The sequence below is a fragment of the Bacillus sp. EA-CB0995 genome, from assembly GCF_055814245.1.
In genome coordinates, this window is the sequence record NZ_CP169269.1 from 175,001 (window position 1) to 227,500 (window position 52,500).

At 37.5% G+C, this 52,500-nt stretch carries 43 protein-coding genes, 2 tRNA genes, 2 rRNA genes and 9 pseudogenes (1 of these 56 running past the window's edge); 1 reads left to right on the plus strand and 55 read right to left on the minus strand.

What is annotated here, in order from left to right; genetic code table 11:
- Positions 1-56: 56 nt before the first annotated feature.
- The 44 genes and pseudogenes from lysS to metG form a co-directional block, all read right to left on the minus strand.
- Positions 57-1,556, minus strand: a complete 1,500-nt coding sequence (lysS, locus tag ACEWFJ_RS01035; RefSeq protein ID WP_473690078.1) for a lysine--tRNA ligase — start codon at positions 1,554-1,556, stop codon at positions 57-59.
- 164 nt (positions 1,557-1,720) lie between these two features.
- Positions 1,721-2,719, minus strand: coding sequence for a tRNA dihydrouridine synthase DusB (dusB, locus tag ACEWFJ_RS01040; RefSeq protein WP_473690079.1), 999 nt, complete (start codon positions 2,717-2,719; stop codon positions 1,721-1,723).
- A 23-nt stretch (positions 2,720-2,742) separates the two neighbouring features.
- The gene (locus tag ACEWFJ_RS01045) at positions 2,743-2,946 is read right to left on the minus strand and encodes a helix-turn-helix domain-containing protein (protein ID WP_098304942.1); all 204 of its coding nucleotides are present in this window, start codon (positions 2,944-2,946) and stop codon (positions 2,743-2,745) included.
- Positions 2,898-3,413 carry a 2-amino-4-hydroxy-6-hydroxymethyldihydropteridine diphosphokinase gene (folK, locus tag ACEWFJ_RS01050; protein WP_473690080.1) on the minus strand — a complete coding sequence of 172 codons (516 nt, stop codon included), beginning with the start codon at positions 3,411-3,413 and terminating at the stop codon, positions 2,898-2,900. Before folK ends, ACEWFJ_RS01045 begins: the two co-directional genes overlap by 49 nt.
- Complete coding sequence (gene folB, locus ACEWFJ_RS01055) at positions 3,410-3,772, minus strand: dihydroneopterin aldolase (RefSeq protein ID WP_098304946.1); 363 nt, start codon at positions 3,770-3,772, stop codon at positions 3,410-3,412. The genes folK and folB overlap by 4 nt, the downstream gene beginning before the upstream one ends.
- A gap of 5 nt (positions 3,773-3,777) precedes the next feature.
- Positions 3,778-4,602 carry a dihydropteroate synthase gene (gene folP, locus ACEWFJ_RS01060; protein ID WP_473690081.1) on the minus strand — a complete coding sequence of 275 codons (825 nt, stop codon included), beginning with the start codon at positions 4,600-4,602 and terminating at the stop codon, positions 3,778-3,780.
- A gap of 1 nt (position 4,603) precedes the next feature.
- A pseudogene (gene pabC / locus ACEWFJ_RS01065) lies at positions 4,604-5,475 on the minus strand (aminodeoxychorismate lyase).
- Positions 5,469-6,056: an aminodeoxychorismate/anthranilate synthase component II gene (gene pabA, locus ACEWFJ_RS01070; protein ID WP_230576383.1), complete on the minus strand. Its 588-nt coding sequence runs from the start codon at positions 6,054-6,056 to the stop codon at positions 5,469-5,471. The pseudogene pabC and the gene pabA overlap by 7 nt, the downstream one beginning before the upstream one ends.
- A 5-nt stretch (positions 6,057-6,061) precedes the next feature.
- Positions 6,062-7,458, minus strand: a pseudogene (trpE, locus tag ACEWFJ_RS01075) (anthranilate synthase component I).
- Positions 7,459-7,686: 228 nt separating this feature from the next.
- On the minus strand, positions 7,687-8,610 hold the full coding sequence (cysK, locus tag ACEWFJ_RS01080; RefSeq protein WP_098304954.1) for a cysteine synthase A: 924 nt from the start codon (positions 8,608-8,610) through the stop codon (positions 7,687-7,689).
- 116 nt (positions 8,611-8,726) lie between these two features.
- Positions 8,727-9,602, minus strand: a complete 876-nt coding sequence (gene hslO / locus ACEWFJ_RS01085) for an Hsp33 family molecular chaperone HslO (protein ID WP_098305032.1) — start codon at positions 9,600-9,602, stop codon at positions 8,727-8,729.
- Positions 9,603-9,608: 6 nt separating this feature from the next.
- Positions 9,609-10,397, minus strand: coding sequence for a type III pantothenate kinase (locus tag ACEWFJ_RS01090; RefSeq protein WP_473690082.1), 789 nt, complete (start codon positions 10,395-10,397; stop codon positions 9,609-9,611).
- Positions 10,398-10,726: 329 nt separating this feature from the next.
- Positions 10,727-12,646, minus strand: a complete 1,920-nt coding sequence (gene ftsH / locus ACEWFJ_RS01095) for an ATP-dependent zinc metalloprotease FtsH (RefSeq protein WP_473690083.1) — start codon at positions 12,644-12,646, stop codon at positions 10,727-10,729.
- An 86-nt stretch (positions 12,647-12,732) separates the two neighbouring features.
- Positions 12,733-13,275, minus strand: coding sequence for a hypoxanthine phosphoribosyltransferase (gene hpt, locus ACEWFJ_RS01100; RefSeq protein WP_098304960.1), 543 nt, complete (start codon positions 13,273-13,275; stop codon positions 12,733-12,735).
- Positions 13,272-14,701, minus strand: a pseudogene (tilS, locus tag ACEWFJ_RS01105) (tRNA lysidine(34) synthetase TilS). Before tilS ends, hpt begins: the two are co-directional and overlap by 4 nt.
- 329 nt (positions 14,702-15,030) lie before the next feature.
- Complete coding sequence (spoIIE, locus tag ACEWFJ_RS01110; RefSeq protein ID WP_473690084.1) at positions 15,031-17,508, minus strand: stage II sporulation protein E; 2,478 nt, start codon at positions 17,506-17,508, stop codon at positions 15,031-15,033.
- 267 nt (positions 17,509-17,775) lie between these two features.
- Positions 17,776-17,847, minus strand: a tRNA-Glu gene (locus tag ACEWFJ_RS01115).
- 11 nt (positions 17,848-17,858) lie between these two features.
- Positions 17,859-17,932: transfer RNA gene (locus ACEWFJ_RS01120), tRNA-Met, on the minus strand.
- A gap of 166 nt (positions 17,933-18,098) precedes the next feature.
- Positions 18,099-18,592 (minus strand): annotated as a pseudogene (locus ACEWFJ_RS01125) (S1 domain-containing RNA-binding protein).
- Between the two features lie 86 nt (positions 18,593-18,678).
- On the minus strand, positions 18,679-19,038 hold the full coding sequence (divIC, locus tag ACEWFJ_RS01130; protein WP_098304966.1) for a cell division protein DivIC: 360 nt from the start codon (positions 19,036-19,038) through the stop codon (positions 18,679-18,681).
- Positions 19,035-19,686, minus strand: a pseudogene (gene yabQ, locus ACEWFJ_RS01135) (spore cortex biosynthesis protein YabQ). The gene divIC and the pseudogene yabQ overlap by 4 nt, the downstream one beginning before the upstream one ends.
- The gene (gene yabP / locus ACEWFJ_RS01140) at positions 19,683-19,991 is read right to left on the minus strand and encodes a sporulation protein YabP (protein WP_098304970.1); all 309 of its coding nucleotides are present in this window, start codon (positions 19,989-19,991) and stop codon (positions 19,683-19,685) included. Before yabP ends, yabQ begins: the two are co-directional and overlap by 4 nt.
- 54 nt (positions 19,992-20,045) lie before the next feature.
- On the minus strand, positions 20,046-20,327 hold the full coding sequence (locus ACEWFJ_RS01145; protein ID WP_098304972.1) for an RNA-binding S4 domain-containing protein: 282 nt from the start codon (positions 20,325-20,327) through the stop codon (positions 20,046-20,048).
- A gap of 12 nt (positions 20,328-20,339) precedes the next feature.
- Complete coding sequence (yabN, locus tag ACEWFJ_RS01150) at positions 20,340-21,803, minus strand: bifunctional methyltransferase/pyrophosphohydrolase YabN (RefSeq protein ID WP_473690085.1); 1,464 nt, start codon at positions 21,801-21,803, stop codon at positions 20,340-20,342.
- 11 nt (positions 21,804-21,814) lie between these two features.
- On the minus strand, positions 21,815-23,416 hold the full coding sequence (locus tag ACEWFJ_RS01155) for a putative polysaccharide biosynthesis protein (RefSeq protein WP_473690086.1): 1,602 nt from the start codon (positions 23,414-23,416) through the stop codon (positions 21,815-21,817).
- A 225-nt stretch (positions 23,417-23,641) separates the two neighbouring features.
- Positions 23,642-24,177 (minus strand): annotated as a pseudogene (gene spoVT, locus ACEWFJ_RS01160) (stage V sporulation protein T).
- A 135-nt stretch (positions 24,178-24,312) separates the two neighbouring features.
- Positions 24,313-27,843, minus strand: coding sequence for a transcription-repair coupling factor (gene mfd / locus ACEWFJ_RS01165; RefSeq protein WP_473690087.1), 3,531 nt, complete (start codon positions 27,841-27,843; stop codon positions 24,313-24,315).
- Between the two features lie 233 nt (positions 27,844-28,076).
- A complete protein-coding gene (locus ACEWFJ_RS01170; RefSeq protein ID WP_098304982.1) occupies positions 28,077-28,301 on the minus strand; it encodes an anti-sigma-F factor Fin family protein in 225 nt (74 codons plus the stop codon).
- Between the two features lie 71 nt (positions 28,302-28,372).
- Positions 28,373-28,933, minus strand: a complete 561-nt coding sequence (gene pth / locus ACEWFJ_RS01175; RefSeq protein ID WP_098304984.1) for an aminoacyl-tRNA hydrolase — start codon at positions 28,931-28,933, stop codon at positions 28,373-28,375.
- A 69-nt stretch (positions 28,934-29,002) separates the two neighbouring features.
- A complete protein-coding gene (locus ACEWFJ_RS01180) occupies positions 29,003-29,956 on the minus strand; it encodes a ribose-phosphate diphosphokinase (protein ID WP_429711144.1) in 954 nt (317 codons plus the stop codon).
- A gap of 18 nt (positions 29,957-29,974) precedes the next feature.
- Positions 29,975-31,354, minus strand: coding sequence for a bifunctional UDP-N-acetylglucosamine diphosphorylase/glucosamine-1-phosphate N-acetyltransferase GlmU (gene glmU / locus ACEWFJ_RS01185; protein ID WP_440604666.1), 1,380 nt, complete (start codon positions 31,352-31,354; stop codon positions 29,975-29,977).
- A 326-nt stretch (positions 31,355-31,680) separates the two neighbouring features.
- On the minus strand, positions 31,681-31,974 hold the full coding sequence (spoVG, locus tag ACEWFJ_RS01190; RefSeq protein WP_000454042.1) for a septation regulator SpoVG: 294 nt from the start codon (positions 31,972-31,974) through the stop codon (positions 31,681-31,683).
- 153 nt (positions 31,975-32,127) lie between these two features.
- The gene (locus ACEWFJ_RS01195) at positions 32,128-32,502 is read right to left on the minus strand and encodes a RidA family protein (RefSeq protein ID WP_098304990.1); all 375 of its coding nucleotides are present in this window, start codon (positions 32,500-32,502) and stop codon (positions 32,128-32,130) included.
- A gap of 437 nt (positions 32,503-32,939) precedes the next feature.
- Positions 32,940-33,788, minus strand: a complete 849-nt coding sequence (gene purR / locus ACEWFJ_RS01200; protein ID WP_473690088.1) for a pur operon repressor — start codon at positions 33,786-33,788, stop codon at positions 32,940-32,942.
- A 54-nt stretch (positions 33,789-33,842) separates the two neighbouring features.
- A complete protein-coding gene (gene ispE / locus ACEWFJ_RS01205; protein WP_141524939.1) occupies positions 33,843-34,712 on the minus strand; it encodes a 4-(cytidine 5'-diphospho)-2-C-methyl-D-erythritol kinase in 870 nt (289 codons plus the stop codon).
- 185 nt (positions 34,713-34,897) lie between these two features.
- Complete coding sequence (sspF, locus tag ACEWFJ_RS01210; RefSeq protein WP_001985066.1) at positions 34,898-35,077, minus strand: acid-soluble spore protein SspF; 180 nt, start codon at positions 35,075-35,077, stop codon at positions 34,898-34,900.
- Positions 35,078-35,171: 94 nt separating this feature from the next.
- Positions 35,172-35,447, minus strand: coding sequence for a biofilm formation stimulator Veg (gene veg, locus ACEWFJ_RS01215; RefSeq protein ID WP_098304996.1), 276 nt, complete (start codon positions 35,445-35,447; stop codon positions 35,172-35,174).
- 139 nt (positions 35,448-35,586) lie between these two features.
- Positions 35,587-36,450, minus strand: coding sequence for a sporulation peptidase YabG (yabG, locus tag ACEWFJ_RS01220; protein WP_098304998.1), 864 nt, complete (start codon positions 36,448-36,450; stop codon positions 35,587-35,589).
- A 109-nt stretch (positions 36,451-36,559) separates the two neighbouring features.
- Positions 36,560-37,435: a 16S rRNA (adenine(1518)-N(6)/adenine(1519)-N(6))-dimethyltransferase RsmA gene (gene rsmA, locus ACEWFJ_RS01225; protein ID WP_253628333.1), complete on the minus strand. Its 876-nt coding sequence runs from the start codon at positions 37,433-37,435 to the stop codon at positions 36,560-36,562.
- Positions 37,432-37,989, minus strand: coding sequence for a ribonuclease M5 (rnmV, locus tag ACEWFJ_RS01230; RefSeq protein ID WP_098305002.1), 558 nt, complete (start codon positions 37,987-37,989; stop codon positions 37,432-37,434). The genes rsmA and rnmV overlap by 4 nt, the downstream gene beginning before the upstream one ends.
- A 125-nt stretch (positions 37,990-38,114) precedes the next feature.
- Positions 38,115-38,180, minus strand: coding sequence for a hypothetical protein (locus tag ACEWFJ_RS01235; protein WP_473692304.1), 66 nt, complete (start codon positions 38,178-38,180; stop codon positions 38,115-38,117).
- Between the two features lie 40 nt (positions 38,181-38,220).
- On the minus strand, positions 38,221-39,312 hold the full coding sequence (locus ACEWFJ_RS01240) for a ubiquitin-like domain-containing protein (RefSeq protein ID WP_473690090.1): 1,092 nt from the start codon (positions 39,310-39,312) through the stop codon (positions 38,221-38,223).
- A gap of 142 nt (positions 39,313-39,454) precedes the next feature.
- A complete protein-coding gene (locus ACEWFJ_RS01245; RefSeq protein WP_429711151.1) occupies positions 39,455-40,222 on the minus strand; it encodes a TatD family hydrolase in 768 nt (255 codons plus the stop codon).
- A gap of 178 nt (positions 40,223-40,400) precedes the next feature.
- Positions 40,401-42,383, minus strand: a complete 1,983-nt coding sequence (metG, locus tag ACEWFJ_RS01250; protein ID WP_473690091.1) for a methionine--tRNA ligase — start codon at positions 42,381-42,383, stop codon at positions 40,401-40,403.
- A gap of 367 nt (positions 42,384-42,750) precedes the next feature.
- Between metG and ACEWFJ_RS01255 the strand changes: the two genes are divergently transcribed.
- Positions 42,751-43,035 carry an AbrB/MazE/SpoVT family DNA-binding domain-containing protein gene (locus ACEWFJ_RS01255; RefSeq protein ID WP_098305010.1) on the plus strand — a complete coding sequence of 95 codons (285 nt, stop codon included), beginning with the start codon at positions 42,751-42,753 and terminating at the stop codon, positions 43,033-43,035.
- A 30-nt stretch (positions 43,036-43,065) separates the two neighbouring features.
- On the opposite strand, the gene rsmI is transcribed toward ACEWFJ_RS01255, so the two are convergent.
- The 11 genes and pseudogenes from rsmI to ACEWFJ_RS01310 form a co-directional block, all read right to left on the minus strand.
- Entirely contained in the window at positions 43,066-43,932 is an 867-nt protein-coding gene (gene rsmI, locus ACEWFJ_RS01260; protein ID WP_473690092.1) for a 16S rRNA (cytidine(1402)-2'-O)-methyltransferase, read from the minus strand.
- Positions 43,901-44,190: pseudogene (locus ACEWFJ_RS01265) on the minus strand (GIY-YIG nuclease family protein). Before ACEWFJ_RS01265 ends, rsmI begins: the two are co-directional and overlap by 32 nt.
- Positions 44,177-44,916, minus strand: a pseudogene (locus ACEWFJ_RS01270) (tRNA1(Val) (adenine(37)-N6)-methyltransferase). Before ACEWFJ_RS01270 ends, ACEWFJ_RS01265 begins: the two co-directional pseudogenes overlap by 14 nt.
- Positions 44,917-45,062: 146 nt before the next feature.
- Positions 45,063-45,413, minus strand: a complete 351-nt coding sequence (gene yabA, locus ACEWFJ_RS01275; RefSeq protein WP_473690093.1) for a DNA replication initiation control protein YabA — start codon at positions 45,411-45,413, stop codon at positions 45,063-45,065.
- Positions 45,414-45,427: 14 nt separating this feature from the next.
- Complete coding sequence (locus tag ACEWFJ_RS01280) at positions 45,428-46,255, minus strand: PSP1 domain-containing protein (protein WP_473690094.1); 828 nt, start codon at positions 46,253-46,255, stop codon at positions 45,428-45,430.
- A gap of 4 nt (positions 46,256-46,259) precedes the next feature.
- Positions 46,260-47,242 (minus strand): annotated as a pseudogene (gene holB / locus ACEWFJ_RS01285) (DNA polymerase III subunit delta').
- Positions 47,243-47,274: 32 nt separating this feature from the next.
- Positions 47,275-47,901, minus strand: a complete 627-nt coding sequence (gene tmk, locus ACEWFJ_RS01290) for a dTMP kinase (RefSeq protein WP_429718959.1) — start codon at positions 47,899-47,901, stop codon at positions 47,275-47,277.
- An 18-nt stretch (positions 47,902-47,919) separates the two neighbouring features.
- Entirely contained in the window at positions 47,920-49,329 is a 1,410-nt protein-coding gene (locus tag ACEWFJ_RS01295) for an aminotransferase class I/II-fold pyridoxal phosphate-dependent enzyme (protein WP_473690095.1), read from the minus strand.
- Positions 49,330-49,411: 82 nt separating this feature from the next.
- Positions 49,412-49,597 (minus strand): sigma factor G inhibitor Gin, encoded by a 186-nt coding sequence (locus ACEWFJ_RS01300; RefSeq protein ID WP_098305028.1) that lies wholly within the window; start codon positions 49,595-49,597, stop codon positions 49,412-49,414.
- A gap of 310 nt (positions 49,598-49,907) precedes the next feature.
- A 5S ribosomal RNA gene (gene rrf, locus ACEWFJ_RS01305) occupies positions 49,908-50,023 on the minus strand.
- Between the two features lie 50 nt (positions 50,024-50,073).
- Positions 50,074-52,500: ribosomal RNA gene (locus ACEWFJ_RS01310) — 23S ribosomal RNA — on the minus strand (it continues 495 nt past the right edge of the window).

Below are 52,500 nucleotides of genomic sequence, written 5' to 3' on the forward strand. Positions count from 1 at the left end.
TATAAAATAATATAAAAATACAATAAAAAGAAAAGCTTTGGAGAAAACTCCAAAGCTTAGTCTTGTTTATGTCTCATTGCCGGGAATAGTAATACATCACGAATAGAAGGTGAATTTGTTAATAACATAACAAGACGATCGATACCGATCCCTAACCCACCTGTAGGAGGCATACCATACTCAAGCGCTTCAATATAATCATCATCCATCATGTGCGCTTCATCATTACCTTGTTCACGCTCTTTTAACTGCGCTTCGAAGCGTTCTTTTTGATCAATTGGATCATTTAATTCTGTAAATGCATTCGCATGTTCACGAGCGACAATAAATAACTCGAAACGATCTGTAAAGCGCGGATCTTCTTCATTCTTTTTCGCAAGAGGAGAAATCTCCACTGGATGACCATAAATAAATGTAGGTTGAATTAAATGTTCTTCTACTTTTTGCTCGAAGAACTCATTAATAATATGGCCAACTTCCATTGTATCCTTAATTTCTACACCATGCTCTTTCGCTAATGCACGAGCTTCTTCTACGCTCATTGGGCTCCAGAAATCTGCTCCAGAATATTGTTTGATTGCATCTACCATGTGTAGTCTTGTCCACTCTGGCTCTAAATTAATTTCATATTCACCATATTGAACTGTCGTTGTACCTAAAACTTCTTTCGCAATATGAGCAACCATGTTTTCTGTTAGTTTCATGATATCCTTATAATCCGCATATGCTTCATATAATTCAATCATTGTAAATTCTGGATTATGACGAGTTGATACACCTTCGTTACGGAATACACGCCCAATTTCGTACACTTTCTCTAATCCACCCACAATTAGACGTTTTAAATGCAGCTCAATTGCAATACGCATATAGAATTCCATATCTAACGCATTGTGATGTGTAATAAACGGACGCGCAGATGCTCCGCCTGCAATAGCATGCAACATCGGTGTTTCTACTTCAAGATAACCATTGTTATCTAAATATCTTCTCATCTCACGAATAATTTTACTGCGAGTTACAAACGTTTCGCGACTTTCCATACTCGTAATTAAATCTAAATAACGTTGACGATAGCGCTGTTCAACATCTTTTAGGCCATGATATTTGTCAGGAAGCGGACGAAGAGATTTTGTTAATAATGTAAAGCTATTCACTTTAATTGAAAGTTCTCCAACTTTTGTCTTAAATACTTTACCTTCAATCCCTACTAAGTCACCTAAATCTGCCGCATTAAATAGTTCGTACTGCTCATCACCAACCGCATCTTTACGAACGTAAATTTGAACTTGTCCATGTAAATCTTGAATATGTGCAAAACCAGCTTTTCCTTTACCGCGTTTTGTCATAATACGACCAGCTATAGAAACAGGAATTTCTTTCTCTTCTAATTCTTCTTTAGAAAGTTCTCCGTACAAGCTGAATAATTCTTTTGTTGAATGTGTACGTTCAAAACGTTTACCAAATGGGTCCATTCCTTGTTCTCGTAAGTTATGTAGCTTCTCGCGACGAACGAGCAATTGATCATTTAATTCTTCGTGGTTCATGTTATCCATGGTATTGATATCACTCCAGCTCTATTAAATTTTACAATATATATAGTATAGCATTTTCTATCCAACTAGAAAAACTGCCAGCAACGCGCTGGCAGTTCTTATTTCTTAGACGTAATTATAGGTAGTAAGAACAGGAATGTCAAACACCCCTTCTATTCCTTCTATTATCCAACTTGAATAGATTTTTGTTTCGCTTCTACCTCTTCTACAAATGTTGTCAATAAAGAAGCAAGATCCGCACGTGTATTACAACTATTAATTTCATTACGCACTCTTGCATTACCGCGAACACTCTTTAAATACCATGCAGCATGTTTGCGCATTTCTCGAACTGCAATGTCTTCATTCTTTAGATCAATAAGACGATCTAAATGCAACATACATACATCAATCTTTTCACGCACAGATGGCTCCGGCATTAATTCACCAGTTTCTAAATATTTTACTGTACGGTAAATCATCCACGGATTACCAAGCGCTGCACGGCCAATCATTACACCATCTACGCCAACTTCATCTAACATGCGCTTTGCATCTTGCGGCGTTTCTACATCACCATTTCCGATAACCGGAATATTGACAGCTTGTTTTACTTGCTTAATGATATTCCAGTCTGCTTTCCCTTCATACATTTGAACACGAGTACGTCCGTGAACTGCAACCGCCTGACCTCCCGCACGTTCAACTGCCTGAGCATTTTCAATTGCAAAAATGTGGTCTTCGTCCCAACCGATACGCATTTTTACTGTAACTGGCTTCTCGACCGCATCTACCACCGCGGCTACCATTTCGTACACCTTGTTCGGATCAAGCAACCACTTTGCACCTGCATCACATTTTGTGATTTTCGGTACTGGACATCCCATATTAATATCAATAATGTCTGCTGTTGTATTTTTATCTACATATTTTGCCGCTTCTACAAGCGTTTCTTTTTCCCCACCAAAAATTTGCAGACTTAATGGCTTCTCTCTCTCATCAATATATAACATGTCTAGCGTTTTTTGATTGTTAAATAAAATCGCCTTATCACTTACCATTTCCGCACACACTAATCCTGCACCAAATTCTTTTACCGTTAAACGGAATGCAGAGTTACATACTCCTGCCATTGGCGCTAGCACAACCGGATTTTTCATTTCAATGTTTGCAATCTTTAACACTCGATTACCTTCCTTCGTTATTCCTACTTCGGCATTAATTCTTCTATTGAAACTTTTAATGTCTTCGCAACTTCTATAACAAAATCGTGAGACGGAACTCGATTCCCTCTCTCCACTTCACCTAAAACAGATACAGATACCCCTAATTCTTTCGCAAACCCTTCTTGTGTATAGCCTTTTAATTTGCGAAAAGCGCGAATGCGTCTTCCCCATTTCTCTGCTTCCATACCGTTACTCCCTCTCGCCTTTTCATTTCTTCTACTTGTGAACGTGAAATGTTTCGGTTAATTTCTTGATTAATTTCCATCAACGGAACGATAACAAAAGCTCTTTCAAACATCCGCGGATGCGGAACAATAAGATTCTCCGCTTCAATATTTTCGTGATTATAGAGCAAAATGTCAAGGTCAATGGTACGAGGCCCCCATTTGATTTTCCTTTTTCTTCCTAGCTCATTCTCCACTTTTTGTGTCACCATTAATAATTCTTGAGGAAATAAATTGGTAGAAATTTTTATAACTAAGTTTAAAAATTGCTCTTGATCTGTATATCCAACTGGATCCGTTTCATAAACAGATGATACATCCTCAACCTTAATAGCCGAATGCTTACGCAACAACTCTATCGCTTGTGATAAATACGTATAGCGATCATCCATATTCGAACCCAAAGCAATATAAACTACATTATTCATGAGCGCCCTCTCTCAATCTCAACCGCCACCGCACGGTAATGTCCCGGAATTGGCGGATCTGGTTTAATAACTTTTACAATACAATTCATAATGCAATCGTACCGCCCTAATATATCCCTTGCAATATTTTCTGCAATACTTTCCAAAAGCTTATATGTTTTCTCTTCTACAACACTTCTACATAACTCGTATAATTCTCCATAATTTACAGAGTGCTCTAAGTTATCAGTTGTTCCCGCTCGCTTTAAATCTAACTCTACAGTTAAATCCACCTTAAATCGCTGCCCTAACTTATTTTCTTCAGGAAATACACCATGATAACCGTAGAACTCCATATCATGAACAAAAATTTTATCCAAATCTTTTACCCCCTTAACATAGCATCCATCATCTTCGCCATGCGGGACATCTCTTTCACATCATGCACGCGTACGATTTCACAACCTTTTTGAATACCAAGACAAACCGTCGCACCAGTCCCTTCTAAGCGTTCTTCTACCGGCAAATCTAACGCATGGCCAATAAACGATTTCCGAGAAGTTGCGAGAAGGAGCGGATACCCCAAAACTTTCAACTGTTCTAGATTTCGCATTACTTCTAAATTTTGCTCAAACGTTTTCGCAAACCCAATACCCGGATCTAAAATAATATTCTCATCGCGCACACCTGCATGTTTCGCAATTGTAATACTTTCATACAGATCAGCAATCATATCCGCCATGAGATTTCGGTAGTTTGTATTATCACGATTATGCATCAGAATAATTGGCACGTCGTAATGTGCTGCTACTTTTGCAATTTCCGGTTCTGCTTTCGCACCCCAAATATCATTAATAATATGCGCTCCGGCTTCAATAGCTTGTTTTGCAACCTCCGCTTTGTACGTATCAATAGATATAGGTATATCTACCGCTTCCGATACAGCTCGAATCATCGGTAAAACACGTCGCAATTCTTCTTCCTCTGACACTTTAGCAAAACCAGGACGAGTAGACTCTCCGCCAATATCAATAATATGCGCTCCGTCAATTACCATCTCTTTTGCATGGCGGACAGCTGTTTCCACCTCATTGTAATTACCACCATCAGAGAAAGAGTCAGGCGTAACATTCAAAATCCCCATAATGAATGTCTTTTCATTTAAATTCAAGGCATATTCACCACATTGTATCTCATAACCCCATTGCATATTAGCCCTCTCCTCTTAACAATTCATTTCGACTCCATAGCTTTTCACGGCATGTTTCATATACACGTATAAGCTGATTTGTAACAAATCCTTCTTTACCTGGAAAATGCACTTCTCCGATGCAACAAAGCGGCACAATTTCCTGAATGGAATTCGTAACAAACACCTCATCAGCCGCAAACAGCTCTTCTTTTAAAAATAACCCTTCTCTCACCTCAAGCCCTAACATTTCAGCGGCTACCAATATAAAAGCACGAGTAATCCCATTTAAAATTCCAGTCTGTAATGACGGTGTATACAATATGCCATTTTTCACGAAAAAAATGTTCGAAACAATCCCTTCCGCAACATACCCTTCTTTCGTAAGAAAAATTCCTTCTTTCGTAGTTGTATTCCCAATCTCACGTTTTCCTAAAATATTATTTAAATAATGATGTGACTTTAAACGAAACTCTCCTCTGGCGTATTACGAGTTTGCCTTAAAACCACTCCTTCTTTTTCAATTACATCTCCAGGAACTTGTAAAGGCTTTATAAAAATAATAATAGAAGGCTCTTCGTAAATCTCCGTCTGCAAACCGATTTCACCAACACCAGCAGACACATTCAAACGAACATACGCATTTTGCAAATGATTCCTTACCATTAACTCTTTTAAAATGCTTTTCACATCGTCTTTTGTCATTTTCCATGCAATATGCAGCGACGAAAGAGCGGTAATAAGCCGCTCATAATGATCATCTAATAAGAACGGATGTCCGTTGTAAATACGAAACGTCTCAAACACACCAAGACCATATAAATATCCGTGATCATACGGAGATATTCTAGCTTCACTCGCCTCTACAAATGAACCATTCACATAAATTAGCATGTAGAAGCACTCCGGCTATAATGACGAATGAAATTTTGCAGCAATTCCTTACCATGGGAAGTCATAATGGATTCCGGATGGAACTGTACACCTTCAATTGGTAATGTTTTATGACGAAGTGCCATAATTTCTCCTTCCTCTGTCCAAGACGTTACTTCCAAGCACTCTGGTAATGTTTCTTTTTTGACAATTAGAGAATGGTAACGCGTCGCTGTAAACGGATTTGGAATATCAGTAAAAATCGTTTTCTCATCGTGATGCATCAAGGACGTTTTCCCATGCATTAAACGATCGGCACGAACAACATCTCCCCCAAATACTTGAGCAATCGATTGATGCCCTAAACAAACACCAAAAATCGGGATTTCTCCTGCGAAATGTCGAATCACATCCATACTCACCCCGGCTTCATTCGGGCTGCATGGCCCCGGAGAAATCATTAAGAAATCGGGCTGCATTTGTTCAATATCTTCAATTGTAATTTCATCATTACGCTTGACGATAAGTTCTTGCCCTAACTCTCCAAGAAATTGTACTAAATTAAACGTAAAGGAATCATAATTATCAATCATTAATATCATTTCGCTCACCTAACCGTTTCTTCGCTACTTTCTTTCGCACTCCATAAAGCTATTGCTTTCTTTAACGACTCTTTATACTCATTTTTCGGATTAGAATCAATAACAATTCCCGCACCTGCTTGTACATACGCTTGTCCATCTTTTGCAAGTAATGTGCGAATAACAATGTTTAATTCCATATCCCCCGAATAACCAATCCACCCAATCGAACCTGTATAAATACCACGGCGAACTGGTTCTAACTCTTCAATAATTTCCATCGTACGAATTTTCGGCGCCCCGGTAATCGTCCCACCTGGAAATACAGCCTTTACACCATCAAAAGCATCTTTTCCTTGCTGTAATTCTCCGCGTACATTTGAAACGATGTGCATAACATGGGAATATTTCTCAATCACCATGAATTCATCTACTTCTACCGTTCCATACTCACAAACACGCCCTAAATCATTTCGTTCTAAATCAACAAGCATAACATGTTCTGCACGCTCTTTTTCATTTTCAATTAACTCTTTTGCAAGTTCTTGATCTTCTTGCTCATCTTTCCCACGAGAGCGCGTACCCGCAATTGGACGCGTACTCATTTCATTTCCTTGCTTTTTAATCAACAACTCTGGTGAAGCACTTACAATTTGGAAATCTCCAAGTTCTAAATACCCCATGTATGGTGATGGATTAATTTCACGAAGCTTCGTATAAACTTCCAGCGGATGCGTTTGCAATGTTTTTTCTTGTCTTGTAGACAAGTTCACTTGAAACACATCTCCCGCTCCAATATACTCTTGAATTCTTTGAACAGCTTCCATAAACTCTTTTTCTGTAAATGAAACTGCTTCTTTATTTGTTTCAGGACGAGTAAACGACATCGTCACTTCTGGCACTTCTTGTAACCAAAGCTCTTTTAATTCATTCAAATGTTGTTCAGCTTGTTTCTTATCATTTGTATAATGGGTAATAATCCATAACATTTGTTCTTTCTGATCATAAACAAACACATCATCAAACAATAAGAAAAATATATCTGGTACATTCACATCATCTTTTGCAAGAGAAGGAATTTTCTCAATATAGCGGATGCAATCATAACTAAAATAACCAATCGCACCACCTTGAAATGGCGGATACGCATCATTATGTTCCGTTTTCCATTGTTCCATATATCTTTGCATAAGGTGCAATGGATTCCCTTTTCTATTGTTTCCTCTCCACTTTCCCATATATATAATGTGTCATCTTTCCCACGAACGATTGCTACAGGATCAAATCCAGCAATACTATAACGCCCTCCACGACCACTTTCTAAAATGATATGATGAGGTTTATTTTGTGAAAGAAATTTATATTGTTTAAAAAAGTCTAACCGATACGGAACTGAAATAGCTAAAGATTTTCGTCGCTGCATATAAACACCTCGTTTTATTTTATCCCGCATTAACAGGCAGTAAGACCCCCACTTCAAGATTCAGAGACAAGCGAAGAAGATAGGCGGGGGATAACTGTCCGTAAAAGCCCATTTAATTTAACTAATACTTATTTTACATGAAGTTTTCTAGTCATTCACTCTTTTCCTATTTTCAAACGAAAAAAGAAAAGCATCCCTTTTTCGAGGAATGCTTTTCATACATTAAGCTTATGATTCAAATTGATAAAGTGGTGTACTTAAGTAACGCTCACCATTACTTGGAATGATAACAAGTACTTTCTTTCCTTTTCCAAGTTTTTTTGCAACTTCTGTCGCTGCATAAATAGCCGCTCCAGAAGAGATACCTACTAAAATACCTTCTTCGCGAGCTACTCTTCTTGCATATTCAAATGCTTGTTCTGTTTTTACCTGAATCACTTCATCATACACATCTGTATCTAACGTTCCAGGAACAAATCCAGCACCGATACCTTGAATTTTATGAGGACCCGGTTTTCCACCTGATAGTACCGGAGAATCAGCAGGCTCTACTGCATAAATTTTGATATCTTTATACTTCTCTTTTAACACTTCACCAGCACCCGTAATCGTTCCGCCTGTACCAACTCCTGAAATGAATGCATCTAATTGATCACCCATTTGTTCAACAATTTCCGGACCTGTAGTTAAACGATGAATTTCTGGATTTGCATCGTTTTGAAACTGTTGAGGTATAAAGTAGCCATGTTCTTTTGATAACTCTGTTGCCTTGCGAATTGCACCGCCCATTCCTTCCGATCCTGGCGTTAACACTAATTCTGCTCCATAAGCACGCAATAAATTACGACGTTCAACACTCATCGTTTCCGGCATAACCAGAATTGCCTTATATCCTTTGGCCGCCGCTACCATCGCTAAACCAATCCCAGTGTTTCCACTTGTCGGTTCAATAATTGTATCGCCTTCTTTTAATAGCCCTTTTTTCTCAGCATCTTCAATCATCGCTAATGCAATTCGATCTTTTACACTGCTTCCAGGATTCATGAACTCTAGTTTTAAATAAATCTCTGCACTACCTTCTTCTACGATGCGGTTCAATTTAACAATTGGCGTTTTTCCGATTAAGTCTGAAACTGATTGTGCCACTCGCATCTCCGTCACTCCCAACACCAAGTATTTTTATTGGATTTATATACATATTGTCAAAGAAAAGGTTATTTGTCAACCTATTTAGATGATTCGAAATAGACAAATAACCTTTTTCTCCCTTACAAACTTTCTATTAAGTTTGTTATGTCTTCTTTAGAGAACTTGTATCGTTCGTTACAAAAATGACAATGTACTTCTGTCTCTTCTTCCTCATCACGCACTTGCATTAATTCTGTTTTCCCTAAACTCATTAATACGCCTTCAATACGCTCACGAGAACATGTACAGTTAAATTGTACATCCATCGTCTCTAAAATCTTCACATTATCTTTCCCTAATAACTCATATAGCAACTCTTCTGGAGTTAGACCTTGTTCAACAAGCTTAGAAACAGGTGGGATTTTTTGTAGGCGCTCTTCAAGAATTGAAATTGTCTCTTCTTGCGCATCAGGCATGATTTGTAAAATAAATCCACCCGCAGCTAAAATACTATCATCACCATTAACAAGAACTCCAACACCAACAGAAGAAGGCGTTTGTTCAGAAGCAGCGAAATAGTATGTGAAATCTTCTCCTAATTCACCAGAAACAAGCGGAACTTGACCAATAAATGGTTCACGCATACCAATATCTTTAATAACTGTTAAAAAACCTTCTGTTCCTACAGCTTGGTATACACGTAGTTTCCCTTGCTCTGTCGCTTCAAAATCAACATGCGGATTCGTTACATAACCACGTACATCTCCATTTGCATGTGCGTCTACTAAAATCGGACCAAGAGGACCATTGCCTTCTACTTTAATTGTAAGTTTCTGATCACCTTTAAGCATTGCACCCATCATTGTACCTGCCGTTAAAGAACGACCGAGTGCCGCAGAAGCAGTTCTCCATGTATCGTGACGTCTTTGCGCTTCACTCACCGTATTTGTTGTGTGCACACTATAAGCACGAACTTCTCCATTAAACGCTAGCGCCTTTACTAAATAATCTTTCATTCGCATTTATTCACCTTTCTCGTGTTGTAAATTGGCATTACGCTCATATAACATATATAGACCTTTAAGCGTTAAAAATGGATCGACAATATCAATAACATTTGATTCCTCTGCAATTAATTTTGCTAATCCACCTGTCGCGATAACAGTCGGTTCTTGTTTAGCTTCCTCTTTCATTCGCTTTACAATACCTTCTACTTGTCCCACATAACCATATAAGATACCAGCTTGCATTGCACTTACTGTATTCTTTCCAATGATGCTACTTGGTCTTGTAATTTCAATACGCGGAAGTTTCGCTGCCCTATTATATAAAGCTTCAGCTGAAATCATAATACCTGGTGTAATGACACCACCCATATACTGTTTATGCTCGTCAATATAACAATATGTTGTCGCCGTTCCAAAATCGACTATAATAAGCGGGCTTCCATACATTTGAATACCAGCTACCGCATTTACAATGCGGTCAGCCCCTACTTCGCGCGGATTTTCATACTTAATATTTAAACCTGTTTTAATCCCAGGCCCCACCACAAGAGGCTTAATTTTAAAATACTTCTCACACATACGCTCTAAAGCAAACATAATAGGCGGTACAACAGAAGAAATAATAATTCCTTTTATATCACGAAAAGCAATTCCTTCGTGTTCAAGTAATTGTTTCACGAGCATTCCATATTCATCTTCTGTTTTATGACGATCTGTTTCCATACGCCAATGTTGAAGAAGCTTACCATTTTCAAACACACCAAGTACTGCATTTGTATTCCCTACATCCAATACGAAAATCATATTCTCACCACTTATCTTATTTAATGTATATTTGCGCAATATGTACAGAACTTATCCTTCTACTTTCAGGCAGTAAGATCCACACCTCAAAATTTAGAGAAAGCTAAGAGGATAGATGGGGGAACTGCCCGTAAGAGCCCGATTAGTACCACTAACCATCAGCCAGAGATGAAGAACCTTCCACTGATAGAAGTTTCACTTTATAACCTCATCATACCATATTTATACACATGTTCAGCTTTCCCACCCTCACCATTTTACAAAAATCCATTTCCCTTTTTCAATGTTTAAGTCCAGTTATATCGCAAAGAAAAAAGGAGTGACAATTGTCACTCCTTCGTTTCCTCTTTATCTTCTGGCGTTTCATCTTCTTTTTTCATTGTGATGTTTACCTTCACATCACTTTCAGAAGATGTTTTACGCTCCGGTAATGTACCATGTTCACATAAATGGTTAATTTGCTCTGCATCTAACGTTTCCACTTCAAGTAACGTTTTTGCGATAATATCAAGCTTATCACGGTTTTCAGTAAGAAGTTGTTTTGCACGAGCATAACACTCTTTCATAATGCTTTGCATTTCCGTATCAATTTCATGCGCAATTGCGTCACTGTAGTTTTGTTCAGAATGGAAGTCTCTTCCTAAGAATACTTGACCACCCTGTGAGCTACCAAATTGCATTGGTCCAAGCTTATCACTCATACCGAACTCTGTTACCATGCGTCTAGCTATTCCTGTCGCACGTTGGAAGTCATTATGAGCGCCTGTACTTACTTCTCCAAATACAATTTCCTCAGCCACTCGTCCACCAAGTAGACCAGTAATTTTATCCAGCAATTCTGGTTTTGTCATGAAGTAACGATCTTCTTTCGGAAGCATTACTGCATATCCACCAGCTTGACCACGTGGCACAATTGTTACTTTATGAACGATATCTGCTTCGTCAAGTACTACACCAATTACAGTATGCCCTGCTTCATGGAATGCAACGATATTTCGTTCTTTCTCAGAGATAACACGACTTTTCTTAGCTGGGCCTGCAATAACGCGGTCAGTTGCTTCATCAATGTCACTCATATCGATCTTCTTCTTATCTTGTCGTGCTGCTACAAGAGCTGCTTCATTTAATAAGTTTTCAAGATCAGCACCAGAGAAGCCTGGTGTACGCGTTGCTATAGCACGTAGGTTAATATTTTCATCAAGCGGTTTGTTGCGGGCATGTACTTTAAGCACCGCTTCACGACCGTTTACATCTGGACGATCTACCGTAATTTGACGGTCAAAGCGTCCTGGACGTAATAACGCTGGGTCAAGAATATCAGGTCGGTTTGTTGCAGCAATGATAATAATACCTTCATTTGCTCCAAAACCATCCATCTCTACAAGCAATTGGTTTAATGTTTGCTCACGCTCATCGTGACCACCACCAAGACCTGCCCCACGTTGACGACCTACCGCATCAATTTCATCAATGAAAATGATACAAGGTGCGTTTTTCTTTGCATTTTCAAACAAGTCACGTACACGAGAAGCACCGACACCGACGAACATCTCTACGAAATCAGAACCACTAATAGAGAAGAATGGAACGCCAGCTTCACCTGCAACAGCACGTGCAAGCAATGTTTTACCTGTCCCTGGAGGTCCAACTAATAAAACACCCTTCGGAATACGAGCACCAACCTCCGCAAACTTACGAGGGTCTTTTAAGAACTCTACAACCTCAACAAGCTCTTGCTTCTCTTCATCCGCTCCAGCTACATCTCTAAAACGGACTTTTTTCTTATCATCATTGTATAACTTCGCCTTACTTTTACCAAAGTTCATAACACGGCTACCGCCGCCTTGCGCTTGGTTAAGTAGGAAGAAGAATAGGATGAAGATAATTACAAAAGGAATGATGGAAGTGAAGAACGTTACCCAAGCACTTGTTTCTTCTGCTGGTTGATATTTCACTTCTGTACCTGGTGCTTTGTCATTAATTTTCTTTTGTAATTCTTCAGTGTTAGGTGCATAAGTTATAAATTGTTGTTCTTGACTATCTGTACTGAATTGTCCTTTTACTTCAAATACACCATTTTTCGGTTGAAGTTGCACATTACGAACTTCACCCTTTTCAAGTTTGGTAATGAATTTATCGTAGCTAATTGGTTTCGTTTTTTGTGTTGAACCATTAAAGTAACTTACAATACCAATTACCACTAAAAATATTAGTAAATAAAAGATGGTATTACGGAAGATCCGATTCATCCCTAACCTCCTCTCACAGCATACAAACTATAATAGTAAATAGTACCATAGAAAAACTTTCCTATCCAATTGTAATGCTTATATTATTAATTTGAATATACGCTCGGTTTTAATACACCAACATAAGGAAGGTTACGATATTGTTCCTTATAGTCTAATCCATATCCCACAACAAATTCATGTGGAACAGTAAATCCAACATAATCTGCTTGAAGATCAACTTTTCGACCAGACGGCTTATCCAATAATGTTACAATCTTCACAGATTTTGCTTTACGATATTTAAACAAATCTACTAAGTAGCTTAATGTAAGACCGCTGTCGATAATATCTTCTACGATTAAAATGTCGCGTCCTTCTACAGAAGTATCTAGATCTTTTAAAATTTTCACTTCACCAGTTGAAACAGTAGAATGACCGTAGCTAGATACAGCCATAAAATCCATTTCAAGATATGTATCTGTTCGCTTTAATAAATCTGCCATAAATGGCATTGCACCTTTTAATACACCGATTGCAAGAGGGACTGTATTTTTATAATCCTCTGCAAGAATTGCACCTAATTCCCTTACCTTGTCTTGTATTTGCTCTTCAGAAATTAATACTTTTTCAATATCTTGATTCATCATTTGACTATCCTCCTGGAAGACTCCTTGCTTTTGTAATGAATAATAATATATGTATCCTTATCTACTGTTTCTTGCGAAATAGCAAATGCAGATCGTTTCAACAATGGAACCCAAATAATATTTCCGCTGGCATCACAAATAATTGGCCAGTCTGCTCTTTTTCCTTCGGTACTTTCGCCTCGATAAAAATGGACTTTATCTTCTTCGTGCCATTCATACCTTGTATCGACATGCGATCTCCGTTTTCTCTCGAACGAACAATAAGTGGATATGCTATTTCATTATGTTTTGCAATAAACGTCATATCATTCATCATAATAGGCACACAATTGCTAATCTCCACTTCAAGCTCATCACCATTTACTAATGTTACTTTTCCCGGCACTTGTAACATACAAGGAGAAAAAGTAACTTTTTCTTCTCTAAATCGGAAACTACATTCTTCATATGTACGAACAATCTCCAATCCGCCAGGAAAATGAAGCATACCAGAAGGATGGGTTCGTTTGAAAAACTCAATCACCTTGTCAATATGTACAGAAGAAAGTGAAGATGGAATCTTATATTCATAAAGATAGTTTAATATTAGTTGAATCCCTCTCCTTTGTAAAGGTATAGGCATAGATTCAAATGCAGGAATTGATAAGACCATTCTTTTTGCGTCTTTTTCCTTAATTACTTTATTCATTTTTTCAAAAGCTAATTCCTGCAAATATGCTTCATCCTCTTGCATGGACGTACTAAAAGCTTGAAAACGTTCATGAACATTTGGATTCTCCTGCTTTAAATGAGGAAGAACGTGCTTTCGCAATCGATTCCGTGTATACGTTTCCTTTGTATTACTAGGGTCAATGCGAGGTTCAACATCTTTTCTGTTGCAATAATCAAGAATTTCTTCTTTCGTTACTGCCAGCAAAGGCCGAATCAAAAGACCTTTATTGAAAGCGCGCTTTGCAAGAATTCCAGCATAACCTTGCGGAGTACTTCCACGTACAAGACGCATTAAGATTGTCTCAACCTGATCATCACCATGATGGCCAAGAGCTAAATACTGTGCATTATACTTTCTCATTATTCTTTCCAAAAATGCATATCGACATTCTCTTGCTGCAACTTGTGCACTCATTCGATTTTGTTTTTGATATCGCGTCACATCAATTTGTGTTGTTTCACAGGTAACATTAAGATTGTCACACAACTGTTTCACAAATTGTAAATCTTCCTGTGATTCCTCGCCGCGAAACATATGATCAACGTGAGCGACTACAATTTGCAACTGCTTCTCTTCACGCTTCTCCAACAAATAGAAGAAAAGCGCTAAAGAATCTGGCCCTCCTGATACACCTACAACAACAGTAGAATGTGCCTCTAACAAATCATGCCTTTCTACAAAAGCATCTACCTTTTTAACAAATTCATCTTTCAATGCTGCAATCACCTTTCATTGGGCTAAAACGATAGCATACCTTGATATAATGGTACAACTTTTATAGACTTTCTGCAAAACAAAGATGTATAAATTTCACAATTTATCTTACATATAAATTTTTTCTTCAGACTCGGAAATAAGTAAAATTAAACATACGAATATATAACAAACAGGCCTCAGGTATATTCCTGAGCCCTGCTCCAACAAACAGTAAGACCCCCACCTCAAGATTAAGGAAGATAGGCAGGAGATCACCGCTGGCATTCGCCCGATTGGTTCAACTAACTATCAACGAGGATAAAGCCCTCATTAATAGAAGTTTCACTTTATTGTGCTTGTTTACTAACAATAGGAATTGTCGCCCATTTCGGCATATTCTTTTTTATCTTCGCTACCACAATTGTCATATCATCATTAATATATCCATTGTCAGTGCGAATTACATCTTCCATAATAATATCAGCAATCTCTTGTGGATCTTCCGTTTCCAATTCTTTAATCTTCCGCTTCATCCACACTTCATGATTCTCTACATGTTTTGCACCTTCAAAAATCCCATCACTCATCATTACTAAAATATCACCGGATTTCAATTGTTCACCGACAACATCTACTTCAAAATCTTCAATAATTCCCATCGGTAAATTACTTGCTTCTATTTTAAATACCTGATTGCCACGTTTTATAAAACTTGGAGTAGAACCAATCTTTAAAAATTTAGCATTTGCATCACGTAAATCAATCATCGCTAAGTCTAATGTTGTAAACATTTCTTCTGTCGTTCGCAATGAAAGAATAGAATTAATCGATTTAATTGCAATTTCCTCATCAATACCTGATTGCAATATCTTTTGCAGTAACTTAACCGTTTCTTTACTTTCCATATGCGCACGCTTTCCATTTCCCATTCCATCACTAATAGCAAGCGCATATTTCCCTACACTTAATTCCATCATGGCATAGGAATCACCAGATACAAACCCTCCTCCTTTAGCCGCCGTAGCAAGCCCTGTATCTACAGAAAATGTTTTCGCTGAACCAAACGACACTGTACTGTAACCATTCGGATATGCCGATTGTTCTTCATGTTTCACAACAACTGTTTCTCGTAAAATATCAGACAACATTGGAGCAACAAGTTTTTCGCACTCCCCATGCTGATTACATGCAGCAGGAATCATCATTTCAATGTCAACGCTTCCTCGATCTAAACAATAAATATCAACGTGTTCAACCTCTACTCCAAAGTCACGAAATGCTTGTAAAATTTGTTCCTCTTGTGCTTGATGATTCTCCCTTTCCTTTTGAATCTCTTTAGAAAAATCCGCCATTACTTTCGAAACACCCATAAGTTGTTCCGCAACAATTCTACGATTATCTCGCATTTGTTTCCTTAACTTTTGTCCTTCATAAAAATGCCCTAATTCACCTTCTATTAAACCTGCTACTTTTGTTCCTCTCACACAATATTTTTCAAAATCACGAAGCAGTTTACGATTATGCTGCAATGTACCTTCCTCTGTTTCATCCATAAGTTGCCTCATATAATCGTATGTTTTATCAAAATTCACAACCCAACATTGATCCTTCTTAAAGCATGTTTGGCATGTCTTGGCGGTAATTGTACTTAAAAATAAATCCGTCTCCGTATCCTTATCCTCATCTTCTACATATCCGTATACAGAAAAACTATTAGATAACGCTTCAAACACATTTGCAAACTGATTAATTTTGTTTGCCGTTACATCACGCATTCTTCGCAAATATTGCTGTTGGTCATTAGAATGCTCCTGTGTTCCCGGCATATATTTAGAAAGACGTTCAATGATAAATTTAGGCATCAATAAAAATAAAGCAATTGCTACACCCGATTCTAACAAAGTCGTCACAATACTTGCTTGTTTATCTACGTATAACGTAATTAAACTTGTGCCAATTAACAAACCTAAACTTACACCTATTCGCCTTCCTTCTTTCAATAACCCTCCTAACAGCCCAGAAAACGCCAATAAACTCAATTGATATAAGCTTGCTACATTCGCTAAGCTTAAAATTAAACCTGTTACAACACCCACTGTAGAGCCTGTTGCTGCTCCTGCTACAAAGGCAAACACTAATACTAAATATCTCGTAAAAATATGCTGAACTGATAAATCGTAAATAAACCAATCTGTTGTACCTGTTAGTACAGATGCCAGCAATATAATTAAACAAACAATTTCTTCTGTTTCTAATGATTGTTGTTTTCCTTTTCGCTCTATTAAAAGTGGAACACTTTGCAAGAAAATCATCGTTAGTACGAAGCTTAATCCTGCTTCAATTGTACTAACCAGCAAATCATACATACCAATTGCACCTTGCGCGAAATAGACAACGATGAGATGAGCCGTTAACGCAGAAATAAATACTTGAAACGGTACAAGCCCAATCGTCTTATTTGTAAAACGACTAAAAAAGATATTATAGACGAAGAATGTAAATATAGATGCAAAGGCAAAGAATAGATTTTCTAATGAAACTGAAAATGCACCAGCCATTACTGCGAGGAATGCAAGAGCCATTTTATCGCGTTTCATCACATATACAGCAGCGAAAAACGGCAAAGCAAAAGGTAAAATGTTCGTTAAAATATATGCTCGTCCTAAAAGAAAACCAACTAACGCAACTACAAATCCCCACCGAAAGAAAATTTGTTCCAGTTTCACTTTTAATTTGCTTATCCACTTTACAGTTGTCATTTGCCCACGACCTATAGCAAGCGTACTAGAATTCGAATTGACAGTATTCCTTCCTGCTCTTGGCATATTTTGAACACCACCCGCATATTTTATTACTTGTAATTATAAAAGGAATTTTACGGAATTTTTGTCAAAATAACAGTTTGTAGTCCAATAATTGTTCGACTTTTTATACAAAATAGCACCATATATATACAGGCTTACACTTAAAGACCTTATTAGGTGATTGAATTTTCAGAAAATAATAGTTGTTTTTGTAGAAGAAACGCATAACATTCACAATTTCTCAACACAAAAAAAGATCATGCATATTTGCATGATCTTTTTCATTTATGACCCGTACGGGATTCGAACCCGTGTTACCGCCGTGAAAGGGCGGTGTCTTAACCACTTGACCAACGGGCCGTTAAAAAATATAGCGGCGGAGGGGATCGAACCCCCGACCTCACGGGTATGAACCGTACGCTCTAGCCAGCTGAGCTACACCGCCATGTCGTATTTAACGGACAATTAGTATGATATCTTAAATAGCATTTAAAGTCAACGTATTTTAAATATTTTTTTATTCTTTTTTCTACACGCTGTTTTCACCATAAAAAAGCACCCTGAGTGAACACTCTGGGTGCTTCTCTTTATTTTAAAATAAACAGCAAGTTTTATCCGCGACGAGCGCCACGGCCGCCACGTTTTGACTCCGTATTACGCTTTAAAGAAGTTAAACGGTCTTCACTGTCTTTTAAAAAGCGAGCCATCTTTTGCTCAAATGTTTCTTTTGGTTGCGGTTATCACCGCCACCACGATTATCTCTGTTAAAAGAGCGATTGCGTTGAGGACGTCCAGCGCGTTGATTATCGCGTTGATTATCGCGTTGATTATCGCGTTGATTATCGCGTTGTTCACCTTCTGCTCTTTCACGCTCTTTCGCTTTTTTAATAGATAAACCAATTTTACCGTCTTTCTCAACGTTAATAACTTTTACTTCTACTTGATCACCTACTTTTAAGTGATCATTAATATCTTTTACATAATTATCAGCAACTTCACTAATATGAACAAGACCTGTTAAGCCTTCTGGCAGCTCTACAAAAGCCCCAAAATTCGTAATACCTGTTACTTTACCCTGTAACTTGCTGCCTACCTCGATTGACATAAAAAAACGCTCCTCCTTAGTGGTTAAAAAGTCAAATTTTATTTCATTATATATAATCTTAAAATATAGTGTCAATACAACACCCACTACTTAGAAATAGGAAAAATTATCTCTTCAGGCTTTGAGAAGTAATAATCTCTTCTAGCAATCTCTAAAACATAGTCCTCGTCATGCAACTTTTGGACTTCATCTTTCAGCTTTTTCTCTTTCGTCGTTAACGTATCCATTTCTTTTTTTAGCTCTTTTACTTTTGCTTCTTTAGCATTAATCGCACTATTTTGTTTATAAAACGTCACACTGACACTTACAATAATTACAAAAGCAAACACAAAAAATAAAGCTAATCGACGATACAAGCGCTTCTTACTGTCGTTCGATTGTATTATATGTTCTTTGGCAGAAATTGGATTCTGTTCCGATACATATCTTTGCCTTAGTTCCCTCATTTCCGAGGTCCCCCTAACTTCTTTTTTATACGTTCCCAAATTAGGAATATATGCTTCTTCATTTTCTTGACATATTTTAAAAGTCCTGCTTGTCTCTTTATAAAAATTTTAACACGGTTAGGGAGAAGTTTCCATATAACAAAAAACAAATCGAACAGGAATAAGAATACTTTTCCATATTAAACGTAATATTGCTATAATAAATCGCCACAATCCCAGTCCAAATCCAACCAAAAGACGAAATAAAAATAAAGCCAGCGCTATAATTAAATGAATCAAAACTGTAATTGGCTTAACAATAAATAATTGGAAAACACGAACACAAAAATAAAATGTTTGAACAAAAATGTGAATCAGAAAATTTAACACTTTCATGTACAATGACTTTAACAAACTTTGATATGCAGCAAACCCACAAAGCAATGCTAGAAATACGTACATACGTAACTCTGCTTCATTTACAAGCAATAGCACATAGAATACAAAAAGAGCTTGGACAATCCAAAATAAAATATCATAAATAAATACAAGCCAACGCTTTCGCTCTCCGCGTTTCAAAAAACGATGATACGTATCTAAAGCTGCTCCAAGCGAAGCGCCCATTCCAATCATCGAAAGCATTGTATATAGTTGAATAGTTAGGCTCATTTAAACAACTTGCTAAAGAACCCTTTAGCTTTCTCCCCTTGATGCTCATCAATGTAAGCCATCTCATATATTTTTCCTTTAATGGATACAAGTCCTTTTTCAACATCAAGGTTTTTCATTTGCAGATTTTGACCACGTATTGTTAAAAATCCCATAACTGTTTCTAATAAAAATTCTTCGCTATCAAAACTTTCTACTTGCTTGACTCCTGTAATATCGAGAATGCGTCTTCCTCTCATTACGACATCATGTTCTACAGTAACATTTTGTTGATTAGAAGACGACATTGAATAGCCTTTGTTCACGTCCATCCCCCCATAACTTTATACTAGTACCAATGTATGAGGAGAAAAAATTATTTAGAACAAGCTATCCTCTGCTTTTACTTCGACTTTCTCTTCACGAACAACAGTGTATAAATTTGCAGCATCTTCTTTTTTTGTTGTTTCTTTTAGTTCATTAATTTTCACAGTAACAATTTTTTGGCCAAAACGAATTGTTAATTCGTCTTCTACCTTTACAGTTGAACTAGCTTTTGCAGCTTGGCCGTTAATCATAATGCGGCCTTGATCCGCAACTTCTTTTGCTAACGTTCTTCTTTTGATAAGACGAGATACTTTTAGAAATTTATCTAAACGCATGACGACTCCCCCTTATTCGTTCTCTATTCGTTTTGCCTCTTCCCATAGTGCATCGAGCTCTTTTAAAGAAAGATCTTTCATTTCTTTCTCCATACTAGCAACCTTTGCTTCCATGTATAAAAAACGACTCATAAATTTTTCATTTGTTTTATGAAGCGCTTCTTCTGGATTGATTTTATAGTAGCGGGCAATATTTACAAATGCAAATACTAAGTCACCAAATTCCGCTAACATCTTCTCTTCATCCATAGCTGTCACTTCACGTTGAAATTCTTCCCATTCTTCTCCTACTTTTTCCATCATTGGCTCGACATCGTCCCAATCAAACCCAACCTTTGCTGCTTCTTTTTGAATTTCATAAGCGCGCATTAGCTGAGGTAAACTTTTAGGAATGCCTGATAAAATAGACTCTTTTATATTTCCTTTTTCCTGTTTTTTAATTTCTTCCCAATTCACAACAACATCAGCAGCAGTCTCTACACTAACATCTCCGAACACATGAGGATGACGACGTACCATTTTTTCAGACAACGTACGAATTACATCATCAATTGAGAACCAACCTTCATCTTCGCCAATTTGTGCATGAAGTATAACTTGTAAGAGAACATCACCAAGCTCTTCAACAAGATGATCATCATCTTCCTCATCAATAGCCTCTAACACTTCATATGCTTCTTCAATTAAATATTTCTTTAACGATTGATGCGTTTGTTTTTTATCCCACGGACATCCATTTGGTCCACGCAACTCTGCAATAATATTTCGCAATACATCAAATTGTTGGTATAACGATTGGCGATTTAACACAGGCGGCACGTACACACTCGTTAAATTGTTAAGTTCTGCCTCATGATCTAATAAATAAAGCGGTACTTTTTTCACTTGTTCAAATGATGTTCCAGCTGCGGTTACAATATATACTTCATAATCATCTGGAAGCATTTCCATTAACGTTAGTTTGACTTCAGATGCTATAAACGCATCGTACACTTGGCAGAAAATCAAGTGCTGACGAAGTTCTAATTGTCCTCGCTCGAACGACGTTGCATCAATCAACTGAAACCCTTCAATCGGGTCGATTTTCAAACTTGCAAACATTGGATCTAAAAAGCTTTGTCCACCTTCGATACGCACATCAATATTCTCTTTTTCTCCTTTTTGCAGCAAAAGTTGTACAGTACGCTCTGCCACAAGCGGATGCCCTGGAACTGCATATAAAATATCAGTATCCTTAGCTTTTTCAATCAATGTGTTAGAAATTGTTTCATACACTTCATCAAATGTATCATACGCTTCGTATACGGCATCAAAAGATGTGTATAATACACCTTCTTTCTCGAGTTCCATTATAACTGGATGCTCTTTTGTTCGAACATACATATGTGCTGCTTCTTTCACTTTGCGATATACGCCCATTGTAAGCTGATCTAATTCACCAGCCCCTAATCCTAAAATCGTAATTGTTCGTTTCATAATATCCACCTCTATCCACTCTTCTTCAACGAAGTTTGTACTTTTTCATGTTTCATAACTGATCCAAGTTCCTGCGCTGTAAACACACGGAACTTTAAAATAAGAAATACATATAGTAGGCCACCGACACCGATACCGAGCAGCGCTTGAATCATCGCGATACCTCTATGTTCATCGGTAGCTTGTAACCCCAGCCAATCAAATATATACATAAATCCAGCAAGCACTAACACCATACTTAAAGCTCCAACTGTCACACCTACAATGGACTTTCTCTGCATAAGCGACTCATTAACAACTCGAATCAGCAACATGCTATTCAGTAATGCAATGCACATCAATGCAACCACAGTTGCAATCGCTGCACCGATTACACCAAAATGCGGCATGAGTATACAATTGAGTAATAATTTCACACATGCACCAATTACAACAAATAAAGCTGGCTTTACCGTTTGTCCCAACCCTTGCAAAACAGATGCCGTTGTAATTGCGAGCGAACTAAACAAGATAGAGATAGATAAAACCCCTAGCACATCGGAACCAGCGCTATTCTCAAATAGCATAATATTTGCAGGCCGAATGATACTCGCAAGTCCTAACGATGCAGCAAGTCCAATCACAAATGTAATTTTCATTGCTAGCTGTACTTTTTCGCGAATAAATACATAATCTCCTCTCTCTTTTGCAGCTGTAATCATCGGAATTAAAGAAAGGGAAAACGACGTTGTCACAACTGTCCCAAGCTGCATAAGAGGAATGCCGCGATCGTATATACCTTTTAACATTTTTGCTATTTCTACCGGCTCTCCGTTCTGAACAAGTAAACTATAGAATGAAATGGAATCCGCCATTTGCATAAAAATTAAAACTAAATTACTAATACAAATAGCAATTCCTTGCCAAAATAATGTACGAATAATGACCTTTTTATTGCGAATCACCTTAAAACTTTGCAAAAAAATAGCACGAAAATCTTTTCGCAAATAAAAAAACAATACAATTACACCGATCAAACCACCTGCTATAGAACCAAACATAGCGCCTGCTCCCACCGTATATAAATCAAATCCTTTTGTTATAAGGAATAATGATAGAAATACAATAATGGATACACGAATCGTTTGTTCTATTACTTGCGATACAGCTGTCGGTACCATATTTCCAAATCCTTGAAAATAACCACGTGCTACAGAAAGAAATGGCATTAATAAAAAAGAAAATGCAATCGTACGAATTAACTTGTCCAAATGAGCATCTCCCATTAAAGATGCAATTGTATGTGCCCCAAAAAACAATACAATAAACCCAATGCTTCCGATAGCTAATAAAAACCAAAAAGAAATACATATAATGGACTCTGCTTCTTTTCGTTCTCCTCGTTCTAAACGCTCTGCAATCATTTTTGAAATAATGATTGGGAAACCATATGTCGCTAAAATTAAACAAAACCCGTAAAACGGGTAAATTTGCTGATAAATGTAAAAGCCAATATCACCAGCTATATTTTGATATGGAATACGGTAAAAAGCGCTTAATACTTTTGTAACAAAGCTCGCAATTGTTAATATAATCGCTCCGCGCCAAAAAGCGTGGTACTTCTTCGTCTCCATGACCATACAATCTCCCTTTTTCTATACTCATCCTACGTATTATATCACAAAGAAAAAAGCGGTCTTCGACTTTGAATACTATCACGTAAAAAAGGTAGCAAAATGCTACCTTTACACAAATATATAATTTCATTTCAACAGGCGGCATGTTTAGATGTATCACAACGCACAACCGCCTGTATGAGCCCAATTTGCGGGCTAACCATGAGTAAGAAGAACGTCACTTTATTGCTCCATCTGTTTTGCTAAGAAGCTTGCTGCTGTATCAACAGCTTTGTGTTCTACATCACTAATGATGGCTTCTTTTGAAAAAATGATAACAGCTCCAATCGGGTCACCATTTGCGATAATTGGACCAATTGTATAAGATTGTATCTTTTCCGTTACTCCATCGATAATGGAAATTTCGCTTTCATCTGTCATTACGACTGATTTGCGTTCTTCCATCGCTTTCTCAATTAGATCTCCAACACTTTTATTTAAGTATTCTTTTTTGACACGCCAGAAACAGCAATAATTGAATCGCGGTCACAAACAAGCACGTTATGTCCTAAGCTATCATATATAGCATCTGCATATTCTTTAGCAAAATCACTTAATTCGCTAATCGGAGAATATTTCTTTAAAATAACTTCTCCATCGCGATCAACAAAAATTTCTAACGGGTCGCCTTCCCGAATACGGAGAGTTCTGCGAATTTCTTTCGGGATAACAACCCTTCCTAAATCATCAATTCGACGTACAATTCCAGTTGCTTTCATTCTAATGCTGCCTCACTTTCTACTGATGATAAAAGTCGTGATTTTTCCTGTTCATGTAAAAATCACCAACTATTAAGCATAGTATTTTACACATTAGTTCTTCTATACACGCCGAATTGTATTTTTTACCCTGATTTAGGCATTTATCTCTTCTTTTTTCACATCTTTTAAGCCTTTTAGTAAATTTTCGGCAATTGTGAGCCACTTCGATGTTTCTATTTCACGAACGTTCATCACAATTTTCAAACGAGAACCTTCCATACCAAGACCAATCATACGTCCAAAACTGCTGCCAAGCATAAATAATTTTCCGCCATCAATATTTTGGCTGGCCTTTTCAGAAAATAACATCGTAACTTCTTGTTTTGTTTGTTTAATTAATTCAATTTTCTCTTGCATTGCTAACACTTTAATATTTGCAATTTGCAGTAAGTATCCGACTTCTTGCGGATAATCACCGAAGCGATCAATCATCTCTTCTTGTAATTCCTCAATATCCTCAATAGTAGAAACGCCCCTAAATTGCTTATACATCATAATTTTTTGTTTACTATCGGAAATATACGCATCCGGTAAGTATGCATCTACTTCAAGGTCAATTTCAATATCAAGCGCTTGCTCTTCCATGTTCGTACCTCTACGCTGCTCGATTGCATCTTTTAACATTTGTGAATATAAATCAAAACCAACAGAATCAATAAAGCCATGCTGCTCTGCACCTAATAGATTACCAGCCCCGCGAATGGATAAATCACGCATTGCAATTTTAAACCCAGACCCGAGCTCCGTAAATTCTTTAATGGCTTGCAAACGTCTTTCTGCAACCTCAGATAGCACTTTATCGCGTTTATAAGTGAAATATGCATAGGCAACGCGATTTGAGCGTCCTACTCGACCACGCAATTGATACAACTGCGATAAACCCATACGATCTGCATCAAATACGATTAATGTATTTACATTCGGAATATCAACACCTGTTTCAATAATCGTTGTACTTACAAGTACATCATGTTGCCCCTCTAAGAAGGCAAGCATAACAGATTCTAATTCACTTTCATTCATCTTTCCATGTGCAAAGGTTACCCGCGCATCAGGAACAAGCATTGAAATTTCATCTGCTTTTCGCTCAATATCTTCAACACGATTATATAAAAAGTATATTTGACCACCTCGTGCAAGCTCACGTTCAATTGCCTCGCGCATTAACGCCGGATTATATTCCACAACGTACGTCTGCACTGGGAAACGATTTTCTGGCGGTGTTTCAATAACAGATAAATCGCGAACACCTAACATAGACATATGAAGTGTACGTGGAATTGGCGTTGCTGTTAATGTTAGTACATCGATATTGGCTTTTAGTTGCTTAATTTTTTCTTTATGTGTCACACCAAACCGTTGTTCTTCATCAATAATAAGTAGTCCTAAGTCTTTATATATGACATCTTTCGATAAAAGGCGATGTGTGCCGATAACAATATCAACGGTACCATCTTTTAATCCTTTAATCGTTTCATTTTGCTGTTTTCTCGTACGGAAGCGACTTAATAACCCAATATTAATTGGATAATCTTGAAAACGCTCTCGAATTGTTTCATAATGTTGCTGCGCTAAAATTGTCGTTGGTACTAAAATCGCAACTTGTTTTTCATCCATAATTGCTTTAAAAGCAGCACGAATTGCCACTTCTGTTTTTCCATATCCAACGTCACCGCAAAGTAGGCGATCCATCGGACGACCGCGCTCCATATCCTTTTTAATTTCTGTAATTGAGCGTAGCTGATCTTCTGTTTCTTGATAAGGGAAAGACAATTCAAATTCCTGTTGTTCAGAAGTATCCGGAGTAAAGGCGTATCCTTTTGAAGCCTCACGCTCTGCATACAATTTAATTAAATCATCTGCAATATCTTGGACAGATTTTTCTACCTTTGTTTTAACTTTTTTCCAATCATTTCCACCAAGTTTATAGATTTTCGGATCTTTCCCTTCAGATCCTACATACTTCTGCACTTGGTCAATTTGCTCAATTGGGACGTATAATTTATCGTTTCCTTGATATTTGATATGCAAATAATCTTTATGAACACCATTAATCTCTAGCGTTTCAATCCCTAAAAATTTACCAATACCATGGTTTACGTGAACAACATAATCACCAACTTTTAGTTCAGAGTAGCTTTTAATTCTCTCTGCATTCGAAAGTTTTTGCTTACGCTGTGATTTTTTTACCTTTTTATTAAATAATTCTTTTTCAGTAATAATCGCAAGCTTTTGCATCGGCATTTCAAAACCTGCATGTAGGTCACCCACAGCAATCTGAACACGCCCCGGAAGCAATACATCCGTTCCCTCAATAATATCTGCTTCAATATCATAATCATTTAAAATATGTTGCAATTTCTTCGTTCGCTCTTCATTTGCGCCTAGTACAACCGTTGTAAAATGACTTTTCGTCCATCTATCAATTTCTGTTTTTAATAAATTCATTTGACCATGAAAGTCTTGCATTGTTTTACATGTTAAATTCACAATATTTTGCGGATGTGTATGCGGAATATGGCGTAAAAATAAATTTAAGTATAAGAAACTTCGTTTTTTATGGTGCAAAAATTGTGCAAAATTATGAGAAAAAGATAAATCTTGAACAATTGCACCTTCCCCAAGAAGCGATATATACCATTCTGCTTCTTCTGTTTCTAAATGATCCGCTGTTTCTTGAATTCGAGAAACCTCATCTAGAATAACAACACCATTTTCTGGTAAATATTCTATTAGACTAGCAGGTTCATTATAAAATAAAGATAAATATTTAAACATCTGCTCGATGGTCTGTCCATTTTTCAATAATTCTAGCTCATATGTTACTGTTTCTAATATCGTCGTTTTTAATTTCTCATCGGATACTTTTTTTAATGTATTAGCTAAGCTTGATTCTAACTTCTGCACACCAAGTGCGAGTTCTTCTTTAGAAAATACAAATTCCGTGGCAGGGCCAAATGATACGCTTTCTATCTTCTCTTGCGAACGCTGCTCTTCTACAGTAAAGGAACGAATAGAATCTACTTCTGTATCAAAAAACTCAATACGAATTGGCAGTTCTTCCGTTAATGGATAGATATCTAATATCCCACCGCGAACACTAAATTCTCCAGGTGCCTCTACCATAGATTTACGTTCATATCCCATGGTCGTTAACACACGAAGCAATTCATCAAGATCAATTTCTTGCCCCATGTTTAATTCAATTTGCTGTTTCTTCCACATCTCTTTTGTTGGTAGAAAACGACGTAAACCTGCAACAGGAGCCACAATAATTCCCTTTTCTCCAGCTGCTAAGCGGTTCAATACTTCAATGCGCTGCGCCTTCAGTTCTGGACTTGCAACACCGATTTCTGATGCAATCGATTCATTGACAGGATATAACCAAACATTCTGCTCTCCAATTAATGAAACTAAATCTTCATATACTTTTTGCGCTTGATATAAATTATGTGTTATGACAAGCTGTGACTGCTGTGTTTTTTTATATAAACTAGCCATTAACAATGAACGAGAAGACGTTGCCATACCCGAGATAAGCTGTTCTTTTAATCCTTCTTGTAACCCATCTATAATCGTTCCTATTTCTTTATTTTCGTAAAACTGCTCTAGTAAACCTATCATTTTTCAAGACTCCTCTCAACATAAAGAGCAAGCTATTATATTTTATGCAAATATTTTGGAAAAAGAAAACAGAAAAATGCTTTGGACAAGCCAAAGCGAAAACATTGCATCCCATCCTCTATAAGCAATAAGCCTTCCATCTCCATATTTAGAAAAAAGGAGGATAGAAGTTTGCCTATAATCGTTCAACTAACTATCAGTGGGAAAAACATACTCTGATAGAAATTTCATTTTTATTGTAAGAACAGTTCATATTCATAGTACTCAGGATAGGATGCGAGCGTTTTTTGACACGATTCACAAATTGTTTTTATATATATATTTCCGTTTTCATCAAAATGAATCATTTCTAATCGCTCTTGCTCTGTTAGTTGACCCAATACAAAGCCATATACTTTTTCTGCTGCAATACTACCTATCTTACATCCACAATGTCTGCAGTGATAATGTCCGTCCATAAATTCCTCCTAGCCGTACAATTACTACTATTATGGATATAAGTACAAGAAAATATTCCATTTCCAAAACGTTAATTATTAAAAGTATTCATAACTTGTAAAAATGGAGTTTTCAGCCATTCTTCACATGCACCTGCACTTTTTTCAATTGCTCGCTCTACCTCTGGCATCTCATCTACTGTAAAACGACCTAACACATAATCGACTACCTTCATCCCATTTTTAGGACGATCGATCCCCATACGAATACGTTGAAATTCCTGTGTCCCTAAATGTGCAATCGTTGATTTTACACCATTATGACCACCAGCGCTACCTTTCATACGAAGACGTAATTTCCCAACCGGAATATCTAAATCATCATACATCACTACAAAATCTTCAATATCAATTTTATAGTAATCCATAAGTGGACGAATACTTTCTCCAGATAAATTCATATATGTAAGGGGCTTTAATAAAATAACTTTTTCTCCATTCACAAAACCCGCACCAAATAATCCTTTAAATTTCTGTTCATTTAACGGTATATTCCAACGTTTAGACAATTCATCGATAGCCATGAACCCAATGTTATGCCTTGTTAATTCATATTCTCTCCCTGGGTTACCAAGTCCTACTATTAATTTCATTGTAACACCACTTTCTTTTTTCGATACGAAAAGACGTAACCAAAATTGGTTACGTCTCATTCTATCCAATTAATTAAATAGTACACTTACAGATTCTTCTTCGTAAACACGAATAATTGCTTCTCCAATTAATGGAGCAACAGAAAGTTCTTGTACTTTATCAATTTTCTTCTCTTCTGGTAATACGATAGAGTTTGTTACAACTAACTCTTTAATGTTTGAATTTTGAATACGTTCAATTGCTGGACCAGATAAAACTGGATGTGTACAGCAAGCATATACTTCAGAAGCACCGTTCTCTACAAGAGCGTTTGCTGCTAATGTAATTGTACCAGCTGTATCAATGATGTCATCAATTAAAATTGCTGTTTTACCTTCGATATTACCTACGATATTCATTACTTCTGCTACGTTTGGACGCGGACGGCGTTTATCGATAATAGCGATTGGTGCTTTTAAACGATCTGCCATTTTTCTCGCGCGCGTTACACCACCGTGGTCAGGAGATACAATTACGATATCCTTAAGACCTTTCTTCTCAAAATAATCAGAAAGAATAGGTACACCCATTAAATGGTCGATTGGAATATCGAAGAATCCTTGAATTTGTGGAGCATGTAAATCTAGAGTAATTACACGAGTAGCACCCGCTGTTTCAAGTAAGTTTGCAACAAGCTTCGCTGTAATCGGCTCACGAGAACGCGCTTTACGATCTTGACGTGCATAGCCATAGTAAGGAATAACAATGTTAATTGTTTTCGCAGATGCACGTTTTAACGCATCAATCATAATAAGCAATTCCATAATATGCTCGTTTACTGGGAAGCTTGTAGATTGGATGATAAATACATCGCAACCACGAATACTTTCTTCAATGTTAATTTGAATTTCTCCATCACTAAAACGTGCAACAGAACATTTTCCTAATTCTACTCCAATGTGCTTTGCAATTTGCTCAGCGAGCCCCTTGTTAGAGTTTAAAGAAAACACTTTCAAATTAGAATTTAGATATTGATTCGACATCTAGATTAACCCTCCACATTATGATTTTTTCTTGTTCAGCAATTGAGAAACATAGTCTTCTTTGTTAACTTGACGTGCACGTGCAATTGATAATGCTTTTGATGGAACATGCTCTGTAATTGTAGAGCCTGCCGCAACATAAGCGCCATCTTCAACTGTTACAGGAGCAACAAGGTTTGAATTACAACCAATAAATACGCCATCTCCGATAACCGTTTTAAATTTATTCTTGCCATCATAGTTCACCGTAATTGAACCACACCCAAGATTCACGTCTTCTCCAACTTGTGCATCCCCGATATAACTTAAGTGTGAAGCTTTACTTCTATTACCAAAGACAGTCTTTTTAATTTCTACGAAGTTTCCAACACGTACTTCATTACCAATAACAGATTGCGGGCGGATATGAGCGAACGGCCCAATTGCAACATCAATACCAATCTTACTATCATGAACTGTAGATTGGCGAATTGTTGTATTATCTCCCACTTCACTATCACGGATTACTGTATGCGGTCCAACTTCACAATTTGACCCAATAACAGTATAACCTTCAATAATTGTCCCCGGATAAATAACCGTATCATTACCGATTTTTGCATCGACAGAAATATACGTGTTGTTCGGATCAATAATTGTAACACCATTCACCATGTGTTTACGGTTAATACGTTTTTTCATAATGTCTTCCGCTTGCGATAGAGCGACTCTGTCGTTAACTCCTAACGTTTCATCAAAATGCTCCGTTTGATAGGCAGATACAATATGACCTTCATTTTTCAAAATCTCAATTACATCTGGAAGGTAATATTCCCCTTGCACATTTTCATTAGAAACTTTAGAAAGAGAAGCAAATAGCGCTTTATTATCAAAACAATACGTACCTGTATTAATTTCTTTAATAGCTCGCTCTTCTTCGTTTGCATCTTTATGTTCGACAATTTTTTCAACGTGACCATTTTCATTACGAACAATTCGTCCATAACCAGCAGGTTCCTCAATGCAGGCTGTTAGTACCGTTGCCTTTGCACCTGCTTCTCCATGCTGTTTTAACAGAGCTTCCATTGTTTCCGCTGTAATAAGAGGCGTATCACCACAAATTACTAATGTTGTTCCTTCTTCATTACCCAGTGCATCAGCTGCTTGCATAACGGCATGTGCTGTTCCTAGCTGCTCTGTTTGTAATGCAAATTCACTTGCACTTCCTAATTGATCTTGTACCTTTTCAGCGCCGTGTCCAACAACCGTAACAAGCTTCTGCACTTCTAGCTGAGAGACTTGATCAACTACATGCTGTACCATCGGTTTCCCACATACAGGATGAAGCACTTTGTATAGACTTGACTTCATACGCGTACCTTTTCCTGCAGCAAGAATCACTGCAAATCTTTTTGACATATAGACCCTCCATCGCAACCTATTTATCCATTAAAGATATTATCTTAAATAATTATATATTTCAAGAAACACTGCATAACTATTAAATTTTACCATAACTTTTATGTAATGTTTTAGTATTTAGTATCTTTTTTTATGAAATAAGCTATACTATTTCTTTTTAAGGGGAGATTGAAGAAGAAAGTATATAAAGGGAAGCTTCCATCGTCGGGAGTCTTACTGCCCGCGAATAGTGGGATAAACAAAAACAAACTCCCGTAAATACTTACAGGAGTTTGCCAAAATTATAGAGCCCTTATTATAGAGCTCTTCTTCTTCTTCGAATTTTACGAAGCTCCAGCTTCTTCAAACTCAACTTCTTCTAACTCGCCTAAACGGTGATACTCAGTTAAAACCGCATCTTGAATTTTAGAACGAGTATTAGAATTAATTGGATGAGCAATATCACGGAACTCTCCATCTGGAGTACGTTTACTTGGCATTGCTACAAATAACCCATTATTGCCATCAATTACACGAATATCATGAACAACAAACTCATGGTCTAGTGTAATAGAAGCAATCGCTCTCATGCGGCCTTCTGTGTTTACGCGGCGTAATCTTACGTCAGTCACTTCCATCTTGTGTTCACCACCCTTTTTCTAAATAAGCGATATATTTCTATAAATTCCACAAATTTTCTATTTTTCCTTCAATTTTTTAAAAATTTTTAAGATAAAAATTTTTATTTTAATTGAATATAAAAATAAACGGACGTTGTCGCTTACAAATTCTTACTTCACAAGGGCAATGACTTCAATTTCAACCGATACATCTTTCGGTAATTTTGCTACTTGTACACAAGAACGTGCTGGTTTATGTACAGAAAAATATGTACTATATACTTCATTTACCGCATCAAAATCATTCATATCTTTTAAAAATACAGTTGTTTTTACAACTGTTTCAAACGATGCTCCAGCTTCTGTTAATACTGCCTGTAAATTTCGAAACACTTGCTCTGTTTGTTCCTTTACATCTCCAGTCAAAAGTTCACCAGCTACTGTTAAAGGAATTTGTCCAGAACTGTAAAACATATTATTTACAATCATACCTTGTGAATATGGGCCGATCGCCTGTGGTGCTTCATTTGTTTGAACTACTTTCATCGTTTTTCACCCTTTAATATTTTTTATCCCACTTTCGTAAACTACTCCCCATAGGGAAACTGCAGTTTTAGCAGGCGGTAAGCCCCCCAAAATTGGGAGCCTACCGTCTACTAAAACCCATCGATTGCAATCGATCAAGAATCCCCAAAATAAAAAAATTAGGTGAGAGCTTATTCTCAATAAGAATGAACTATCCTTATTGAGAATAGTTTCACTTTATAAAAAAAGATAAAGCAGTTGCTTTATCTTTTCTCTACTCTAGCGAACAACATCTTCGTTAAATCAATCTATTGAGAAGGTTGTTTCTTCCGCTACTCGCAACCCGATTGGTAAGAACTTTTCATCAGTGAGGGCTAAAACCCTCTACTGATAAAGTGAAACTTCCATCAGTGGGGTTCTTACTGCCCATTAATGCGGGATAAAAGTTTCACTTTACCTCACTCAGTTTCTCCAATCATGTCAGCAAACGGACTTAAAGAGTAATTTCCTTTTTCCACTTGAATCGTCTTTTCTTTCACATCTACTTCAGACAAACGAATTAACGAAACAAAGTCATCAACAAGTCTTTCCTCAATATCATTTGATTCCACTAAAACACCAATACCTACTACATTTGCATTAAATTCCTCAAGCATGCTCATCATACCTTGCACAGTTCCGCCGGCTTTCATAAAATCATCGATGATTAATACATTTGCGCCTTCTGGAAGGCTGCGCTTTGCTAATGTCATCGTTTGAATACGCTTAGAAGAACCTGATACATAATTAATACTTACTGTTGGGCCTTCTGTTACTTTATTATCTTTTCTAGCAATCACAACCGGAACATCTAAGTAATTGGCTACTGCATATGCCAAGGGAATCCCTTTCGTTGCAACTGTCATAACAGCATCAATTGGCTGTCTCGCAAATACAGAAGCAAAGAGTCGCCCTGCGCCATTAATATAGCGTGGGTTACTTAAAAGATCCGTCATATATAAATAACCGCCTGGAAGAATACGATCAGGATTCTCAAATAATTTGCAAAGCTCATTAATAATTTGCGTTGCTTCCTCCTGGCTTATATATGGGATATATTTCACTCCTCCTGCTGCACCTGGTACCGTTTGTAATGTGCCGACTCCTTGTTGTTCAAACGTTTGTTTAATAATGACTAAATCTTCACTAATAGAAGATTTAGCAGATTGATACCGTTCAGCAAAAAAAGTGAGAGAAACTAACTGACGAGGATTCTGAAGCAAATAATAAGTCATATCGACCAACCTTGTACTTCGTCTGATTTTCACGCTCTCACCTCAAATTACGAATATTTTAAACAAATCATAACTTATTATACGTCTTTATTCAAGACTTTCTCGCTCTCCTAATAAACGTACTGCATATACTTGATCACAAAATCCTTTTAATCCGTTATAAATACGGTGCATGCGTGAATCATGACGAACTAGACCAAAAACTGTTGGCCCACTACCACTCATTAAAACTGCATCTGCACCAAAACGTTTCATCTGTGCTTTAATATGTGCAACTTCAGGATGCATTGAAAATGTTACATCTTCTAATACATTACCAACTGTATGACAAATTCCTTCGTAGTCACCATTTTGAATCACTTCCACCATACGATCTACATTTGGGTGTGTTACACGATCTAATCGTAAATTTCCATATACATCCGCTGTTGATACACCAATATGTGGTTTTGCTAAAATAACCCAGAAAGAAGGCGGTGTCTTAATATGTTCAATTTTCTCTCCACGACCTGTTGCAATGGCAGTCCCACCATATACACAAAATGATACATCTGATCCAATTTCGGCACCTAATTCTGCAAGTTCATCAATTGTAAGTCCAAGATTCCATAATTTATTCAAACCTCGTAATGCTGCAGCCGCATCGCTGCTTCCACCTGCTAGTCCCGCTGCAACTGGAATCGTTTTTTCAATTGCAATGGATACTCCTCTTTTTACTTGAAAGCGTTCCTTTAACAGCTTTGCCGCTTGATAAGCTAAATTTCTTTGGTCGTCTGGGACATAGCGATTATGAGATACGATTTCAATCCGGTCTTCAGATAAATCTGTTAGTTCTAACCGATCTGCTAAATCAATTGTTGTCATAATCATTTTAACTTCATGATAACCGTCCGGCCTTTTTCCTAGTACATCTAACGACAAATTAATTTTTGCTGGTGCTTTAACTAGTAGCTTCAATCTATTCACCTACTCTATGTACTCAATCTTTTATCGTTTATTTTACCATAAATTTATAGTAGAACGATGACACTTCCCTAATTATAACGAAAAGCATCAAGAATGAAACTACTTATACCACTTTTTCGCGTGCAAAAAGCCGAGGAGCATCTCCTCGGCCACCGTAGCATAGAAGTATCTTACCGTTACTGGTTTTGTTTCATTAATTGCTGCTCTGCAATTTCAATTGCACGCTTGACCATGTTACCAGCATCTTTCGCACGAATTCCGCCCCATCCTTCTTTTTGCACAACATCATAAAATCCAAGTTCTTTCGCAAGCTCTTCTTTAAATTGATTTGACATGACTCCTCTTCGTCTACTCAATGCAAGCCCCCTTTATAGCTACGGTACATTTAGTATGTGACACTGCCACTTTCTTCAATTCCGGAAAATATATGTAATCAAACAAAGACCATTTTTAAACAGACTGTTCCCCTAACATGACTTCATTATCTTGCGCATCATAAAACGTAAGCTCAACTGTTTCTGTTAATACGTCTGCATAACTGTAAGAAACACGCTGAAATGTATCTTCTTGTTGGTCAAGTTGAACTACAAAAACAGAACGGTATGTTTCTGCTAACACACCAGATCGTTCTATCGTTTTTCTTCGTCCACTATTTGCTTTTAGCATAAGCCTCTGACCAAGATGATGGTCCAGTGCACTTTTGATTTCGTCTAAACGTTTCGACATATCGTGCTACACCTCGCTGTAATTGGGATGGAAAGTATAAAAATATAAATCATATATGTATAGTCTGTACGTTCTTATACTTTTTTATCCAAATTTCCAAAAGCAAGCATATGAAAAGCAAGGCAAATGCTTACCTTGCTCACTCGTCATAATATTGAAAAGGCAATCCCGTTCGCAAAATCCCTTTCGTTTCAATTCCGCCAAGCCCCTTCTCACCAGTTACTGTATTGCGTATGACATCCCATACATTGACCCGTTCCATAAAAGAAGTAAAGCTCACTTTTGCTACAACATATACCGGATCTAACGCATGAATATTAATACGAGACGGCGAACTTGCAAAATTGGCTCCGGCTCGAATAAGGGCTTCAAAATGCGATTGACACGCCCCAGCAAAAATAACAGGATGATCTAATGAGGGGTACTTCTTTCGTACTGTACGTACAGCCTGTACAAAGTGCTTAGAATGACGATAAGCTGCTAAATCTCCCATTTCCCCTTTTGACTTTGTATAGGCATCATGCCCAGTAATCACTAAGATATCAGGACGAACATGTTCAATTAAATCTAGAACCTTCTCGTGCATCTCTGTTTCTTTACAATGAATACCCTGTACTGGCACACCGATTTTCGTATATAAATCTAAACATTTTCTTAAATATAAAGGATCGCCGTCAAGGTGAAGCACTTTTCCTGGCATTTGAAAATAATTCACTTCATTTGTATAACCACCTGTTGATTGATATTCATTACGTTGCCTCATTAATACGTAATCCTGTTGGAATAAACGATATGTCTTTTCCATTGTTTCTCGTTCCTGCTTTACCCTTTTCGTATAATCCCGTTGATCAACAAGAACTAAATCTTCTATTGGTGCATCTGCTACGAGCCGAAATTCTTCCCCAAACAAAATTGCTATCGTATCTTTTATTTCTGTTACTCGAAAAAGAAGATCGCGCTGATAAGACTTTCTCTCCACTAAATCTCCAACGTGTACAGCCATTCTTCTACCTCCAAACTCGTAGGGACATATAACTCACTACGTTCTTTTGTAGCCTATGAACTTATAGAAAAAAGGGTGACAAAAAAGGCAGCTCAGAACGAGCTACCTTTTACATTTTATATGAAAATAAAGCGTTACTTAGCTTTGCAAACTCTTCAATTGATAATGTTTCGCCTCTTCGTTTCGGATCAATTTCAACTTCTGCTAATATACGCTCAAGTAATATTTTATCCTTTGGAAAACCATTTAAGTTATTAGATAAGTTATTCATTAATGTTTTACGTCGCTGCGCAAAGCTAGCTCTCACCACTTCAAAAAAGAATGCTTCATCCTTTACCTCTACAAGTGGCTTTGGACGTCTTAATAAACGAATAACTGCTGAATCTACATTTGGCTGTGGTACAAATACTGTACGCGGAACCGTCATCACTGTTTCAGGTTCTGTATAATATTGAATGGCAATTGATAATGAACCATAATCTTTTGTTCCTGGACGAGCTGCTAAACGATCAGCTACTTCTTTTTGCATCATGACCACAAAACCACGCACTGGTAATTGTTCTTCTAATAACTTAAATAAAATTGGCGTTGTTACATAGTATGGCAAGTTTGCTACTACCATTACATCTTGGCCCTCTTCAAAACGCTCTTGAAATACTTCATTTACATCAGCTTTTAAGATGTCCTTATTGATTACCGTTACGTTATTATAAGGCGCTAATGTCTCTTCCAAAATAGGTAAAAGACGTTGATCAATTTCAAACGCTACAACTTTCTTAGCGCGTTTTGCCAATTGCTCTGTTAACGCTCCAATACCAGGCCCAATCTCAATTGCCCCACTCTCAGATCCAATTTCTGCGTAATCCACAATACGATTTAACACATTTGTATCAATTAAAAAGTTTTGCCCTAAACTCTTTTTAAATGAAAATCCATACTTTTCAACAATATCTTTCGTACGATTTGGTGTTGCGATATCTTTCATTTCTTTTCCTCCTGTAATACTTGCTCATACGCTTTTGCAAAATCCTGCTTTGAAATCTGGAACATTTGCAAACGTTTATGTAACTGTTTTGCATTTGTATAACCGATCTTTAATAGCTTACCCATTCGTTCTCTGCGACTTTTTGCTTTTTCTCCGCCAACGAGTCCGGCTTCTACTAAGTCAATCCAATCAATTTCGCTCGTGTATGCTTCCATCTCCCCGTGTAAATTTTCTAAAGCACGTCGAATAGATTCATTAGAAGCATGCTCAATTCCCACACCCTTCTTTCGCTTCGCTAATGCTTCTTCTTTCGGTAAGAAGGCGTGTTTACACCCTGGTACTTTCTCAGAAATAATTTTACGAATACGCTCTCCTGGGTAATCGGGATCTGTAAAAATAATCACACCTCGTGTTTGCTGCGCCAATTTCACCTGTTCAATAACATGATCTCCAATCGCTGAACCGTTCGTTTCAATTGTATCTGCATCTACTGCACGCTTAACGGCAACCGTATCATCCTTACCTTCTACAACAATTATTTCTTTAATCTTCATAACTTCCTCCACACTCATTTCACATCTCTAATTAGTAAAACAAAAAAACGCCTACTTTTCCATTATTATTTTCCTATTAATACAATTTAAAAAGCAGAGGAGAAAAAATTCCTCTGCTTACAATATTATTGTAACACTTTAATTTTCACCTGTTTTCTTCCCCAAGAGGATGCTTCTGATTCCGTTGGCATAAGAACATCGATACGATTTCCTTTAATCGCTCCGCCCGTATCACCAGCAACTGCATAATCCGTATCCTTCTACCCATACCCTTGTTCCGAGCGGAATAACGCTTGGATCTACTGCAATTAATTTCATATTGGGATTTGCCATATAATTATAGCCTCCTGCACTTACACCTTCGCAGCCCCCACAGTACGGAGAATATGCTGTTGCTTGTACATAAAATTCTTTGACAGCTACACCTTCTTCACCATCTGAAGTATGCTCTTCTTCTTTTTTGGTACCAACAGCTACAATACGATTTTTCACTTCTTGCACCACTTCTTCTTTCTGCAAGTTTCTTGAGGCTTCATTTCCGTCCTCTTTTACAACTTCAAATATTTTCTTCTTTTTTCCTTCTATTCCTTCTTGAATCACTTTTTCAGTTCCCGTTAAGAGTGAAGAATCTTCTTGTCTTACTTCCGTAAAGGGAATTGGTTCTTCCACTGCATCGCTGACTTTTTCTACTCGAGTTACCTTGACCTTCATATTTCGTTGCATCACTTCCTGCAAAGCGGGTTCCACTTTATCTATTTCACTTAGTGACACTTGTCGTTCTTTCAAAAAGTCAGCGACAGTAGTCGAAGTTGACCATACTTGCTGCTCTTGACCGCTAACAGTTAACGTAACCGGGAATGCTTTTTGAATCATGACTTTTTTCGTATCCTCTAAATCTGTATGCAAACTAGGATATATTTTATCATGTTCATTAATTTCAATATGTTCTTCTACTAACAAATCTTTTACTGTCTTTGCTGTTGATTGTACTTGTTTCTCTTTCCCATCGACCATAATCATAAATGGCCTTGCTTTTTCTACATTTACCTTCATTTCACCCTTAATTTTTGTAGAAAGTGCTGGATATATATAATCTTTTTCTGTTACTTGAATCCCTTCGTCTTGTAAAAATTCGCTTACAGTATTTGCATGCGTATAAATTTCTTGTTTCTTTCCATCTACTTCAATAACTATTTTATCCGTTGTCCCTGCATAAGCTACGGTCCCAACAGACCCTGAAATGATTAATGCACTCGTAAATTTTACTGCTAATTTTTTGCTCGCTTCTAACCTGGATAATAAATTCCTTGCATTTACAATCACAATAAAGTGCCCCCTTTGTCCCTGTCTAGATCAGAATTACTGAATCTCATTCTCCTACTATTTCAAGTAGTATTACTCATCTGAAGACAAACATAGGTGAAGGAAGAAAAAGTGAGAGGAGGGATTCCTCCTCTACTTCTCATTATTGAATGCCGAATAGTCTTTTTGCATTTTCTGTTGTTTTTACCGCTACTTCTTCATAAGATAACCCTTTTAATTTTGCAATTTCCTCCGCAACAAGCTTTACGTAGCTCGGTTCATTTCGTTTTCCACGAAACGGATGAGGAGTTAAATACGGACAATCTGTTTCGATTAAAAGTTGTTCCATTGGAATTTCCATTGCAACTTCTTTTGGTTTCTTTGCATTTTTAAAAGTTACTGGCCCACCTAATGAAATAAGGAAATTCATATCAATACACTGTTTTGCGACTTCAACACTACCGCTAAAACAATGCATAATTCCTCCTACTTCAGATGCGTTTTCTTCTTTTAAAATATCTACGATGTCTTGCGTTGCGTCGCGATTATGTATGATGATTGGTAATTTCACCTTTCTCGCTAGTCTAATCTGTTTACGAAATACTTCCTTTTGCACATCTTCCGGAGATTTGTCCCAGTGATAATCTAAGCCCATTTCACCAAGTGCAACAACTTTTGGATGATTTGCTAACTCTTCTAACCATTTTAGGTGCTCTTCTGTCATATCAATTGCATCAACAGGATGCCAACCAACAGCTGCATAAATAAAGTCATATGTTTCTGCTAATTCGATTGCCTTTTTGATTGTCACTTCATCAAAACCAACTACAACTGTATAAGAAACACCAGCTTCTTTCATTCTTGCAATTACTTCCTGTAAATCCTCTTCAAATTGCTCTGCATTTAAATGTGAATGTGTATCAAACAACATAACAATAACTCCTTTTATTTGAAATAAATTCTATCATAGGTAAAAATTACTTTCCTAACAACGTAATAACAACCATATTACAATTTTGATACAAAAAAGGAAATTTTAGAAAGATTTTCGACAAGAAAAAAGATGCTTCACGAATGTTACACGTGAAACATCTCTCATTTTGTCGTTATTACTTAATTTTTGTACCATTTGGTAAAGTTTGATCGACTGTTGCTAACGATAATTTTCCGTTTTCTTCGCCCGCCAAAATCATACCTTGTGATAATTCACCACGTAGTTTTACCGGTTTTAAGTTTGTAACACAAATAACCTTTTTCCCTTTTAATTCTTCTGGAGAATAAAATTTAGCAATTCCAGATACAACTTGTCGTTTTTCTGTGCCTAAATCAAGTTGTATCTTTAACAGCTTGTCTGCTTTTTTCACAGGTTCTGCATCTAACACTTCTGCTACACGTAGATCTACTTTAAAGAAATCGTCAATTGTAATTTCTTCTGCCTTTGGCTCCGCTTCTTTCTTCTCTTCTACTTTTGGAGCAGCGCCTTTCATTTGTTCTTTAATATACTCTACTTCTACTTCTACTTCTAAACGCGGGAATACAGGCTGCCCTTTCACAACTTTTGTGCCAGTTGGAATGCAACCAATTGTAGAAAGGCTGTTCCAAGTTTTATATTCTTCATCTGTAATCCCAATTTGTTCAAAGATTTTTCCTGGTGTTTCTGTTAAAAATGGCATTAACATAATCGCTGTTTGTCGAAGCGCTTCTGCAAGATGCGCCATAACAGAAGCAAGTTTCTCACGATCACTTTCATCTTTTGCTAATACCCAAGGTTGTGTTTCATCTATATATTTATTTGTACGGCTAACAAATTGCCAAATTGTGCTTAGTGCCACCGAAAACTCCATGTTTTCCATTGAAGCTTCTACTTTTTGCAGTGTATCTTTTGCAAATGTTACTAAAGTTTCATCAAATTCTGTTACATTTGCTTTGTAGGCTGGAATTTCTCCGCCAAAATATTTATCAATCATTGCTACTGTACGATTTAATAAATTTCCTAAATCATTCGCAAGATCGAAGTTAATACGCTCAACAAATCCCTCTGGTGTAAATACACCATCTGATCCAAATGGTACTTCACGAAGTAGGTAGTAACGAAGTGCATCTAAACCGTAACGATTAATTAATGTGACAGGATCTACTACATTTCCTTTTGATTTACTCATTTTTCCGTCTTTCATTAAAATCCAACCATGTGCAAATACTTTTTTCGGAAGTGGTAAATCAAGAGCCATTAAAATAATTGGCCAATAAATTGTATGGAAACGAACAATTTCTTTTCCTACTAAATGAACATCTGCTGGCCAATATTTTTTATACTTTTCTTCATTCGCTGTTCCGTAACCTAATGCCGTAATATAGTTAGATAATGCATCTACCCACACATAAATAACATGCTTCGGATTACCCGGTACACGAACACCCCAGTCAAAAGAAGTACGAGAAACAGCTAAATCTTCTAATCCTGGTTTAATAAAATTATTAATCATTTCATTTTTGCGTGATTCTGGTTGAATGAAGTGTGGATTATCTTCATAGAACTTTAATAGTCGATCTACATATTTCCCCATTCTAAAGAAATATGATTCTTCACGAACAAGTTCTACTGGATGACCACTATCTGGGCTCTTTCCACCAATTACTTTTCCATTTTCCATCACTGGGTCAACAAGTTGATGCTCTGTATAGAATGTTTCATCTTGTACAGAATACCAACCTTCATATTCATCAAGATAAATATCACCTTGATCAACAAGTTGCTTAAAGATTTTTTCTACAACTTCTTTATGACGATCTTCTGTTGTACGGATAAAATCATCATAAGAAATATCCATTTTTCCCCACAATTCTTTAATTCCTGCTACAATGTTATCAACATACGCTTGTGGTGTAACATTTAATTCTTCTGCTTTCTTTTGAATCTTTTGTCCATGTTCATCAGTGCCTGTTAAATAGTAGACATCATATCCTTGCATACGTTTATAGCGTGCCATCGCATCTCCCGCTACCGTCGTATAAGCATGTCCGATGTGAAGCTTTCCACTTGGATAATAAATCGGAGTTGTAATGTAAAAGGTCTTATTTTCCTCTGTCATTGTTTTGAACCTCCCAAATGACCTCATATGTATTTATAAACAGTATATCAAAAACTTAGGTATAAAGACGAGTGAATGCTCTATATCTTTATCATCTATTACTCATATTAAGAAAAAATATACACTTTAACACTTCAGAATTATCAATAAAATCAAGATAATAAAATAAATCTCTCTATACATCTATTATTTTTTAGTATATATAATAAGTAGATGCGAAAATCTACAAAACTTTTATAAATTTTACAATTAAAGAATTGACGGAAATGTCAATGATTGGTATCATATGTGCATAGGGTATTTTGTCGAAAAATGACGAATTCAAATAGATGTACAAACTTGCAAAATATGAGGAGGAGAAACAAATATGAAATCTACTGGTATCGTTCGTAAAGTTGATGAATTAGGCCGCGTTGTAATTCCAATTGAATTACGCCGCACACTAGGTATTGCAGAAAAGGATGCTCTTGAAATCTACGTTGATGACGAGAAAATTATCTTAAAAAAATATAAGCCAAACATGACTTGCCAAGTAACTGGTGAAGTTTCTGATAGTAACCTTTCATTAGCTGAAGGGAAAATCATTTTAAGCCCAGAAGGCGCAGAGCAAATCTTAAAAGAATTACAACAATTCATCGCAGCAGCAAAATAAAGCTTCTCTATTAGAGAAGCTTTTATTTTTTTAAACATGGTATGCTTGATATACATCTCGTTTTGACATATTTCGATCTTTTGCAACTATTTTAATTGCTTCTTTAGAAGAAAGACCTTTCTCCTCTATGTAGTATTCAACATGTCCCTCAACAGTTAACGTTTCCCACCACACTTCTTCATCTACCGCTTCTTCCGTAGAACCTTCTACTAGAATACAAAATTCTCCGCGTACTTCATTTTCCTTTGCCCAATGAATGACTTCCTCTAAGGAACCACGAATAAATTCTTCAAATTTCTTCGTAAGCTCACGACACAATGCAACATTTCTATTCCCTAACACATCTTTCATAGAAATTAATGTTTCTCCTAATCGATGTGGCGCTTCGTAAAACATCATTGTATTTGGAATATAACGCAACTTCTCCAATTCTGCTTTACGCTCTTTTTTATGTCTCTGTAAAAATCCATAGAAATAAAAGTGCTTTGTCTCTAATCCAGATGCAATTAATGCTGTAAGCGCAGCATTTGGACCAGGAAGGGGCACAACTGAATACTGCTGCGCTACTGCCTGTACAACGATGTCATAACCAGGATCCGAGATACACGGCATACCTGCGTCACTAACAAGTGCTACCGTTTTTCCTTGTTCTAACATATCTAAAATTTTTCGACCGCTCACTTCTTTATTATGTTCATGATAACTCATTACTGGTGTTTCAATTTCAAAATAATTACATAGTTTTTTCGTTTGCCTTGTATCTTCTGCTGCAATAAAGTCTGCTTCTTTTAATATACGAATCGCTCGAAATGTCATATCTTCTAAATTTCCAATTGGAGTTGGAACTAAATATAATGTTCCTCTCTCATTCATTTGAAAGCTTTTTTGCTGCCACATAATAGTCTCCTTTTTGTATATACTCATCTTTTTGTTTCCGTTTTAACTGCTTAAAACGATATTCTGCCTGCATTGCAGTCCTTTTTCTTCATAAGTTTCAAAGTATTTTAACCTAACAGGACGCCTTGCTCTTGTATAGCGTGCTCCTTTTCCGCTATTATGAGCTTCAATTCGCCTCTCTAAATGGTTTGTATATCCCGCATAGTAGCTCCCATCAGCACATTCAACAACATAAAAATAATGCTTATTCTGCTCCATATAAAATCGCGTTCATTTCTTTCGTATATTCGTTATTATCTTCATATACAAAAAGAGGCGGCAAAATTTTCAAATCAGCATTCCCATCTTTAATACCTTCAATTAATAACGTATTGGCTTCTTTACCTACTTTTGGATATACAAATTGGAGGCGTTTTGGTTCAATTTTATATTTTCTCATAAGCGTTACAATATCAAGTAAACGACCAGGACGATGTACAAAAGCCACTTTTCCCCTTGCTTAACAAGTTGGCTGCTAACACGTACAACGTCTTCTAGCGTACACATAATTTCGTGACGAGCAATCGCTAAATGCTCATTAAAATTTTGTTCAGAAGGTTTTGGTGTTTGAAAGTATGGTGGATTGCATGTAACAACATCAAACTGATGTCGCCCTATTTGCTCTGGCATATGCTTTAAATCACCATGAATAAGCTGTATTCTCTCTTCTAAATCATTATATTGAACACTTCTAACACCCATGTTGTAAATACGCTCTTGTATTTCAACTCCCGTAATCTTCCCTTTTGTACGGCAACTTAATAAAAGAGGAATCACTGCATTTCCTGTGCACAAATCTAATATATTCCCTTTCTGAATTGGCACCCACGCAAAATTTGCTAATAATACTGCATCTAATGAAAAATTAAATACTGACGGACTTTGAATAATTTTCATATCTTTTGATAGTAAATAATCTAAACGTTCATCTCCATACAATTGCATATATTTCTTTCCTTCCTCATCATTCAAGCTTATTTTAACAGACGTTAAGACAATCTATGCTATGTTCATAACAGTCTAATCTGTTTTACTTATATTTTGGTTATATGTACAAAAAATTACCTTTCCAATTTATTGGAAAGGTAATTTTATTTTTTATTTAAGAACGATAAACAGAATAAACAATCCCCTTCTTTACGTACACTTCCATAATGCAAATTACAAATATGAAACCCCTCTTGATACAGGCGTGCCAAATTATCATATCCTTCACCGATATCTATTTTAGGCTTTATCTCTTTTCGTTTATTCGACTTTTGTTTCTGCTTATTCTGAACTTCTTCAAAACGATTTCGCAAATTTTCATTTTCCATTTTAATATGTTGGTTTTCTTCAAGTAGCTCTGCGAGATGCTGCTTTAACTCTCCCAACTGTTTATAGAGATATCCAATTTGCTCTTCCATACTGGAAACCGCTGCAAAAATATCTTTTTTCTCCACAAGCACCCACCTCATTAATCTGTGGTTTGACTCGAAACGACCCCTTTATTTATTAATTCATCTAACGTATATTCTACTATCCGTTCCTTGTCTACTAATTCCACTTGAATTAATCTTTCTAAAATATTTAACCCGATTACACGACCAAGACCATGCGGTGTTTGTATTTTTTCATCTAAATCTGGAAGCTGCTCTTTTGCTGCTTCATATTCATCATTTTCATACTTTAAACAACACATCAGTCGACCACATAACCCAGAGATTTTCGCAGGATTTAATGATAAATTTTGATCTTTTGCCATTTTAATGGATACAGGTTCAAAATCCCCTAAAAAAGTAGAACAGCACAACATTCGGCCGCATGGACCAATACCGCCAAGCATTTTTGCTTCATCACGAACACCAATCTGTCTTAACTCGATTCTTGTCCGAAAAATAGCGGCTAAGTCTTTTACAAGCTCACGAAAATCAATACGACCATCCGCTGTAAAATAAAAAATAACCTTATTGCGATCAAATGTATACTCCACGTCAACAAGTTTCATATCAAGATCATGCTCGATTACTTTTTGCTGACAAACTTGATACGCTTCTTTTGCTGCACGTTTATTTTCATCAACAATTGTACGATCATTTTCATCTGCGATACGAATGACTTTCTTTAATGGGAGTACAACATCATTTTCATCGACTTGTTTCTTCGTGATGACAACTTTCCCATATTCGATTCCCCGTACTGTTTCCACGATCGCAAATTCATTTTCTGAGATATCAAATTGATTTGGGTCAAAGTAATACACTTTTCCGGCCTTCTTAAAACGAACACCTACTACATCATACAAACGGTCATCCCTCCTGCAACCGCAACACTAACTGTTCGAACACAAGCTGCGCATTTACATTAGCGTTGATTCTATTTTTTGCTTCTAATATATTGAAAAGAGCCGATACAATGCGCTTTTGAGAATAGGAAAAAGATTGGAATAACCCTTTTTGGTCTTGAAAAACGAGACGATCTTCTTCTCCCAATTGAACATATAATAAATCCTTATAAATAAGGAGCAACATATCTAATCCTAACTGTAATTGTTCTTTCTCTCCAAAATGCTTCATCCACTTCTCCTGTACAAAAAAAGAGACGTGGTATCTTTCTCTAGGGCTTCACATAATTTTATCACTAAAGTTCGTGCTTGTGCAAACCATTCATCACCACAAAACGATAACGCCTCATCAAAACTATTTGTAAGTTCAGCCGCAAGATTCCCTAAAGAAAAACTTACTTCTTCCCTTTGTAACCGATTTACCAGAGCATCCTTTGGAAGAGAGCGAAATGTAACAATTTGACATCGTGATAAAATGGTACTTAAAATTTGATGACTTTGCTCCGTTAATAAAATAGCTGTTGTATCACCGCTCGGTTCTTCTAAAAATTTAAGCAATGTATTCGCAGCGTTTGTCGTCATCTTATCTGCATGCTCAATAATATATATTTTTTTAGTTGCTTCTAGACCGGTTTTAGAAAACTCTTCTTGTAATTCGTGAATTTGCTGTTTCTTAATTGATAGCCCATCTGGTGTAACCGTATATACGTTTGGGTGATTACCCGAATGAATACGTCGGCAATTCGTACATGTATGACAAGGTTCTACTCCATTTCGCTGCAAACAAAGAAAGCTTTTCGCCATTTGCATAGCTGTTTCAAGCTTCCCTGTTCCTTTTGGCCCTTCTAACAAATAAGCGTGGGATATACGCTCTTTTGTAATACTATTCATTAACATTTTTACAACAATGGGTTGTATAAGAGACAGTTGTTCCCACGTCTTCGTCATGTTTCATACCTCACTTTTTATACTTTCTTCTATTATAACAACTTTTGCTCAATAAGCTGAGTAACTTCTTTTATAACAATGTCTATTGGTTGATCTGCATTTACAACAACAATGCGATCTGCAAATCGATCTACTAATTGTAAATATCCTTCACGAACCCGCTTATGAAATTCCATGCTTTCTAAATCTAAGCGATTCACTTCCCTATTACCATCTTTTCTAATGCGCGCTAGTCCAATCTCGGGCTCAATATCTAAATAAATAGTAATATCAGGCATACAATCTTCTGTCGCAAAACGATTAATTTCAAATACCTTATCAACACCAAGACCCCTTGCATATCCTTGATAAGCAAGAGAGCTATCAATAAAACGATCGCATATTACAATATAATTATCTTCTAAGGCTGGCATGACTTTTTCTACTAGGTGTTGTCTCCGTGCTGCAGCATATAGCAACGCCTCTGTACGTGCTTCCATCATTGTATGCTCTTTTTTATGTAAAATTGTACGAATTTCTTCTGAAATCTTAATACCACCTGGTTCTCGTGTTGCCACTACTTTTTGTTCCTTCTTCTCAAAGTATGGCAATAATTTTGTGATTAGTGTAGATTTTCCTGATCCTTCTGGTCCTTCAATTGTAACAAACAAGCCCTTCATCTATAAAAACCTCTTTCTCTATATATCATATACAGTAATATTCTTTGTATTTCCTTGAAAACGTGCACCAGTCTCTTCTAAATAAGAAATTTGATTTATATGCTCTAACGTAATTTCTTCTCCATACATAAGCAAAGGAATCCCTGGTGGATACGGTATAATCATCTCGGCCGCAATCATACCTAACGCCTCCTGTAAAGGTACAACTTTTTTCTTATACTTCTCCAACTCCTTATATGTAAATGATAAAGGAGATAAATTTTCTTTATCAGGATAATAAATACACGGCCTAGTATCTTCTACATCATATGAGCATAGTGCACCTTGTAGCCTATCAATTACTTTTATATAATCCTCATTTACTTGGAGTGGTAAGATAAGTAAAACATTATAGGGATCTGCCATTTCAACATACATACCGATCTCTTCAAATACACGTTGTAATTCATATCCAGAGAGCTTACAGCGTGTTTGCACTGTTACTTTTAATGCATCTTGTATTGGATACTCTAAAACAGCAAATTGTGGAATACGATTTAATGCTGTACGAATTTGCTGAGTAAATGTAGCAATCTCCTTACAACCTTCTTCTTTTATCTTCGCTAATGCAAAACGGGCTATATCTAATGAAGCCATTATTGGATAAGACGGACTACTAGATTGCAATATATTTAAATAAGAAGAAACCTTTTCTTCATCAACGAGAGTGCTATTTACATGTAAGTATGATCCCATTGTCATTGCTGGTAATGTTTTATGCGCTGAATGAACAACGATATCAGCTCCGTATGCAAGTGCCGATTTTGGAAAAGGCTCTCCAACACAAAAATGCGCTCCATGTGCCTCATCTACCAAAACAGGAATATGATGTGCATGTGCTAATGCAACACTCTTTTCTAAATCTACACCCATACCATAATAATTGGGATGCGTTAAAATAAGAGCTTTCGCTTGTGAATATTGTTGAATTGCAGCTTCAATCACTTCATAAGGAACACCCACCGGTACACCATATTTTTCATCAATCCATGGCTCTAGAAAGACAGGACGTGCCCCAGCTAATTTAAGACCATTCATAATGGATTTATGAGCATTTCTTTGTACAAGAACCGTATCATGTTCATTACAGCATGCTAACAGCATGGCTAAATTCCCAACGGTTGAACCATTAATTAAAAAATAACTTTTTTGTACTTCATATAACTCTGCTAATAATTGTTGTGCTTCTTCTATACATTCAAATGGACTATGAAGATCATCAAGTCCAGTAAGCTCTGTTACGTCAATAGAAAGTATATCATGAAAATACTCCTGTGCTTCATCTGGAAAATTCGTTCCACTTTTATGACCTGGAACATGAAAGGATACTGGCTTCTTACTTACAAAGGTCTTTAATGCTTCATATAAGGGCATTTTTCTTTGATCCATACTCACTCTTCCTTATTATTCAGTCTCTCTACATTATACCGAGATTTGTACAAAAAAAATAATAGGCAAATATGCCTATTTTCTAACGCGATACTTGTATCTTTCGCAATTGCTGTAAATAAAACATATACTTCGGATTATTTGTACTTGTTTCTATCATTTCTCGCTCACATGATTCACATATAAAACTCGTATACAAATGAATTCCACTATCCTTCTTATGTTCACACACAATACAAATCTCTTCTTTTGTTGTAACGTACCCCATATATTCGCTTATTTATCGTAGTCTATCTAACCATCATTATATAAAACTAGACAAACGATAATTAAGCCTTCCTCCCCTCTATACGAAATGAAACAATACATTTATAAGCGTTAACACTTTTAAAAAATATATACGTCCCTTTACACTTTTAGTGTATGAATCATTTCTAGGCAAAGTGTCTGTCTGAGAAATAGTTGAATCAACCTGCCCTTATAGACGATACCCCATCTATTTCTTAAGAGTGAATCCTACTACTCGAGAATAGCGGGGTAAAAATAAAAAGACGAGTCCAATGACTCGTCTTTCGTTTGCCTGGCAACGTCCTACTCTCACAGGGACAAAGTCCCAACTACCATCGGCGCTAGAGAGCTTAACTTCCGTGTTCGGTATGGGAACGGGTGTGACCTCTCTGCCATCATTACCAGACTTATGAAGGTATATTCCTTCAAAACTAGATAACATTTGCTTCATATTATATGGTTAAGTCCTCGATCTATTAGTATTCGTCAGCTCCACATGTCACCATGCTTCCACCTCGAACCTATCAACCTGATCATCTTTCAGGGATCTTACTAGCTTAACGCTATGGGAAATCTCATCTTGAGGGGGCTTCATGCTTAGATGCTTTCAGCACTTATCCCTTCCGCACATAGCTACCCAGCTATGCCCTTGGCAGAACAACTGGTACACCAGCGGTGCGTCCATCCCGGTCCTCTCGTACTAAGGACAGCTCCTCTCAAATTTCCTACGCCCACGACGGATAGGGACCGAACTGTCTCACGACGTTCTGAACCCAGCTCGCGTACCGCTTTAATGGGCGAACAGCCCAACCCTTGGGACCGACTACAGCCCCAGGATGCGATGAGCCGACATCGAGGTGCCAAACCTCCCCGTCGATGTGGACTCTTGGGGGAGATAAGCCTGTTATCCCCGGGGTAGCTTTTATCCGTTGAGCGATGGCCCTTCCATGCGGAACCACCGGATCACTAAGCCCGACTTTCGTCCCTGCTCGACTTGTAGGTCTCGCAGTCAAGCTCCCTTATGCCTTTGCACTCTACGAATGATTTCCAACCATTCTGAGGGAACCTTTGGGCGCCTCCGTTACTTTTTAGGAGGCGACCGCCCCAGTCAAACTGCCCACCTGACACTGTCTCCCGGGTCGATAAGACCCGTAGGTTAGAATTTCAATACAGCCAGGGCGGTATCCCACCAGCGCCTCCACCGAAGCTAGCGCTCCGGCTTCAAAGGCTCCCGCCTATCCTGTACAAGCTGTACCAAAATTCAATATCAGGCTACAGTAAAGCTCCACGGGGTCTTTCCGTCCTGTCGCGGGTAACCTGCATCTTCACAGGTACTATAATTTCACCGAGTCTCTGGTTGAGACAGTGCCCAAATCGTTACACCTTTCGTGCGGGTCGGAACTTACCCGACAAGGAATTTCGCTACCTTAGGACCGTTATAGTTACGGCCGCCGTTTACTGGGGCTTCAGTTCAGAGCTTCGCTTGCGCTAACCCCTCTCCTTAACCTTCCAGCACCGGGCAGGTGTCAGCCCCTATACTTCGCCTTACGGCTTCGCAGAGACCTGTGTTTTTGCTAAACAGTCGCTTGGGCCTATTCACTGCGGCTTTCCGTTAAGAAAGCACCCCTTCTCCCGAAGTTACGGGGTCATTTTGCCGAGTTCCTTAACCAGAGTTCTCTCGCACACCTTAGGATTCTCTCCTCGCCTACCTGTGTCGGTTTGCGGTACAGGCACCTTTTATCTCGCTAGAAGCTTTTCTTGGCAGCGGGGAATCAAAGACTTCGCTCCATAAGGAGCTTCCCCATCACAGCTCAGCCTTCGCGGTAAGCGGATTTGCCTACTTACCAGCCTAACTGCTTGGACGTGCACAACCAATCGCACGCTTCTTCTATCCTTCTGCGTCCCTCCATTGCTCAAACGATAAAGAGGTGGTACAGGAATATCAACCTGTTGTCCATCGCCTACGCCTGTCGGCCTCGGCTTAGGTCCTGACTAACCCTGAGCGGACGAGCCTTCCTCAGGAAACCTTAGGCATTCGGTGGACGGGATTCTCACCCGTCTTTCGCTACTCATACCGGCATTCTCACTTCTAAGCGCTCCACCAGTCCTTACGATCTGACTTCACAGCACTTAGAACGCTCCCCTACCACTGATACCATAGGTATCAATCCGCAGCTTCGGTGGTGTATTTAGCCCCGGTACATTTTCGGCGCAGAGTCACTCGACTAGTGAGCTATTACGCACTCTTTAAATGGTGGCTGCTTCTAAGCCAACATCCTAGTTGTCTAAGCAACTCCACATCCTTTTCCACTTAATACACACTTTGGGACCTTAGCTGGCGGTCTGGGCTGTTTCCCTTTTGACTACGGATCTTATCACTCGCAGTCTGACTCCCAAGGATAAGTCATTGGCATTCGGAGTTTGACTGAATTCGGTAATCCGATGAGGACCCCTAGTTCAATCAGTGCTCTACCTCCAAGACTCTCACACTTGAGGCTAGCCCTAAAGCTATTTCGGGGAGAACCAGCTATCTCCAGGTTCGATTGGAATTTCTCCGCTACCCACACCTCATCCCCGCACTTTTCAACGTGCGTGGGTTCGGGCCTCCATTCAGTGTTACCTGAACTTCACCCTGGACATGGGTAGATCACCTGGTTTCGGGTCTACGACCACGTACTAAACGCCCTATTCAGACTCGCTTTCGCTACGGCTCCGCCTCTTCAGCTTAACCTCGCACGGGATCGTAACTCGCCGGTTCATTCTACAAAAGGCACGCCATCACCCGTTAACGGGCTCTGACTATTTGTAGGCACACGGTTTCAGGATCTCTTTCACTCCCCTTCCGGGGTGCTTTTCACCTTTCCCTCACGGTACTGGTTCACT

Coding starts and splice junctions, on each gene's coding strand:
- pth (WP_098304984.1), bottom strand. CDS start 28,933: ATGAAATTAATAGTAGGACTTGGTAACCCAGGGAGAGAATATGAATTA.
- yabN (WP_473690085.1), bottom strand. CDS start 21,803: ATGAAACGAACAATTACGATTTTAGGATTAGGGGCTGGTGAATTAGAT.
- rsmA (WP_253628333.1), bottom strand. CDS start 37,435: ATGAAAGATATCGCAACACCAAATCGTACGAAAGATATTGTTGAAAAG.
- ACEWFJ_RS01245 (WP_429711151.1), bottom strand. CDS start 40,222: ATGTTGTTTGATACACATTCACATTTAAATGCAGAGCAATTTGAAGAG.
- hslO (WP_098305032.1), bottom strand. CDS start 9,602: ATGAAAGATTATTTAGTAAAGGCGCTAGCGTTTAATGGAGAAGTTCGT.
- hpt (WP_098304960.1), bottom strand. CDS start 13,275: ATGATGAATCAAGATATTGAAAAAGTATTAATTTCTGAAGAGCAAATA.
- glmU (WP_440604666.1), bottom strand. CDS start 31,354: ATGTCAAAAAGATTTGCAGTGATTCTTGCTGCAGGAAAAGGTACGCGT.
- ACEWFJ_RS01170 (WP_098304982.1), bottom strand. CDS start 28,301: ATGGACGGACATTATCACTGCAGACATTGTGGATGTAAGATAGGTAGT.
- ACEWFJ_RS01255 (WP_098305010.1), top strand. CDS start 42,751: ATGAAATCTACTGGTATCGTTCGTAAAGTTGATGAATTAGGCCGCGTT.
- mfd (WP_473690087.1), bottom strand. CDS start 27,843: ATGATAGGTTTACTAGAGCAGTTTTACGAAAATAAAGAAATAGGAACG.
- ACEWFJ_RS01045 (WP_098304942.1), bottom strand. CDS start 2,946: ATGGAAGCAGAGAAATGGGGAAGACGCATTCGCGCTTTTCGCAAATTA.
- ftsH (WP_473690083.1), bottom strand. CDS start 12,646: ATGAATCGGATCTTCCGTAATACCATCTTTTATTTACTAATATTTTTA.
- veg (WP_098304996.1), bottom strand. CDS start 35,447: ATGTCGAAACGTTTAGACGAAATCAAAAGTGCACTGGACCATCATCTT.
- ACEWFJ_RS01090 (WP_473690082.1), bottom strand. CDS start 10,397: ATGATTTTCGTATTGGATGTAGGGAATACAAATGCAGTACTTGGTGTG.
- ACEWFJ_RS01195 (WP_098304990.1), bottom strand. CDS start 32,502: ATGAAAGTAGTTCAAACAAATGAAGCACCACAGGCGATCGGCCCATAT.
- ACEWFJ_RS01145 (WP_098304972.1), bottom strand. CDS start 20,327: ATGCGTTTAGATAAATTTCTAAAAGTATCTCGTCTTATCAAAAGAAGA.
- spoIIE (WP_473690084.1), bottom strand. CDS start 17,508: ATGCCAAGAGCAGGAAGGAATACTGTCAATTCGAATTCTAGTACGCTT.
- rnmV (WP_098305002.1), bottom strand. CDS start 37,989: ATGAAGATTAAAGAAATAATTGTTGTAGAAGGTAAGGATGATACGGTT.
- lysS (WP_473690078.1), bottom strand. CDS start 1,556: ATGGATAACATGAACCACGAAGAATTAAATGATCAATTGCTCGTTCGT.
- folK (WP_473690080.1), bottom strand. CDS start 3,413: ATGAATAATGTAGTTTATATTGCTTTGGGTTCGAATATGGATGATCGC.
- ACEWFJ_RS01295 (WP_473690095.1), bottom strand. CDS start 49,329: ATGGATCAAAGAAAAATGCCCTTATATGAAGCATTAAAGACCTTTGTA.
- pabA (WP_230576383.1), bottom strand. CDS start 6,056: ATGATATTAATGATTGATAATTATGATTCCTTTACGTTTAATTTAGTA.
- folP (WP_473690081.1), bottom strand. CDS start 4,602: ATGCAATGGGGTTATGAGATACAATGTGGTGAATATGCCTTGAATTTA.
- ACEWFJ_RS01155 (WP_473690086.1), bottom strand. CDS start 23,416: ATGGAGACGAAGAAGTACCACGCTTTTTGGCGCGGAGCGATTATATTA.
- spoVG (WP_000454042.1), bottom strand. CDS start 31,974: ATGGAAGTGACTGACGTAAGATTACGCCGCGTAAACACAGAAGGCCGC.
- rsmI (WP_473690092.1), bottom strand. CDS start 43,932: ATGTGGCAGCAAAAAAGCTTTCAAATGAATGAGAGAGGAACATTATAT.
- yabG (WP_098304998.1), bottom strand. CDS start 36,450: ATGGCTGTACACGTTGGAGATTTAGTGGAGAGAAAGTCTTATCAGCGC.
- ACEWFJ_RS01300 (WP_098305028.1), bottom strand. CDS start 49,597: ATGGGGTACGTTACAACAAAAGAAGAGATTTGTATTGTGTGTGAACAT.
- cysK (WP_098304954.1), bottom strand. CDS start 8,610: ATGCGAGTGGCACAATCAGTTTCAGACTTAATCGGAAAAACGCCAATT.
- divIC (WP_098304966.1), bottom strand. CDS start 19,038: ATGAGGGAACTAAGGCAAAGATATGTATCGGAACAGAATCCAATTTCT.
- tmk (WP_429718959.1), bottom strand. CDS start 47,901: ATGAAGGGCTTGTTTGTTACAATTGAAGGACCAGAAGGATCAGGAAAA.
- ACEWFJ_RS01180 (WP_429711144.1), bottom strand. CDS start 29,956: ATGTCGAATCAATATCTAAATTCTAATTTGAAAGTGTTTTCTTTAAAC.
- metG (WP_473690091.1), bottom strand. CDS start 42,383: ATGACAGAGGAAAATAAGACCTTTTACATTACAACTCCGATTTATTAT.